At 71.3% G+C, this 44,590-nt stretch carries 41 protein-coding genes and 2 tRNA genes (1 of these 43 running past the window's edge); 27 read left to right on the forward strand and 16 right to left on the reverse strand.

The annotated features are described in order from the left end of the window. Window positions 1–653: the end of an MDR family MFS transporter gene (locus ACWEGE_RS14520; protein ID WP_449660957.1), read on the forward strand. It extends 856 nt beyond the left edge of the window; only the last 653 of its 1,509 coding nucleotides appear in the window; its start codon lies beyond the left edge, outside the window; it ends in the stop codon at window positions 651–653. A 26-nt stretch (window positions 654–679) separates the two neighbouring features. Then, on the forward strand, window positions 680–1,897 hold the full coding sequence (locus ACWEGE_RS14525) for a hypothetical protein (RefSeq protein WP_449660917.1): 1,218 nt from the start codon (window positions 680–682) through the stop codon (window positions 1,895–1,897). A gap of 81 nt (window positions 1,898–1,978) precedes the next feature. Here the strand turns inward: ACWEGE_RS14525 and ACWEGE_RS14530 are convergent, their stop codons facing one another. Next, the gene (locus tag ACWEGE_RS14530) at window positions 1,979–4,117 is read right to left on the reverse strand and encodes an ATP-binding protein (RefSeq protein ID WP_449660918.1); all 2,139 of its coding nucleotides are present in this window, start codon (window positions 4,115–4,117) and stop codon (window positions 1,979–1,981) included. Window positions 4,118–4,268: 151 nt separating this feature from the next. Between ACWEGE_RS14530 and ACWEGE_RS14535 the strand changes: the two genes are divergently transcribed. Beyond that, window positions 4,269–5,051, forward strand: coding sequence for a hypothetical protein (locus ACWEGE_RS14535; RefSeq protein ID WP_449660919.1), 783 nt, complete (start codon window positions 4,269–4,271; stop codon window positions 5,049–5,051). Here ACWEGE_RS14535 and ACWEGE_RS14540 read toward each other — a convergent pair. Together ACWEGE_RS14540 and ACWEGE_RS14545 are read right to left on the reverse strand one after the other, a co-directional pair. Next, on the reverse strand, window positions 5,048–5,929 hold the full coding sequence (locus ACWEGE_RS14540) for a TIGR03854 family LLM class F420-dependent oxidoreductase (protein ID WP_449660920.1): 882 nt from the start codon (window positions 5,927–5,929) through the stop codon (window positions 5,048–5,050). The genes ACWEGE_RS14535 and ACWEGE_RS14540 overlap by 4 nt on opposite strands. Before the next feature lie 55 nt (window positions 5,930–5,984). Then, the gene (locus ACWEGE_RS14545; protein ID WP_449660921.1) at window positions 5,985–6,422 is read right to left on the reverse strand and encodes a MarR family winged helix-turn-helix transcriptional regulator; all 438 of its coding nucleotides are present in this window, start codon (window positions 6,420–6,422) and stop codon (window positions 5,985–5,987) included. A gap of 85 nt (window positions 6,423–6,507) precedes the next feature. On the opposite strand from ACWEGE_RS14545, the gene ACWEGE_RS14550 reads away from it, so the two are divergent. The 3 genes from ACWEGE_RS14550 (at window position 6,508) to ACWEGE_RS14560 (ending at window position 8,162) form a co-directional block, all read left to right on the forward strand. After that, the gene (locus ACWEGE_RS14550; protein ID WP_449660958.1) at window positions 6,508–6,885 is read left to right on the forward strand and encodes a DUF5313 domain-containing protein; all 378 of its coding nucleotides are present in this window, start codon (window positions 6,508–6,510) and stop codon (window positions 6,883–6,885) included. 16 nt (window positions 6,886–6,901) lie between these two features. Continuing rightward, the gene (locus tag ACWEGE_RS14555; RefSeq protein WP_449660922.1) at window positions 6,902–7,873 is read left to right on the forward strand and encodes an RluA family pseudouridine synthase; all 972 of its coding nucleotides are present in this window, start codon (window positions 6,902–6,904) and stop codon (window positions 7,871–7,873) included. A 175-nt stretch (window positions 7,874–8,048) separates the two neighbouring features. After that, window positions 8,049–8,162 carry an SDR family oxidoreductase gene (locus ACWEGE_RS14560; RefSeq protein ID WP_449660959.1) on the forward strand — a complete coding sequence of 38 codons (114 nt, stop codon included), beginning with the start codon at window positions 8,049–8,051 and terminating at the stop codon, window positions 8,160–8,162. A 96-nt stretch (window positions 8,163–8,258) separates the two neighbouring features. Here ACWEGE_RS14560 and ACWEGE_RS14565 read toward each other — a convergent pair whose 3' ends face one another. Together ACWEGE_RS14565 and ACWEGE_RS14570 are read right to left on the reverse strand one after the other, a co-directional pair. After that, entirely contained in the window at window positions 8,259–8,549 is a 291-nt protein-coding gene (locus ACWEGE_RS14565; protein ID WP_449660923.1) for a hypothetical protein, read from the reverse strand. A gap of 553 nt (window positions 8,550–9,102) precedes the next feature. Continuing rightward, window positions 9,103–9,582 (reverse strand): hypothetical protein, encoded by a 480-nt coding sequence (locus ACWEGE_RS14570; RefSeq protein WP_449660924.1) that lies wholly within the window; start codon window positions 9,580–9,582, stop codon window positions 9,103–9,105. 211 nt (window positions 9,583–9,793) lie between these two features. Here ACWEGE_RS14570 and ACWEGE_RS14575 point away from each other — a divergent pair, with 211 nt between their 5' ends. From ACWEGE_RS14575 to ACWEGE_RS14585, 3 genes are all read left to right on the forward strand, one after another. After that, on the forward strand, window positions 9,794–10,282 hold the full coding sequence (locus tag ACWEGE_RS14575) for a hypothetical protein (RefSeq protein WP_449660925.1): 489 nt from the start codon (window positions 9,794–9,796) through the stop codon (window positions 10,280–10,282). Window positions 10,283–10,360: 78 nt separating this feature from the next. Next, window positions 10,361–10,840, forward strand: coding sequence for a hypothetical protein (locus ACWEGE_RS14580; RefSeq protein ID WP_449660926.1), 480 nt, complete (start codon window positions 10,361–10,363; stop codon window positions 10,838–10,840). A gap of 485 nt (window positions 10,841–11,325) precedes the next feature. Next, window positions 11,326–12,297: an NAD(P)-dependent alcohol dehydrogenase gene (locus tag ACWEGE_RS14585; RefSeq protein WP_449660927.1), complete on the forward strand. Its 972-nt coding sequence runs from the start codon at window positions 11,326–11,328 to the stop codon at window positions 12,295–12,297. Between the two features lie 897 nt (window positions 12,298–13,194). Here the strand turns inward: ACWEGE_RS14585 and ACWEGE_RS14590 are convergent. Then, window positions 13,195–13,578 carry a TIGR02391 family protein gene (locus ACWEGE_RS14590; protein WP_449660928.1) on the reverse strand — a complete coding sequence of 128 codons (384 nt, stop codon included), beginning with the start codon at window positions 13,576–13,578 and terminating at the stop codon, window positions 13,195–13,197. A gap of 1,380 nt (window positions 13,579–14,958) precedes the next feature. On the opposite strand from ACWEGE_RS14590, the gene ACWEGE_RS14595 reads away from it, so the two are divergent. Further along, on the forward strand, window positions 14,959–15,465 hold the full coding sequence (locus ACWEGE_RS14595) for an RICIN domain-containing protein (protein WP_449660929.1): 507 nt from the start codon (window positions 14,959–14,961) through the stop codon (window positions 15,463–15,465). 147 nt (window positions 15,466–15,612) lie between these two features. After that, window positions 15,613–18,441: a BTAD domain-containing putative transcriptional regulator gene (locus tag ACWEGE_RS14600; protein ID WP_449660930.1), complete on the forward strand. Its 2,829-nt coding sequence runs from the start codon at window positions 15,613–15,615 to the stop codon at window positions 18,439–18,441. Window positions 18,442–18,636: 195 nt separating this feature from the next. Here the strand turns inward: ACWEGE_RS14600 and ACWEGE_RS14605 are convergent, their stop codons facing one another. Next, window positions 18,637–19,215, reverse strand: coding sequence for a hypothetical protein (locus ACWEGE_RS14605; RefSeq protein WP_449660960.1), 579 nt, complete (start codon window positions 19,213–19,215; stop codon window positions 18,637–18,639). Window positions 19,216–19,456: 241 nt separating this feature from the next. Here ACWEGE_RS14605 and ACWEGE_RS14610 point away from each other — a divergent pair, with 241 nt between their 5' ends. Further along, window positions 19,457–20,032 carry a dihydrofolate reductase family protein gene (locus tag ACWEGE_RS14610; protein ID WP_449660931.1) on the forward strand — a complete coding sequence of 192 codons (576 nt, stop codon included), beginning with the start codon at window positions 19,457–19,459 and terminating at the stop codon, window positions 20,030–20,032. Window positions 20,033–20,098: 66 nt separating this feature from the next. After that, on the forward strand, window positions 20,099–20,725 hold the full coding sequence (locus tag ACWEGE_RS14615) for an alpha-ketoglutarate-dependent dioxygenase AlkB (protein ID WP_449660932.1): 627 nt from the start codon (window positions 20,099–20,101) through the stop codon (window positions 20,723–20,725). A 7-nt stretch (window positions 20,726–20,732) separates the two neighbouring features. Here the strand turns inward: ACWEGE_RS14615 and ACWEGE_RS14620 are convergent, their stop codons facing one another. From ACWEGE_RS14620 to ACWEGE_RS14630, 3 genes are read right to left on the reverse strand one after another with little or no spacing between them, the layout of a single operon-like run. Next, window positions 20,733–22,010 carry a cytochrome P450 gene (locus ACWEGE_RS14620; RefSeq protein WP_449660933.1) on the reverse strand — a complete coding sequence of 426 codons (1,278 nt, stop codon included), beginning with the start codon at window positions 22,008–22,010 and terminating at the stop codon, window positions 20,733–20,735. Window positions 22,011–22,063: 53 nt separating this feature from the next. Further along, complete coding sequence (locus tag ACWEGE_RS14625; RefSeq protein WP_449660934.1) at window positions 22,064–22,708, reverse strand: class I SAM-dependent DNA methyltransferase; 645 nt, start codon at window positions 22,706–22,708, stop codon at window positions 22,064–22,066. Window positions 22,709–22,718: 10 nt separating this feature from the next. Continuing rightward, entirely contained in the window at window positions 22,719–24,377 is a 1,659-nt protein-coding gene (locus ACWEGE_RS14630; RefSeq protein ID WP_449660935.1) for a peptide-N4-asparagine amidase, read from the reverse strand. A gap of 131 nt (window positions 24,378–24,508) precedes the next feature. On the opposite strand from ACWEGE_RS14630, the gene ACWEGE_RS14635 reads away from it, so the two are divergent. Further along, window positions 24,509–25,504 carry a LacI family DNA-binding transcriptional regulator gene (locus ACWEGE_RS14635; RefSeq protein WP_449660936.1) on the forward strand — a complete coding sequence of 332 codons (996 nt, stop codon included), beginning with the start codon at window positions 24,509–24,511 and terminating at the stop codon, window positions 25,502–25,504. A gap of 206 nt (window positions 25,505–25,710) precedes the next feature. Then, entirely contained in the window at window positions 25,711–26,919 is a 1,209-nt protein-coding gene (locus ACWEGE_RS14640; RefSeq protein ID WP_449660937.1) for an MFS transporter, read from the forward strand. A gap of 48 nt (window positions 26,920–26,967) precedes the next feature. Here the strand turns inward: ACWEGE_RS14640 and ACWEGE_RS14645 are convergent, their stop codons facing one another. From ACWEGE_RS14645 to ACWEGE_RS14655, 3 genes are read right to left on the reverse strand one after another with little or no spacing between them, the layout of a single operon-like run. Further along, on the reverse strand, window positions 26,968–27,858 hold the full coding sequence (locus tag ACWEGE_RS14645; protein ID WP_449660938.1) for an ROK family protein: 891 nt from the start codon (window positions 27,856–27,858) through the stop codon (window positions 26,968–26,970). Then, window positions 27,855–30,683, reverse strand: coding sequence for a glycosyl hydrolase 2 galactose-binding domain-containing protein (locus ACWEGE_RS14650; RefSeq protein WP_449660939.1), 2,829 nt, complete (start codon window positions 30,681–30,683; stop codon window positions 27,855–27,857). Before ACWEGE_RS14650 ends, ACWEGE_RS14645 begins: the two co-directional genes overlap by 4 nt. Next, the gene (locus ACWEGE_RS14655) at window positions 30,680–32,104 is read right to left on the reverse strand and encodes an APC family permease (RefSeq protein ID WP_449660940.1); all 1,425 of its coding nucleotides are present in this window, start codon (window positions 32,102–32,104) and stop codon (window positions 30,680–30,682) included. The genes ACWEGE_RS14650 and ACWEGE_RS14655 overlap by 4 nt, the downstream gene beginning before the upstream one ends. A gap of 136 nt (window positions 32,105–32,240) precedes the next feature. Here ACWEGE_RS14655 and ACWEGE_RS14660 point away from each other — a divergent pair, with 136 nt between their 5' ends. Next, on the forward strand, window positions 32,241–33,413 hold the full coding sequence (locus ACWEGE_RS14660) for an ROK family protein (RefSeq protein WP_449660961.1): 1,173 nt from the start codon (window positions 32,241–32,243) through the stop codon (window positions 33,411–33,413). Window positions 33,414–33,455: 42 nt separating this feature from the next. Here the strand turns inward: ACWEGE_RS14660 and ACWEGE_RS14665 are convergent, their stop codons facing one another. After that, entirely contained in the window at window positions 33,456–34,421 is a 966-nt protein-coding gene (locus tag ACWEGE_RS14665) for an NADP-dependent oxidoreductase (RefSeq protein WP_449660941.1), read from the reverse strand. Between the two features lie 163 nt (window positions 34,422–34,584). Here ACWEGE_RS14665 and ACWEGE_RS14670 point away from each other — a divergent pair, with 163 nt between their 5' ends. Continuing rightward, the gene (locus tag ACWEGE_RS14670) at window positions 34,585–35,523 is read left to right on the forward strand and encodes a LysR family transcriptional regulator (RefSeq protein ID WP_449660942.1); all 939 of its coding nucleotides are present in this window, start codon (window positions 34,585–34,587) and stop codon (window positions 35,521–35,523) included. Between the two features lie 10 nt (window positions 35,524–35,533). Here ACWEGE_RS14670 and ACWEGE_RS14675 read toward each other — a convergent pair whose 3' ends face one another. Next, entirely contained in the window at window positions 35,534–35,764 is a 231-nt protein-coding gene (locus ACWEGE_RS14675; protein WP_449660943.1) for a hypothetical protein, read from the reverse strand. A gap of 112 nt (window positions 35,765–35,876) precedes the next feature. Here ACWEGE_RS14675 and ACWEGE_RS14680 point away from each other — a divergent pair, with 112 nt between their 5' ends. The 7 genes from ACWEGE_RS14680 (at window position 35,877) to ACWEGE_RS14710 (ending at window position 41,412) form a co-directional block, all read left to right on the forward strand. Further along, window positions 35,877–37,367, forward strand: a complete 1,491-nt coding sequence (locus tag ACWEGE_RS14680) for an MFS transporter (protein ID WP_449660944.1) — start codon at window positions 35,877–35,879, stop codon at window positions 37,365–37,367. Window positions 37,368–37,370: 3 nt separating this feature from the next. Next, window positions 37,371–37,928 carry a TetR/AcrR family transcriptional regulator gene (locus tag ACWEGE_RS14685; RefSeq protein ID WP_449660945.1) on the forward strand — a complete coding sequence of 186 codons (558 nt, stop codon included), beginning with the start codon at window positions 37,371–37,373 and terminating at the stop codon, window positions 37,926–37,928. 149 nt (window positions 37,929–38,077) lie between these two features. Next, window positions 38,078–38,632, forward strand: a complete 555-nt coding sequence (locus ACWEGE_RS14690) for a snapalysin family zinc-dependent metalloprotease (RefSeq protein WP_449660946.1) — start codon at window positions 38,078–38,080, stop codon at window positions 38,630–38,632. Between the two features lie 113 nt (window positions 38,633–38,745). Beyond that, window positions 38,746–39,867 (forward strand): alpha/beta hydrolase family protein, encoded by a 1,122-nt coding sequence (locus ACWEGE_RS14695; RefSeq protein ID WP_449660947.1) that lies wholly within the window; start codon window positions 38,746–38,748, stop codon window positions 39,865–39,867. A gap of 151 nt (window positions 39,868–40,018) precedes the next feature. After that, the gene (locus ACWEGE_RS14700) at window positions 40,019–40,177 is read left to right on the forward strand and encodes a CopG family transcriptional regulator (RefSeq protein WP_449660948.1); all 159 of its coding nucleotides are present in this window, start codon (window positions 40,019–40,021) and stop codon (window positions 40,175–40,177) included. Window position 40,178: 1 nt separating this feature from the next. Continuing rightward, window positions 40,179–40,523 carry a VOC family protein gene (locus tag ACWEGE_RS14705; protein WP_449660949.1) on the forward strand — a complete coding sequence of 115 codons (345 nt, stop codon included), beginning with the start codon at window positions 40,179–40,181 and terminating at the stop codon, window positions 40,521–40,523. 1 nt (window position 40,524) lies between these two features. Continuing rightward, window positions 40,525–41,412, forward strand: a complete 888-nt coding sequence (locus ACWEGE_RS14710) for a class I SAM-dependent methyltransferase (RefSeq protein ID WP_449660950.1) — start codon at window positions 40,525–40,527, stop codon at window positions 41,410–41,412. On the opposite strand, the gene ACWEGE_RS14715 is transcribed toward ACWEGE_RS14710, so the two are convergent. Further along, window positions 41,366–41,974 carry a TetR/AcrR family transcriptional regulator gene (locus ACWEGE_RS14715; protein WP_449660951.1) on the reverse strand — a complete coding sequence of 203 codons (609 nt, stop codon included), beginning with the start codon at window positions 41,972–41,974 and terminating at the stop codon, window positions 41,366–41,368. The two genes, ACWEGE_RS14710 and ACWEGE_RS14715, sit on opposite strands and share 47 nt — an antisense overlap. A 136-nt stretch (window positions 41,975–42,110) precedes the next feature. On the opposite strand from ACWEGE_RS14715, the gene ACWEGE_RS14720 reads away from it, so the two are divergent. The 3 genes from ACWEGE_RS14720 (at window position 42,111) to ACWEGE_RS14730 (ending at window position 44,505) form a co-directional block, all read left to right on the forward strand. Continuing rightward, window positions 42,111–42,180 (forward strand) — tRNA-OTHER (locus ACWEGE_RS14720). An 8-nt stretch (window positions 42,181–42,188) separates the two neighbouring features. Then, window positions 42,189–42,261, forward strand: a tRNA-Asn gene (locus ACWEGE_RS14725). Between the two features lie 27 nt (window positions 42,262–42,288). Then, window positions 42,289–44,505 (forward strand): hypothetical protein, encoded by a 2,217-nt coding sequence (locus tag ACWEGE_RS14730; RefSeq protein ID WP_449660952.1) that lies wholly within the window; start codon window positions 42,289–42,291, stop codon window positions 44,503–44,505. Window positions 44,506–44,590: the final 85 nt, after the last annotated feature.

A 44,590-nucleotide genomic window follows, 5' to 3' on the forward strand; every position in this document is an offset into this window, starting at 1 on the left:
TGATGGGCCTGACGTCGTACCTGCCGACGTACGCGCAGGGGGTGCTCGGCGCGGGCGCGCTGGTGGCCGGGTTCGCGGTGGCGGCGCTGACGGTGGGCTGGCCGATTTCGGCGTCCCTGGCGGGCAAGATCTACCTGCGCATCGGCTTCCGCGACACGGCGTTGATCGGCAGCGTGTTCATCATCGCGGGCGGGGTCCTGGTGGCCCTGCTGGGCGCGGGGTCGTCCCTGTGGGCGGCGGCGTTCGCGGCGTTCGTCCTCGGCATCGGCCTGGGCCTGGCGGCGAGCCCGACGCTGGTGGCGATCCAGTCGGTGGTGGGCTGGGACCGCCGCGGCGTGGTGACGGCGACGAACCTGTTCAGCCGCTCACTGGGCAGCGCGGTCGGGGCGGCGGTGTTCGGGGCGATCGCGAACGCGACGCTGGCTTCGCGCTTCGCTTCACCGCCACCGGGAGTGGGCCCGCTCCCGCCCTCGGTGGACGCGACCAGCCTGGTACTGGGCGGCGGCCACGCCGACTCCGCGGCGGCGGTGTTCGTGCGCGGGGCGCTGGCGGATGCGACGCACTACGTGTTCCTGGGGTTGTTGGCCGTGGCCGTGCTGTCGGTGGGGGCGTTGTTGCTCATGCCGCGGAAGACCGAGCAGCTGGAGTTCTAGACCGATTCGCCGTCCGGGTGGCCACGATGAACGACGAAGACGACCGGCACTGGGCGACCCGGCTCGGCAAGTCCGTGCTGGTCCTCGCCCCCCATTCCGTCGCGCTCGGCCGCCTCGGGGATCTCCTTCCGCTCCTCGAAACCGATCACCGGACGCAGCGGGTGTACGCAGTGCCGGAGGACGGTGAGGACCGGCCCGATGCCGCCGATCTCATCCGGGGCCGGGGCGAAGTCCTCCTTTCGGCGCAGCAGGCCGAGCAGACCACCCACGGCCTCGTTCTCGCCGCGAGCACCCGTGGCCTCGACCGGGTGCGGGGCCCCGCACTGCTGGTTCCCCACGGTGGGGGCCTCGGGCAGTACCGCCCCTGGCGCACGGAGGCAGCCGGCAAGCTCGTGACCGGCCTGGACCCCGCCCAGCTGATGCCGGCCGGGCGGGTGCGCGCCGACCGGATCGCGCTCACTCACGTTCGCGAGCTGGACCTCCTCGCCGAGACCTGCCCGCAGGCCGTTCCGCACGCCGTTGTCGCCGGGGACATCGCGTTCGATCGGCTCGTCGCGAGCACGCCCTACCGGGAGCAGTACCGGGAGGCACTGGGCGTCACCGACGACCGGGAAATCATCCTGGTCACGGTGACCTGGTCTCCTCGGTCGGGGTTCGGCATCGAGCCGGACGTCTTCCGGCACATCGTCGACGCGGCCCGATGGGACGGCTTCCTGGTGGTCGCTTCCCTCCACCCGCAGATCTGGTCGCAGCACGGCGCCGGTCAGGTGCTCGGCTGGCTTTCGGACGCCATCGAGGCCGGGCTCGTGGTGCTCGCTCCGCACACCGACTGGCGCGGCGCGGTCGCCGCCGCCGGCTACGTGATGGCCGACTACACCTCCGTCGGCCCGTTCGCGGCCGGGTTCGGGACGCCGGTCCTGCGGATTCCCCACGGCCCGCAGCCGCTGCTGCCCGGCACTCCGGCCGCGGTGCTGGCCGAACACGCTCCGCTGTGGGACGCGACGCGACCGCTGCTGCCCCAGCTCCGCGCGGCGGCCGACCGGCAGTGCTGCGGGCTCGGCGCCCGCATCGCCGGCCTGCTGACCTCCTGCCCCGGACAGGCCGGCCGGATCCTCCGGAAGACCATGTACGACCTGCTCGGCCTGACCGAACCGGCACGAGCGGTCCTCGTCCCCCCGGCGCCACTCCCCCGCCCGGTTTCCCGGCCGGCGGTCCCGCTGCCACGAACCCGGTCGCCCGGGTGACGAACCGCGCCCCTGCGCCGGACCCGGATCCTCGCTCCCACCGGACGCGACCGGTGTGCGACGTCGGCGACGTCCTCACGCTCATCCACCGAGTTTCCGGGCTTCTCCGTCGCCGAGGTAGCGCTGCAGACGGGCACGGACCCGGTCCACCTGCAGCCCACCGACCTGCTCGTACAGCCGCAGTGCCTCGGTGAGGTAGCCGCCCGCCACTGACGGGTCGTCGCCGCACTCGGCCACGTCGGCGAAGCCGACCAGGACGTCGGCCTGGTAGAACGACGATCCCGAGTCCGCCAGCACCTTCCGCGCGTGCTCCAGGAGCCGCGTCGCCGAAGCGAGGTCGCCGCCGCGTGCGTCCAGGCGGGCGAGGCCCACCAGCACCTTCGCCTCGTCTTTCTCTTCCTCGAGGCCGGCGAACATCCGGCGAGCGAGTTCGAGGTGCTCGGCCGCTTCGCCGTCACGATCGGCCTTCGCCAGCACGTCGCCGATCCGGCGATGCCGCCGCGCGACGTCGCGGTCGATGCCGAGTTCCTCTGCGATGGCCAGGCTGCCGGTGTAGGACGAAATCGCCGCGAGCAGGTCCCCGCGGCCTTCGGCAGCCATGCCCAGCTGGTCCAGTGCCACCGATTCGAGGTGCCGGCTCCCTGCCACCCGCGCCAGTTCGAGCGCGCGGCGGCATTCCTGCTCGGCCGCCTCGAACCGGCCCAGGTCCAGGTACGCGCGACCCAGCTGGCAACGCAGCCTTGACTCCGCGACAGCGTTCCCGCAGCGCTGCGCCGCGGCGATCCCGAGTTCGTGCGAGCGCAGCCACCGGGGGAAGTGCTTCCGGTGCAGGAACAGCTCCCACAACGCCTCGCACAGCTGCCACGCCACCTCGCAGTGCCCCTGCGCCTCTGCTGCTTCGAGCACCGCCAGTACGTTCGGCAACTGCTCGTCGAGCCAGTCGAGGGCGGCCCTCCCCGAGCCGAACGCGGGCGGCGTGGTCCGGTACTGCTCGCAAACCGGGCTGATCCGCCGACGGGTCGGGATGACGACCAGGTTCGCCCGCGTCATCGCGTGCAGGTACCAGGTCGCGACCCGCGGCACGACCTCGGCGCGGTCGTCGTCGCGCTGGGCGCGGGCGTGCAGCCGGACGAGGTCGTGGAAGCGGTAGCGCAGCTCGTCGACCTCCTCCAGGAGGCTCGCGTCGACGAGCAGCTGGAGGTCTTCGGCGGGGTCGGGCAGCTCGGTCGCCGCCGCCGCCACGTCGACGCCGAACGACGGGCCCGGGAACTCGCCCAGCAGCCGGTACAGCTTCGCCGCCGGGTCCGGCAGCGCCCGGTAGGACCAGTCGAACATCGCCGCTACCGAGGCGTCTCCCTCCGCCGACAGCCTTCGCAGCCGCGAGCGTTCGTCACCCAGCTCGGCCACCACCCGCGCCACCTGCCACCGGGGCCGGGACGCCAGCCGCGCGGCCGCCACGCGCAGCGCGATCGGCAGCCGTCCGCACAGTGCAGCCAGCTCGGCGACGTCGTCGAGCTCGCCGGCGACCCGGCTCGGCCCCACGGCGCTCACCACCAGCTCCACGGCGTGCGGCTGGGAAAGCGGGGACACGTCGAGGAACCGCGCGCCCTCGGAAACCAGCCCGTCGAGCCGCAGCCTGCTGGTCACCACCACCGTGCAGCCGGGCGACGCCGGGATCAGCGGCCGGACCTGGGCCGCCGAGAAGGCGTTGTCCAGCACGACCAGCAGCCGACGGCCGGCGGTCATCGTCCGGAACAACGCCGCCTGCTCGGCCAGGTCGGGCGGGACGCGCTCGGGCGCGACCCCCAGCGCGCGCAGGAACGCCCCGAGCGCCTCGTCCGGCAGCACCGTGGCCCCCGCCGAGAACCCCCGCAGATCGGCGTAGAGCTGGCCGTCGGGATAGCGCTCCACGTGCCGGCCGCCCCAGGTGACGGCGAGCGCGGTCTTGCCCACTCCGCCTGGCCCGATCAGCACGGCGAGCGGGGGCTGACCGCCGGTTTCCTGCCCGGCAACCTCGTCCAGTGCCGCGAGTTCGTGGGCCCGGCTCGTGAAGTGCGAGGGGGCAGGCGGCAGCTGCCGGGGCACCGGGTGCAGCGATCGCGGGCCGGCGATCCAGACGTCGCCGGTGATCGTCCCGGCCTGGAGCACCACCCCGGTCGCGTCTCCGTCGATGTGGTTCTGCACTTCGGCCGGTGATGCGGCACCGTTCCGAGACGTCATCCGAGAACTCCCGCCCAGACTCGAACCTCTCTGTTTACCTGTCCCCCGCGCGCGACGGCACGGGAAGCGGGGGAATTACCTCGAACGTACGAGATCCGCGGGCCGGCCGTCCGTCAGAATCAGGGGCCCCGGCAACCAGGAAGGCCCGACCTTGTCCGTCGACGAACTCCCGCCCTACCGGGCCCTGCTGGTGGTCGACACCAAGGGGTTCGGCAGCAGCTCCGGCGCCACCCAGGCGATGGTGGCCGCCGCCATTCCCGATGTTCTCTCCCAGGCGTTCGCCCGCGCCGGGCTGCGGGAAGTCTGGGAAACCGCCCTGTTCCCGCACGGCACCGGTGACGGTTACGGCCTCGGCTTCGACCCGCGGTTCCTGCCCGCCGTGGTCAGCCGGTTCTTCGACGAGCTGCAGGCGGTGCTCGCCGAGCGGGACGCGCGGCTGCGGTCGGTCGCGCGGTCGGTCCGCCTGCGGATGCGGGCGAGCCTCAACGTCGGCCCGATCCTCGAACCGGATCCGGGCACGACCTCCGCCGCCGCGCTCGGCACTGCCGTGATCGCCACGCACCGGCTGCTCGACGCCGCCCCGGTGCGGGCGGTGCTGGAACGCTCGGACCCCGACCAGACGTTCCTGGTGGTGGCGCTCTCCCAGCGGGTGTTCGAAGACGTGCTGGCCGGCGGATACGCGAAGCTCCCGGCGTCGAAGGTGGTGCCGGCGGAGGTCTCGGTCAAGGAGTACCGCGGCACGGTCCACCTCTACGTCCCGAACCCGAGCGGGGACCTGCTGCGCCACGGCGCGGGCGGCGACCACGCGGAGGAGCCGGCCGAGGCCCTCGTCCCGCCGGCGGCGCCGGGCGGCACGACGAACACCATCACCGGAACGGTGAGCGGGACCGCGTTCCAGATCGGCCAGGTCCACGGCGGCCTGACCCACCGCTAGTTCTGCAGCGGCACCAGCTCGGCCAGGAACTTCTCCAGGAAGCCGTCGAAGTCGGCGTGCGCCGGCCGGATCACGAACTTCGACAGGCCGGCTTCGATGTGCTGCTCCACCAGCTGCCGGGCGGCCGGCCAGCTCGTCGCCACCAGGTCCGTCAGCGGGGCGCCGGGGCTCCGGCGGGCCGCCACCGCCGCGAGCTCGTCCGGGATCCCGCGGTCGGCGACCGCGAGGCTGAGCCCGAAGTGGTCCTCTTCGATCTCGCGCCCCGCCTCCGCCGCGGCCCGCTGGATCGCGACCCGGGCGTCGCGGGCCTGCGACGGCGTGTGGAAACTGCCCAGCCAGCCGTCCGCGAGACGACCCGTGCGGCGCAGGGCCGCCGGGGCCGATCCGCCCAGCCAGACGTCGAGGCGTTTCTGCGGGCGCGGGCCCAGCCGGACGCCGTCGACCCGGAAGAACTCGCCGTCGAAGGAGACGTCGTCCTCCTCCAGCAGCCGGCGCAGCAGCACGAGCGACTCGTCGAACACCGCGGCGCGGCGGCCCGCCGGCACCGGGAACAGGCCGGTTTCGGCCGCGCGGGCCGGCCGGAGGCCGAACACCGGCAGGACGCGCTTGGGCGCGAGCCCGGCCAGGGTGCGCAGCTGCTTGGCGACCAGGACCGGGTGCCGGCCCGGCAGGATCGCGACCCCGGTGCCGACCTTCAGCCTCGACGTCCGCGCCAGCGCGTGCGCCATCCCGATCATCGGGTCGACTTCGGGCGAATAGACGAGCTCGGACAGCCACAGCGAGTCGACGCCGGCGTCCTCCAGCCGCGCCGCCAGCCCGGCGAACTCCGCCGGGCCGGTCCCGGCCGCGGGCGCGACGCCCAGCCTGATCTTCAGCAAGGTTCCTCCCGGAAGGGCTCCTCCGGGAGCAACGCGCCGGACGGCCGGGAATTCCTCAGGCGGTCGCGTCGATGACCCTGGTCAGCACGCCGTGCAGGGTTTCCAGCTCGGAGACGTCCATGCCGAGCGTCTCGACCACCTTGTACGGGATCTTCTCCGCCTCCGCCCGCAGCGCCCGGCCGGTCTCGGTCAGTTCGACCATCAGCAGGCGTTCGTCCGAGCGGCTGCGGGTGCGGGTCACGTACCCGAGCGCCTCCAGCCGCTTGAGCAGCGGCGACAGCGTCGCGGGCTCGTGGCGCAGGGCCGCGCCGAGGTCCTTGACCGACCGGGGCGACCGCTCCCACAGCGCCAGCATCACCAGGTACTGCGGGTGGGTCAGGCCGTGCGGCTCGAGCAGCGGCCGGTAGATCGCGATCACGCTGCGCGAAGCCACCGACAGCGCGAAGCACACCTGCCGGTCCAGCTTCAGGGGGTCCTCACCCAGGTCGATCATGTCCCGATCCTACTGTGTCGTCCATCGCGCTAATGATTAGTGCACTAAGCATTAGTGTACTATCGAACTCATGGAACGACCCCACGTGCTCCGCTGGTTCGGCTACGCCGTCGGCGTGCGGCTCCCGGAGCGCTACAACGACTGGGCGCTGCACGACGCGACGTCGAAGCACTGGCGCGCGCGGTACGTGCTCCAGCGGTCGGTCGGCATCCTGCCGCTGTGCGCCGTGTGGCTGCTGCTGCCCGGCTCGATCTGGCTGCGGCTCTCACTGGTCCTGATGGCCGCCCTGGTCGCGTACTTCTACTCGTGCGCGTACATGGAGGAGAGCGTGGAGCACCGGCTCGGCCGGCAGGGCTTCGCGCACAACACCGGGCGTCGCATCCGCGCCGAGGCCGCCGAAGCGAAGAACGCCGAGGCGACCGCCCGTTACCTCGCGCGCTACCGGACGCCGTCGGAGGGTTAGTTACAGTCGGGGGACGATGAGACGCAAGCTCCGCCCGCCGATCCCGCCCCGCCACGGGCTCGACCCCGCCCGGCTCAAGCTGCCCGACGGCGAGTGGCCGACCCTGCTGGCACACCTGGTCGAGCGGCTGCCCCGCGTCGCACCCGGCCGCATCGAGCAGATGCTGCGCGAGGAACGCATCCACGGCACCGACGGCCCGCTCGGCGTCGACACGCCGTACGCGCCCGGCTCGTTCATCTGGTTCCACCGCGATCTGCCCGACGAGGTGCCGGTGCCGTTCGCGATCGACGTCGTGCACCGCGACGAACACCTGCTCGTCGTCGACAAACCGCACTTCCTGGCGACCATCCCGCGCGGGCAGCACATCCTGGAGACGGCGCTCGTGCGGCTGCGCCACGACCTCGACCTGCCGCACCTGTCCCCCGCGCACCGCCTCGACCGCGTCACCGCGGGGCTGGTGATGTTCGTGATCACCCCCGAGCTGCGAGGCAGGTACCAGACGCTGTTCCGCGACCGCCGGGTGCACAAGGAGTACGAAGCGATCGCGCCGTACGACCCGGCGCTGACCCTGCCGAGGACCGTCCGCAGCCGGATCGTCAAGGACCGCGGCGTGCTGGCCGCGCGGGAAGTGCCGGGCGAACCGAACGCCGAGACCTACGTCGAGCTGCTCGAACACCGCGACGGGCGCGGCCGGTACCGGCTGGTCCCGTCGACCGGCCGGACCCACCAGCTGCGCGTGCACCTGAGCAGCCTCGGCGTCCCGATCCTCGGCGACGACTTCTACCCGGAGCTGCGCGAGAAGCCGCTGGGCGACTTCACGAAACCCCTGCAGCTGCTGGCCAGGGTCCTCGACTTCGACGACCCGCTGACCGGCGCCCACCGCCGCTTCACCAGCCGCCGGCGGCTGTCGGCCTGGGACGACTTCGACACCTGGGCGGCGTCCCCGCCCGGGGACGCCGCCGCCGACGTCACTTGCGCCAGAACTTAGGACATCGTTTTCCGAGCTGACACCTCTCGTGGTCAGATAGGGCCTGACCTGCATTTTCGTGCCGGTTGAGGCTGGCTGGAGCCGATCCGGACCGGACGTGTGACGGCCTGGCTTCCTGCCGCTCCCGTGCGCATACGGCCCGCCGACTACCCGAAGGCCACGGCAGAGAAGCGGCCTGTGGGGCAGGCCCGAGGACATCGCACACGCGGCGCTCCCGCTGCTCTTCGCCGGCTCGTCCTTCACCACCGGCGCGATGGTGCACGCCGACGGCGGCTACACCGCGCAGTGACCCATCACCGGGATCACCCAGTGAGGGCGCTTCGATGAACGGACCGCGACATCGCGCCTGTGCACCCTGCATTCGAACGGGAGTACTCGCATGGCGTCAACACCGAAGAGCCACTAGGGCAGACGACGCAAGCATCCCCATCGACAACCGGCTCGCAGCCAGTTCGCTCCGCACCGGCCCCACGACACCGTCGGCGCCCTCTACGCCGCGCAGCCTGACCTTGACGACGATCTCGCCATCGCGGCCGCCGAGAAGCTCGTCATCCAATGCGATCGTGCGCCGGAACGCCACCGCGCCGCGCTCGAAGCCGGGGCCGACAGACACCTCGTCACGGGACGGAGCACAGATACTGGTATGGAACCAGGATGACGGCTCGGAACGCGCCACCCTCACAGGTCACACCCAGCCGGTCTCTGCGATAGTGGCGACCGAGGTCGACGGCCGCCCGATCGCTGTCATCGCCAGTGACAACGGAACCATTAGTGTGTGGGACCTGATTAGCTACACCGAAATCGAAGTCATCGACTAATCTGGGTTCCCGACCGACAATCTATGCTTAAGGCCAGGTCCCACGCTCGCCTTTCAAGCAGGCTGGGATGTGATTGTTCTTTCGGCGAAGCAGTAGACTACTCAGTGTTCCACGCTCACCAGTGCTGAAGATCTGATAGCCCTCCAGCAACAAATGGCGAACACAGCCCGCCGCTGCGAAGTCACCAACCGCACCCGCCTATCGCGACCGCACGCGCCCATGCCGACGAGGGGCTCCCAATGGTACGGCGCCCACGGCTCGCAGGTCCCCGGGCGGCCGAACCCTTGAAGCCTGCCGGAGGCAGACCAAACACCTTACCGCTCTGCCGAATGACAGCCCGGCTGGCCGCCCACAGCAGGTAGTTAACTCACTACATCCAACTTCAACTCGGACCCCAAGTGTCGAAAATGATCAGTCCGCAACATCAGGAAGCAGTCGAATCGCCACAAATGGAAGATGAAGCTCTTTGCGAGCAGCTTCGATAAAGCGCTCAAATGCAGCCGCAGCACCCTTTCTGGCATCATTCCAATCATTCAGGTTAAGTTGGATCTCTTGGACTTTGTGGAAAATCTTCGTTACCTCGTGATCCAGCAACAAAGAGCTCTCGATGACGTTAGTCGATCCATGCAGCCAAACTGCAGCCAGCGCATTGTCCCAGGTTTTGTCTTGGCGGGCGCGGTCCGTGATCTCAGCAAGCGCGCTGGTGCCGGGTTCCGCCAGCGCCGCCCCGCGGATGTGCTCGTAAACCTGACTAAATGCCTCAGCAAGTCGCTGATAGCTCTGCGTCGTCTGATCTCGTCGCCATCGCAACGACTCAGACTTCCCGTCCCAAAACCGCCCGATGATGATCCCAAGCAAGCCCGCCAATGCGGCCATCACGACTGCAGCCATGGTTACCCTCCAGATTTGCTCTCGCCACCTTTCATCGAGAACGATATGCCCCCACTGGACCAAGGCTCACCTGACACAAGCCGCCGACTACGGGCCTTTCCCGGGCCGGAACCATACCTTGGCGACGACGGCGTACTGACGTAAGCGGTGATCAAGATTGGCCGCAATGGCACCATCGTGACCTCCGCCCCTACACGACGCCCTACGCCAGTTGATCAAGCAATGCCGCGACGTCCGGCTGTCCTTACCACTCGAGGAGACACTGGCGCTGCTCGACCGAGGTCTGTCCGACCATGAGGTCGCCGACCGCCTGCACAAGTCGAAGCGGACGATCGAGGAACACAAGCGCAAGATCCTCGAGCCGTTCGGCGAACAGATGGAGAACCGCCAACGCGGCTTCGGCGACCTGCGCCCCGAGTACGGCGTCGGCCCCAGTGATCTCGTCAACGACCAGCCCGGCCACCGGCCTCCGAGGGGATTGCTCAGACGAGCGTTGTCCTGGCTGAACCCGAGCGAAACAAGAGCAAGCGACGTGCCTGATTTTACGGCCATCTCACGTCAAGGTCCGGAGAACCGGGGCAACGCCAGGGTGCCCGGACAACCGTCGGAAGCTCATCTGGGTCGACGCGCTCCGGCGCCTCGCGGAACTCACATTACCGCTCAAACGTCCTCTTCTGCCGACGAGCGTGTTTCCGGGTGACGCCAGGTATGCCGGATCCCCGTCGGACATCCCGATGCCCGCCGGCCCACGTGATCTGATAAGAACAAGAATGAGGACATGGGATATCAGCTGCAGGCAGCCATCGCCACCGAGCCTGTCCTCCGGACGCTGGCGGGCACGGTAGAGGACTCATGCATCGTTCCGCTCACCCCGCACCTTCGCTTACTCCCGATGACCGACGCCTTGTTCGACGCGGTCACCGTCGCCGGAGCGGCCAAGCTCGAATTGTTCTGGAAAATACCCGCTGGGTTCGACCGTGCCTTGGCCGCTTGTTCAGCGGGCGGTCCCGTGGCCTACGTCGAGGCTGACTACTTCGGCGGGACTGGAACCCAGTCAGCACAGGTATGGGACGGCAGTCAGGTAGTGCTCGGCCCCCTGCACCTACCCGCGGGGAAGCCGATACCGGCCGAGGGCAGTCCCATCTCCCGGGCGCTTCGGTGGCTTGGCGTGGTCGAAGGCGAGCACTTCGATGAGTTCGATGCCGCAGGCCTTGGGCGCCATCGCGAAACAAGCGGCTGGCTCCCGCTCACGAGTTGATCGGCACGACGCACTCTCATGCCGCAGAGCGTGCGCCTCGGCAAGCGGCGCGCGGCAGCACAACGCAGGGACTGGCCGCGCGACCGACATAGCTCGTCAGTGCGGGTTGCGGCCGCAAGGCACCGCTCGACTCAAGGCTTCTCGTGGTGCGCGGCGAGCGCGATCGGCGCACCAGCAGCGCGGGCTCGGGCAGCGGCGCGACGCCCGACGAGTGAGGGCGGGTGACCAGTCGGCTGCCGCGCAGGCCGGCGGTCAGCGCGATACACCGCTCGACCGGCGCCAGCCCCGGCCGCAGTGGCGGCGGCGATGAGCGGACTGGTCAGGTCAGCCAGCGAGCCGTCCGGGTGCCGGAGCGGTCGCGCGCTCCCGGCTGAGCGGTTTCCGGGACGCCTTCGCTGCCACCGAACTCTTCGTACCCTTGCCCGGACCTTACAACGTATGGTTACCTTACACAGTAAGGTGAGGCAGGCGCGAGAGGGTTTCGCATGAAGGCTGCGGTGCACACCAGGTACGGTCCGCCGGAGGTCGTTCGGATCCGCGAGGTCGACAGGCCGGCGGTCCGGAACCGGGACGTGCTCGTCCGGGTGCACGCGACGACGGTGAACCGGACGGACTGTGCCTACCGGGCGGCCAGGCCCTTCTTCATGCGACTGCTCACCGGCATCGCCCGGCCTCGGCAGACGATCATGGGAACCGAGTTCGCCGGGGAGGTCGAGGCGGTCGGCCGTGGTGTCACGTCCTTCTCGGTCGGCGACCGGGTGTTCGGGTACAACGAGGGCGCGTTCGGCGCGCATGCCGAGTACCTGTCGGTGCCGGAAGACGGGTCGATCGCGACCGTGCCGGCAGGCGTGACCTTCGAACAGGCCGCTCCCAGCACCGAAGGGGCGCACTACGCGCTCGCGGCCATCAGGCACGCGAGAATCCGGGCTGGGCAGGACGTCCTCGTCTACGGCGCGACCGGTGGGATCGGCTCGGCGGCCGTGCAGTTGCTGAAGAGTCTCGACGTCACCGTGACCGCGGTGTGCGCCACGGAGAGCCTGGCGCTGATGAAACACCTGGGCGCGGACCGGGTCGTCGACTACACAGCCGGGGATTTCACCGAGGACGAGCAGACCTACGACGTGGTGTTGGACGCGGTGGGCAAGAGCACATTCGGCCGCTGCAGACGCCTGCTCAAACCCGGCGGGGTGTACCTGTCCTCGGAGCTGGGGCCCTGGGGTCAGAACCTCATGCTGGCATTGGTCACTCCGCTGCTGCGCGGCAAAACGGTGAAGTTCGCGTTCCCGCGGGACAACCAGGCCATCGTTCGCCACCTGCGGGAGTTGATCGAGTCCGGGGCCTTCACGCCGGTCATCGACCGTCGGTATGCGCTGGACCAGATCGTCGATGCCTACCGGTATGTGGAGACCGGACAGAAAATCGGCAACGTCGTGATCACCATCGCGCAGCGGGACTGACCAACGGCCCCGGAAGGTGTCCTGGCGCCAGAGCAACACCAGGACATGGGACGCAATGCCGTCGCCCTGTTCCCCAGTACCGCCGCCCACCTCGACGGCGCCCGATCGGCGGACGTCACGTAGCCCACCGACTTTCGTCATCGCGCACCCCCTCCGGACCACATTCGCCGACGAACATCCGGCCATGACGCGGTGAGGACGCTTGTCAAAGCGTAGAATGAGAGTCGATCGTGTCCGGCTGACGGGCTGGCCTCACAGACGTTCTGACGGCAGCCCCGGGGACACGATGGACACCATGATCGCAGCAACTCACCGGGAAGGTAACGCGCCCCGAGCGCGAACCTGCCGCACATGTGAACCGAGCTGAGCGCCAGGCGCAGCCGTCTGCGACGAGCCTCAAAACAGGCCCGCGCAGGCCTGCCTGCGACGACCTCTCACCAATTAACGTGGAGCAACCTAGAGCACAGCCACGGCGCCAACCGCATCCAACTGCACAGGACCGCGCTCAACGGCAGCCAACTGCACCACGCGACCAGCAGGGTCTCCATAACCGCAGGTCAGAGCCATGATCCCGAACGACACACTTTGTGGACGATGTATCCGCTCCAGCGGCGCACCCCCAGCAAACGCCCTGCCACGGAAGTCATCGGCTACGTTCCCCAGATCGGGCGGCAACTACGGCTGGGCGAGCACATCTTCGTCAAGCAGGCGAGATGGCGGATCCTACAGCTGCGTACCCGGCATCGATGCCACTGTCGTCGAGGAGATCTCGGCTCCCTCCGCGCCGGCATGGGGAACCCCGGCTGCGGAGCCGAGACACGTGAGCTCCTGAAACTCGCCGAGGCGACTGGTCTCGTCTCCCAGACGGAAGACAACGTCGCGAACCAGGGCGATTGATCAAGCAGCCGGCCGGGCTTCGACACCGTCGAGCAGCCGCAGGAGCAGATCAGCCAACAGGACCGCATCGCTGGCGACTGCGGGGTCCTCGTACTCCACGGCTCGGTGCGATGTCGGGTTCTTGAACATCCCGATCACCCCTTTGAAGAGGTTCAGCATCGCCTGCTGCTCGCCCGGCTCAGCCTTGGGATCGACCAAAACCCCGGGGATCCCGGGAGCGAACGCTTTGTCGATCAGCTTGGTGCCCAGGTCCAAGTCCGACGCGCCGGCGAAGTCTCGGACGCGGATCTCCACCTCTCGCATGGCCACGAACACTGCGACGTCGTACTCACCGAGCAGGAATTGCTGCTCGACCAGCTGCGCGATGCGCGGGTGCAGCGACATCCCCAGCCGTTCGGCGGCAGCGAGTCATCAACCAACTCCAGCCTTCTGACAACGCGCGGCCGATCTCACGATCCCGGGCGGTCCCCTGTTGCTCGGCGCCCCTCATCCAGTTCTGACAGTTCCAGCCATCTCCAGCCTTATAGTCGCGCAAGATCAACAATGCGAGCGCGTCGATCGGCAGGGCCAGCGTCTCGGCTCTCGACCGCGTCCAGGTCATGGGAGTTCGCGTCCTCTCGTCGTCGCGATCTACCGTCGTCGATCAAACCGACCTTGTTACGGCTGCACGCAACGACGCTGCAGCCTGACCGCCTCTGCGACTTACGTCGTTGAACGCTGGCCCGTACCGACTTCGAACTGCCCGCCGGGTTCCTTCAGATCACTCGACAGCACGATGGCGCCACCGACACGCAGCCGGCCTGGCCTCCGGTCACAGACATCAACTTCAAGGCCCCGGACTGAGCAGTGCCACGGACGCCAGCTCGGGCCGTCCGCAAGCTGGTGCGGCTGGTCGCGAAGCGGGGCGGGGACGATATCGCGGACGGGCGTCCGGGTCGGCAGTGGGCGTTGCCGCTGGCCGACCGGGTGCTGCTGGTGGCGACGTATTGGCGGACGAACCTGACTTCGGCACCCGGCCGAGCGCGGCGCCGAGCCGGACCGCGTCCGGGATGCCCAGTGCGTGGGAGCTCGACGAACTCTCGCTCGGCGGCCAGCAATCCACTGTGGACGTCCACACGCGACCCGGCGTGGACGGCTCGCAGAGCACGGCGTCGACGACCACTGCCGTGTCCACATCGGACCATGAGTCGAGCAGCTCCGCCGGTTCACCGTCGCACAGGTGGGTGCGGACGCCGAGGATACGGGTCCGCATCCAGCGGCCGGCACCGCCACCGCAACGCCGGTACTCGTTGCCCACTCCGGTGACGACCGCCCGGGTCACCGGCCCTCCCAGGTGATGTCCAGGAAGGGCGCGGCGATCCGTGCCCGATTCCGGCCCGTGGCGGTACCTCGACGAAGGCATGGGGCGGAGGTTCCCACGCGTCGATGATCCGCAGCGCTTCCTCGACCGCGTACACGATCTCGACCCCGCGGACCAGGATGCTGCGGAACGGGTTGCGGCACACCGGTCCCAGTCCCGCCTCGGCCGCCACCTGCCGCGCGGTCTGCGACAGCTGCGTCGAGTTGATGGTGTAGCGCGCGAGCGTCCGGGTCACCCGCCCAGGACGTCCTTCACCGGCGGGCTCACCCTCGGCGACACCCCCTTTCGCCGGAGGCGTTTGCGCAGGGCCGGGTCGCCGTCGGTTTCAGGGCGGTTTCAGGCCCGTTCCAGTCCCCGGTGTGAAGCTGCCCCGGCCATCGATCAAGACGAGAAGGAGGGTAGGCATGTTCAGAAGGAGCCGTGTATACGCGCTTTTGCTCACCTTGCTGGCCGCGCTGGGGGTCGCACTGGCCGGCGCGCCGGCCGAGGCCGCGACCGACGTGCAGATCTCGGTGCTGGGTGAGAACGCCTGTCTCGACAACGCCACGGAAAACGCCGGGAAGCTGCAGATGTGGCGGTGCACCGGCGGTGCGGAGCAGAGATGGATCGAAGTGGTCAACAACGCCACCGGAAGGGTGCTGTTCGTCAACAAGAACACGGACTGGTGCATCACGGCGCCGCCGGGAGCGGGCTCGGTGGTGATGCGGCCCTGCAACAGCGCGGACCCCACCCAGCAATGGGGCGTCTCCATCCAGTCGACTCCTCCGGGGCAGCCCTTCGCGGTGTACGAACTGCTCGTGAGCACAAGCGGGCTCTGCCTGTGGACGAGCACCGTGCGCAGTGGCACGGTGCCTTCGATGGCCGGCTGTGACGGTCTCGGCAGCTTCAACGAGAGATGGGTGCTGAGCTAGCGGCGAAGCCGGCCGGTCCCTGTGCGCTGCCCTTTCGGGCACCGCACAGGGACTGGTGGGCTGCCGGGCACCACGAAGCCGCCGGCACGCCCGCGACGAGAGTAGGCTGCTCCAGCATCGGGCCGGGTGCTGAAGGGGCGAAGCCGGATGAGGGTGCGACTGCTCGGTCCGGTCGACATCGTCGTCGGCGGGGCGGCGCGCCCGGTACCCGGACAGCGGCGCAAGGCGGTCCTGGCCGCGCTGGCGTTGCAGCCCGCCCAGGTGGTCAGCAGCGATCTCCTCATCGAAGTCGTCTGGGGTGACCGGCCGCCCGCCACCGCGGGAAACACCCTGCAGTCGCATCTTTCCTTCCTGCGCAAGGCACTCGGCGACCGGGCCGCGATCCGGTCCCGCCCGCCCGGCTACAGCCTGGAGATCTCCGGCGAGGTCACCGACGTCCAGGCAGCCGAACGCCTGGTCGGCGAGGGCACCCGCTGCGCCGACCCCCGCGACGGCGCGGCCCGGCTGGGGGCCGCGCTCGGCCTCTGGCGTGACCGGCCGCTGGCCGACGTCACCGGTCTTCCGTGGTTCGACGAGCACGTGCGGCGGCTCGACCACCTCCGCCTGCGCGCCGAGGAGGGCCTCATGCGGGCCCGGCTCGCCCTCGGCGAACACACCCAGCTCGTGCCCGAGCTGGAGCGCCTGTGCGGCGAACACCCGTGGCACGAAGAGCTCCACCGGCTGCTGATCCTGGCCCTCTACCGCACCGGCCGCCAGGCCGACGCACTGGCGGCTCACCAGCGATTGCGCCGCACCCTCGCCGACGAACTCGGCATCGAGCCCGGCCCGGCGTTGCGCGAGCTGCACACCGCGATGCTGCGCCAGGATCCGGCCCTCGACGCGCCGTCGCCCCCGGCGACGACCGGAACGACGCCGGCGTTCCCGGTCCCGGCCCAGCTGCCTCTCGCCCTCGCTGCGTTCAGCGGGCGCAAGGACGAGCTGGCGCGGCTCGACCAACTGCTGCCGGGTACGGGGGCAGCCGGTCGGGCGAGCGGTGGCGTAGCAGTCGTCTCGGCCGTATCGGGGACCGGTGGAGTGGGCAAGACCGCGCTGGCGGTGCACTGGGCGCACCAGGTGCAGGACGCGTTTCCCGGCGGCCAGCTCTACGCGAACCTGCGCGGGTTCGATCCCGACGGCGCTGTCGCCGACCCGGCCGAGGTACTGCGCGGATTCCTGGACGCGCTCGGCGTGCCGCCGGCCCGGATTCCCGCCGGGTTCACCGCGCAGGCAGGGCTCTACCGCAGCCTGCTGGCCGGCCGGCGGGTCCTGGTCCTGCTCGACAACGCCCGTGACGCCGAGCAGGTGCGTCCCCTCCTGCCGGGCTCCACGACCTGCCTGACCCTGGTCACCAGCCGCAACCGGCTCACCAGCCTCGCCGTGACCGAGGGCGCGAACCTGCTGACCGTCGACGTCCTCACCCCGGACGAGGCCCGGGACCTGCTCGCGACCCGGCTCGGCACCCGGCGGGTGGCCGCCGAGCCGGACGCCGCGCGTGAGATCGTCGACCTGTGCGCCGGGCTGCCCTTGGCGCTGGCCATCGTGGCCGCCCGGGCAGCCGCGGCGCCCGCAGTTCCACTCGCCGCGTTCGCCGCCGAGCTGCGACGGCCCGGCGGCCGCCTGAACGCACTCGACGCCGGGGATCCGGTCAGCCGGGTGCGGGAGGTGTTCGCCTGGTCGTACCGCGGGCTCGGCGCCGACGCCGGCCGGCTCTTCCGGCTGTTGGGCCTGCACGCCGGGCCCGACGTCGGCCTGCCCGCCGTGGCCGCGCTGGCCGGCGTCACCCGGGAATCCGCCCAGGCGCTGGTGACCGAGCTGATCCGGGGAAGCCTGCTCACCGAGGTCTCCACGGGCCGATACGCCTGCCACGACCTGCTGCGCTCCTACGCCGGCGAGCTGGCCGTTACCCACGACCGTGACCAGGACCGCGGGGAGGCGATCGGCCGGCTGCTCGAGCACTACGTCCACACCGCCCACGCCGCCGACACCCGGCTCAACCGCAAGCATGCGCTGTTCACCCCGGTTCCCGCCCGACCGGGGGCGGCACCCGAGGACTTCGCGGAGTCCGGGGCGGCGGTGCGGTGGTTCACCGCCGAGTACCCCGTGCTGGTCGCCGCCGTGGCTCAGGCAGGCGCCCGTGGTTTCGGCACCCACGCCTGGCAACTCGCCTCGGCCGTGAGCACTTTCCTCGACCGGCAGGCACGCTGGGAGACGATGGCTTCCTGCCACGACCAAGCGCGGGAAGCCGCGCAGCGAGCGGACGACGAGGCAGGGCTGGCCAACGCGCACTGGGGGCTGGCGCTGGCCGAGGCGGGCCGGAACCGTGTCGAAGAAGCCCGCGCGCACGGCGAACTCGCGCTCCGCCTGTTCGGCGAGCTCGGCAACCACGCCGGTCAGGCCCGTACCCTCCAGAACCTGGCCTGCCTGGCCGGGCTGGAGGGCCGCCAAGAGGAAGCCGTCGAGCACAACCTCCGGAGCCTCGCCCACTACGTGGCCGATGCCGACCGCGCCGGCCAGGCCGCGGCGCTCAACAACCTCGGCTGGTGCCTGACCGAACTCGGTGACCACCACCAGGCCCTCGCCCGATGCCGGGAGTCCCTCGCGCTGAGCCAGGAACTCGGGGACGTCAACGGCCAGGCCCACACCTGGGACAGCCTCGGCTACCTCCACCACCGGTTGGGCGAACACGGGGAGGCGGTGGACTGCTACCGCCAAGCCGCCGGCCTGTTCCACGCGAGCGGGGACCGGACGGGCGAAGCCGTCTGCCTCGCCTACCTCGGCGACACCCACCACTCCGCCGCGGACCCCGACGCCGCCCACCACGCCTGGACGCGGGCCCTGACCCTCTTCGAGGAGCTCGGCCACCCGGACACGGCCGCCCTGCAGGCCAAGCTCCTCGACCACCTTGGTGCCGATCCCGAGGCGCAGCACGGTTCCTGAAAGTGCCGTTCCACCGTTCACCCCGCGCCGGGCCGACCAGTCCCGGCGATCGGCGTCCAGCGGTCACCGTCGGGCGCGGGACGCAGCCGACGGGATTTTCAAACCGCGCCACGCTGGGGTGGCACGGCCTGAAAATCCCGAGACGGCCTGACAAGGCCAAAAGCCATAAAACTGCAGTTCAGGCCCCTATCTGCTCTACTTGTGCCAGAACTTGATCCCGCTCCACTGCACGGTGATCGGCCCGGCCCCGCTCGCGGTGCGGTAGCTGCCGAACTTGTCGTAGTAGCTGCCGCCCGGGCTCGAAACCGAGTCCTTCTGCGAGCCGTTGATGTACACCTTGTGCGTGCTGCCGACCTGGTTGATCGTGTTGACCCGCACCGAAGTGCCCACCGTCGCCCCGGTCGCGATCGTCTCGCCGCCGTGCACGGCGTAGAGCCGGCCGCCCTTCTCCACCGCCAGCAGGAAGAACGGCCCGGCGCTGGAGCCGTCCCGGAACGTCTGCTTGAGGCTGATCCGGGAGCCGCCCATGCTGGTGATCTTGAACGAGCCCTCGAACTGGTGGGTGCCGCCGGTGTAGGTGGTGTAGCGGCGTTCCGCGCGCTGGTCGCCGCTGCCGGTCGAGCAGGTGAGCTTGAACGTCAACCCGGAGACGTCACCGCAGCCCCGCTCCTGCTCCGAGTAGCCCGGCGAATCCGCGACCCACGGACCCGTGCCGACCTGGGCTTGCACCGCCGGGGTGAGCACCGTGAGCCCCAGCGCCGTCGCCGCGAGCACGCCCGCACCGCGAAGTCTGTGCACCGTCAACCTCCTGTGTCACTCGAGGCGGCGGTCACCCGGCAACAGGTTCAGACCTTTGCGGGCGTGGAAACGACTGTACGAGCCCGGGCCGCGGCGGGCAAGAGCCGCCATTCCCGCTCTGCGGTCTGTCGGAAGTTTTCTTCGGGAGCCGTGTCGAATCCGGCTCGCCCCGTTCGACAGACTTGCAGGAGCAAGATCGACCACCGAGGAGCACCGCATGCGCACCCTGATCTCCACCTCGTTCGTTTCGCTCGACGGCGTCGTCGAAGGCCCCGGCGGCGAGCCGGGGTACCGCAACTCGGGCTGGACGTTCAAGGACATCGAGTTCGACCCCGCCGCCTACGCGATCAAGGGCAGCGAGCAGGAAGAAGCCACCGCACTGCTGCTCGGCCGGGTCAGCTACGAGGCGTTCGCGCCGGTGTGGCCGGGCATGACCGTCGAGTTCGCCGGCTACAACGCGATGCCGAAGTACGTCGTGTCGACCACCCTCACCGAGGCGGACCTGGTGGACAACTGGGGCGAGACGACGATCCTGCGTTCGCTCGACGAGGTCGCGGCCCTGAAGGAGACCGAAGGCGGCCCGATCATCGTCAACGGCAGCGCCACCCTGAACCGCGCACTGGCCGACGCGGGCCTGATCGACCGTTACCACCTGCTGGTCTTCCCCGTCCTGCTCGGCGCCGGCAAGCGGCTGTTCAGCGAGACCGACAAGGACAAGCAGAACCTCAAGCTCGTCGAGAGCGAGGCCTACGGCAACGGCATCCAGAAGCTCGTCTACGACGTCACGCACTGAGCGCCGGCGGGCCCGGCCGATGTTTCACGTAGAACATCTGTTCGAACATCGTGTACGGTCGGACCCATGACGACCCCGGCTCTGCAGGCCTCGCTCTTCGGCGAATCCGGCCCCGTCACGCTGCACGCCCTGGCCCCGCGCCGGACCGAGCTCGGCTCCGGCGCGTGGGTCGACGTGCAGCCGGGCTGGCTCGCCGGCGCCGACGAGGTGTTCACCGAGCTCGCCACCGGCGTCCCGTGGCAGGCCGAGCGGCGGAAGATGTACGACCGCTTCGTCGACGTCCCGCGGCTGCTGTGCTTCTACCGGGAAGAGGCACCCCTCCCCCACCCCGTGCTCGCGGAGGCCCGCACCGCGCTGAGCGAGCACTACGCCGGTGAACTCGGCGAGCCGTTCCGCACCGCGGGCCTGTGCTACTACCGCGACGGACGCGACAGCGTGGCGTGGCACGGCGACACGATCGGCCGCGGCAGCACCGAAGACACGATGGTCGCGATCCTCTCGGTCGGCACGGCCCGCCAGCTGGCCCTGCGTCCCCGCGGCGGCGGCGAGTCCCACCGGTACGCGCTCGGCCACGGCGACCTGATCGTCATGGGCGGCTCGTGCCAGCGGACGTGGGAGCACGCGGTGCCGAAGACGAACCGGGCCGCCGGGCCGCGGATCAGCATCCAGTTCCGGCCCCGCGGCGTCCGCTGAGACCCCGTCAGTCCACCAGCACCGGGAGCTCGTCCAGACCGTACACAATGGACACCTTGCGGAACGACAGCTCGTCTTCCGGCACCGCCAGCCGCAGGTTCGGGAAGCGGCTGATCAGCGCCGGGTACGCGGTGCGCAGCTCCATCCGGGCCAGCTCCGCGCCGATGCAGCGGTGGATGCCGTAGCTGAACGCCAGGTGCGACGTCGGCTCGCGGGTCGCGTCGAAGGTCTCCATGTCCGGGCCCAGCTTCGGGTCGCGGTCGGCCGCCGACAGCGACACCAGCACGATGTCGCCCTCGGCGATGTGCACGCCGCCGATCTCCATGTCCTCCTTGGCGAACCGGGGGAACGCCATCTGCACCACGGTCAGGTAGCGCAGCAGCTCCTCGACGAAGCGGTGCACGGACTCGTCGTCGCCGCGGACGGCGTCCATCGCCTTCTCGTCGCGCAGCAGCACCAGCGCCCCGAGCGCCAGCATGCTCGCCGTGGTCTCCAGCCCGCCGGTGAGCACGCCGTCGGCCAGGCCGGCCAGCTCGCGGTCGTCGATCTCGTCGCCGTGCTCCTTGATCAGCATGCCGAGCAGGCCGTCGCCGGGCTGTTCGCGCTGCTTCTTGACGATGTCGAGCAGGTAGGTCAGCGACTCCGACATCGCGCCGAGCGAGGCACCCGCGCCGCCGAAGAGGTCGAAGCGGGCGGTGCTCAGCCGCTGGAAGTCCTCGCGGTCCTCATAGGACACCCCGAGCAGCTCGCAGATGGTCAGCGACGGGATCGGCAGCGCGAACGCCTGCCACAGGTCGACCGGGCCGTCGGCCGCGGCCATCGCGTCGAGCTGCTCGGCGACGATCTCGTCGATGCGCGGGGCCAGCCGGCTCAGCCGGCGCATGGTGAACTCCGGCGTGAGCAGCTTCCGCAGCCGGGTGTGCACCGGCGGGTCCGCGAAGCCGAGCCCGCCCGGGTTCTGGTCGGCGGTCACCCCGGCGTTGCCGACGAGGTTGCCGAAGTCGCTGGAGAACCCGGTGGCCTTGCCGAGCACGGCCTTCGCCTCGTCGTAACCGGTGACGAGCCAGGCGTTCATCCCGAACGGCAGGTCGAGCTTGCCGATCGGCGCCTCGCTCCGCTGCGCGGCCATCGCGGGGACCGGGTCGAGGCCGTCGCGCTTGAGCGGCAGCAGCGCCGAATCGGGCAGGATGGACGACATCTTCTCGAGGTCGAAGCCTTTTTTCGACTGCCGGGCGAGGTAGCGCCGGCCGACCCAGCCCAGGACCCGTGAGCGGAGACTCCCCATGGGACCGACAGTACCGTACTAGCCCGATCGGGTGACAAGAAGCGAGACGGGGTTCACGCCGGCTTGCGGGCCAGCAGGGCGGCCTGCGGCACCTTCTCGTACGGCGGCTGCGGCTCGCGGACCAGCCGCGCTTCCACGACCAGCCCGGCGCCGGCGCACAGGTCGGCCACGAACTCCGGCCGCAGCCGGTACGCGTCCAGGACGATGTCGTGTCCGTAACCGTGGGTGAGGTGCCGTCGCTCGTCACCGACGTGGAACCCGGTCAGCAGCAGTCCGCCCGGCGCCAGCACCCGGGCCAGCTCCGCGACCACCGGCGGCAGTTCCGCCGGGGGCGTGTGGATCAGCGAGTACCACGCCACCGCGCCGGCCAGGGCACCGTCCTCGATGTCGAGAGAGGCCAGCGAGCCGACCTCGAAGCGCAGTTCGGGATGCGCGCGGCGGGCCGCATCGACCATGCCGGGCGAGAGGTCGACGCCGAACACGTCCAGCCCGAGCGAGGCCAGGTACCCGGTCAGCCGGCCCGGGCCGCAGCCGAGGTCACCGACGGGGCCGCTCTTCCCGGTCAGTTCGGCGAACGTCCCCAGCACCGCCCGGTCCCACGGGCTCTCGTCGAGGAGGTTCCGCAGCTGCTCGGCGTAGGAGTCGGCGACGGTGTCGTAGGCGGTCCGGGTCTCGGCCACGAAGGCGGGTTCGGTCACGAGCCGGACCCTATCGCCGGGGCAGCTCCCGGTTCTCGGTGATCAGCCCGTGTTCGCTGGCGACGTAGTGGAAGTACGGCCGCCCCAAGTCGTCGGCACCGGTGAAGAGCGTCTTCGAGCGGCCGTCGGCCTCGGTGTTCACGCCGTTCGTGCGGGCCAGCACGCCGGAGGAGGCCAGCCACTCCCGTGACGCGCCTGCCGGCCGCCAGCTCCGGCCGTCCCCGGTGAAGTCGCCGAGGATCTTCGTCATGTCCGCCGAGCCGGAGATCCGTAGGTTCTGGTCGTCGGTGATGTTCGCCGTCGCGTCCGTGGTCAGCGGGTAGGACCATGTGTGCCGCGCCGCCGCGCGGACTCGGCCGTCCACTGTGGACGTCGAGGTCTGCTGCCCGGAGTCCGCCTGCACGACGTGCTGGGTGAAGCCGCCGCCGGTGACGTCGTCGCTGTTGCGGTAGTCGCGGGTGCGCTCGACCCGCGTGTACACCCGGCCCGCGGAGGTGTCGACGTACCCCGCCGTCACGTCGTCGCGCTTGGCGGTGACCGTGACGTTCACGCCGCCGGAGATGTCCTTGACCGCCGTCTGCCGGACCGGCGCGGCCGCGACGTCGTGCCGGGTGAGGGCGCCGGAGGTCTGCGCGGCGTTTTTGTCGGTGTAGAGCAGTAACGTCGGGACGACGGTGAATTCGCCGCCGATGTCCGGGAAGGAGAAGGAGAGGTCATGGGTACCGCCGTCGACGAGGCGCCCCGCGAAGGGCGTGACGTCGTAGGTTTCGGCGTGCAGGCTGAAGGTGTCGATCGCGACGATCGGCCGCCACAGCTGCGGCACGATCCCGCCGGAATAGATGTGCGGGAAGGTGAACGCGCTCCCGGCGGGGGTGCCGTCGATGGCGAAGTTCGCTTCGCGGTAGGGGCCCTTCCCGCAGAGGCCGGCCGCCGGGTACTTCGCGGCCACGTCGTCGGGGACGTCGTCGAACCACTGCTCGTCGCAGGCGTGGCCTTCGAGCGTGACCTCGAGGTAGGCGCGGGTGATGTTGCGCGGCAGGCCCTGGGCGCTGAAGTGCACGGTGGGCGCGCCGGGTGTCGCGTCGGCGTGGCCGAACCCGGCGACGTGGTCGGGCGTCTCGGGCGCGGGGTGCCTGCGGTCGGCCTGGTAGTAGGTGAGCGTCACGGTCTGGGCGTAGACGCCGGTGTAGATCGGCGAGTTGTAGTTCTCGATGCCGCCGTGGAAGGGCTGGGAAGTCCGCAGCAGCGCGCTGTAGGGCGTCAGGTCCTTGTCGAAGTGGTAGGTGATCGGGCGTTTGCCCTCGCCGCTGGGCTCCTCGGTCGTCCCCCACCAGACTTCGGTGCCGCCGATCTTCAGGTCGCCGATCCGGTCGTACTGCCGCCCGCTCACGGTGACGGTCTGGTCCATGACGACCTTCGCCCACGGCCCCGGGCAGGCCTTGGGCGGTTCGAGGGTGCCTTCGTAGAACCGCGGGCTGCCGTCGGCGGCGTTGGACCGGAAGGCGTCGGCGAGCGTGACGCTGCAGTGCGGTGTGTCCGGCCGGGTGACGGCGGGCGCGGCGGTGACGGGATTGTCGGTGTCGCCCTCCACGATCGGTGCAGCCGAGGCGACCGCCCCGGTGCACACCCACGTCAGCACGAGCGAAAGGACGATCGTGAAGATCCGCACCCGGACTCCTCCCAGTGGCAGGCACACCCGGGTCGGAGCCTAGCGGCGCGATCATGCGACCAACGTCGGTAATCGGCTTCTGAAACGTTTCAGATCGTGATAGGCTCACGCCTTCTCAGCGAGGGGGTGCGGTGGTCGGCATCAAGGACGTCGCGAAGCGCGCGGGCGTCTCGATCGGCACGGTGTCCAATGTGGTCAACCGGCCGCACGTCGTCGCGGCGGCGACGCGCAGCCGCGTGCTTTCGGTGATCGAGGAGCTCGGCTACGTGCGGGACGAGTCCGCGCGGCAGCTGCGGGCCGGGCGCAGCCGCGTCATGGGCCTGCTCGTGCTCGACCTCGGGAACCCGTTCTTCGTCGACGTCGCGCGCGGAGCCGAGCAGGCCGCGCACGCCGAGGGCCTCAACATCATCACCTGCAACAGCGGGCAGCGGTCCGAGCTGGAAGCGTCGTACCTGGCGATGTTCGCCGAGCAGCGGGTCCGCGGGGTGCTGCTGAGCCCGGTCGCGACCTCCGGCGAAGCCCTGCGGACGTTCCGGCGCACCGGCACGCCGTATGTCTTCGTCGACCGCAAGGCCCCGGCGTCGGAGGCGAGCTCGGTGTCGGTCGACGACGTCGCCGGCGGCGCGCTCGGCGGACGGCACCTGCTGGAGACCGGGCACCGGCGGATCGCGTTCGTCAACGGTCCGGCGATCCTCGCCCAGTGCCGCGACCGTGAACAGGGGCTGCGCAACGCGCTGGCCGGCTCCGGCGCGGAACTGACGGTGCTGGAGGCCATCGGCCTCGACGTCGCTTCGGGCCGCGACGCCGGAGCCCGCCTGCTCGGCGCGAGTCCCCGCCCGACGGCGGTGTTCTGCGCGAACGACCTCCTGGCGCTGGGCGTGCTGCAGGCGATGGTGGGCGCGGGCGTCCGCGTCCCGGACGAGATGGCGATCGTGGGCTACGACGACATCGAGTTCGCGGGCGCGGCGGCGGTCCCCCTGACGTCGGTCCGCCAGCCGGCCCGCCGCCTCGGCCGCACGGCCGCGGAACTGCTGCTGGCGGAGACGTCGGACACGAAACCGGAGCGCCAGGCGGTGGTCTTCACCCCGGAGCTGGTCGTCCGCGAGTCGACCCGGGTGCGCCGCTGATGCGCGCCGCCTGGACCGTCGGGGCGACCGGCTTTCGTTCGCTTCGCAACTTCTTCCTTTCGCGGTAAGGCCGCCACACCGGGCGAGCCACGGGTGAGGAGTCTCGGATTCACTCCGGAGCGCGACGACCGCCACCGCGGAACTTCCACCGTCCCCCACCGGTAAATCGGTTGGAATTCACCGATCGCTTCGGCAAGCTCGGGACCATGGCCTCGAGGTGGGTGCGGCTGCAGGCCGTCGCGGTGTCCGGTTCGTCCGCCGAAGGCCTGCTCCTGGCCGCCATCCCGCTGCTCGCGGTCTCCGTCACCACCGATCCGCGGGAAGTCTCGCTGATCAACGTCGTCGGGGAAGCGCCCTGGCTGCTGCTGTCCCTGTTCGCCGGGGTGCTCATCGACCGCGTCCGCCGGACCACCGTGCTGGCCTGGGCGTACGCGGTGCTGGCCGGGGCCGCTGTCGTGCTCGCCGCCGTCGCCTCCGGCGGGCTGCTCAGCCTGCCCGTGCTGGTGGTGGTCGCCTTCGTCGTCACCTCGGCGCGGGTGCTCGGGGACGGCGCCAGCGGCGCGCTCGTCCCGGAGGTGGTCGGCGCCGGCCGGCTCGCCCACGCCAACGCGCGGCTCACCGTGATCGACCAGGGGGTCGTGCGGTTCGTCGTGCCGCCGCTGACCGGGTTCCTGATCGCGGTGAGCGGCGGGGCACCCGCCTGGCTGGCCGTGGCCTGCGCGGTGGTCGCGCTCGTGCTGGCCCGCCGGATCCCCTCGGAGTCGGTCGTGGCCGCGACCACGCACCCGCTGCGGGACCTCTCGGGCGGGCTGCGGCACCTGGTGCGGACGCCGCTGCTGCGGTCGATCACGATCAACGTCGCCCTCGGCTCGTTCGCCGCGAGCGCCGGCAACGCGATGTTCGTGCTCTACGCGACGCAGGTCCTGCACGTCGGCCCGGTCGGCTACGGCCTGCTGCTCGCCTGCCTCGCCATCGGCTGGGTGGCGTCGTCGTTCGTGGTGCAGAAGATCGTGGACCGGCTCGGCTACTCGTGGTCGATGCGGTTGTCGCAGAGCCTCGGTGCCGTGGTGGCGCTGCTGATCGCGCTCGTCCCGCCGTGGCCGCCGCTGGTGGGCGCCGTGCTGGTCTCGCTGACGGCATCCGTGCTGATCTGGAACGTCTGCTCGCAGTCGAGCCGCCAGCGCTTCACGCCGGCGCCGCTGCTGGGCCGGGTGCTCACCAGCCACCGCGCGCTGGCCTGGGGCCTGACCCCGCTGGGCGCGCTGGCCGGCGGCCTGGTCGCGGCGCACTGGGGCCTGCGCGCGGTTTGGGTGATGGGCGCGGCGGTTCAGGGCGTCAGCGCGGTCCTCGTGTGGTTCCAGCTCTCCCCCGCCGCGTTCCGGCGCACCGAAGAACTCGCCGCCACCCAAGCCTGAAACCGGGTGGTGTGCCGGGTCGGGGCACCGGCACACCACCCGGACGTGCTAACCGCCCAGGGCCAGCGCCACCGCGCCCAGCAGCGCCGCGTCCTGGTCGAACCGGGCCGCCACCAGCTCCGGCGGGAACGGCACCGCGTGTGCGAGCCGGTCCGCCAGTGCCGGCAACAGCACGTCCGCCGAGCGCACGAGCCCGCCGCCGACCGCGATGCGCTGCGGGTCCAGGGCGATCGCCAGGTTGGCCACGTGCATCGACAGCTCGTCGAGCGCGGCCGTCACCAGCTCCTTGGCCTCGACGTTCTCCTTGGCCAGCGCGAACAGCTCCCCGGCGGTGACCGGGCGGCCGAGCAGTTCGCTCGCCCGGCCGCCCAGCCCACGCCCACCGACGGCTTCCTCGAGCGGCGCCGCTCCGCTCGCGAAACCCTCGGTGTCCTGCGGCGAGAGCAGGTTGTACCCGATCTCGCCGGCAGCTCCGTTGGCGCCGGTCAGCACCCGGCCGCCGATCAGCACCGCCGCCGCGATGCCGGTGCCCAGTGACAGGAACACCGCCGGGTCGGCCCCGGCCAGCGCGCCCCAGCGCCACTCCGCCAGCGCCGCCGCCTTCGCGTCCGTGCCGACCGAGATCGGCGCGGCGGGGAACTCCGCGGCCACCAGCTCCGCCAGCCGCAGCTGCTCCCACCCCGGCACGTTCGGCGCGAGCAGGATGCGGTCCGGCAGCACGATCCCCGGGCTGACGACGCCGACGCAGGCGGGCACCGCGCCCTCGTCGGCCAGGAGGGCCCTGGCCGCGGCGAGCGCGCGCACCACCACCTGCTCGGCCCCCGCGTGCGCGTCGGTGTCCAGCCGGCGGGTCGCCAGCAGGGTGCCGTCGCGGTCGGCGAGCCCCAGCGCCACCTTCGTGCCGCCGAAGTCGATCCCGAGAATCCGATCGTCGCTCACGCGTGCGCCCCTCCTGTCCCCCGCACCACGACCCGGCCGGTGTTGAACCCGTCGACGCTGATCACCGGCGCCGCGCCGCGCAGGTCCGCGGCCCGGTAGGTGACGGTCAGCGTCTGCGACTGGCCCGGCCACAGCGTGATGTCGTTGTCGTCCCAGGTCGCGTTCGCGAGCTGGTTGTCCCCCGGCGCCTCCTGCCCGTCCGGCGTGCCGCGGCGGACGTCGGCCCGCAGGAAGAACGCCGCGCCCGGCGTCTTCGAGGTGTTGGTGACCGTCACCGTGGTGACGAGGTCACCGCCCTGGGCGCGGGTCGACGCCACCGCGCCGACCTGCGACTTCGGCAGGTTGCGCAGCGCCTGCAGGTTGCCGTACTGCGAGAGCGTCGCCTGCGGGTTGCCCAGCGTCTTGGCCCAGTCGACGACGTCCTTCTGCGTCGAGAGCCAGTAGACGTTCCGGTCGACGACCTTCCCGCCCTGCTTCACCTGCAGTTCCACGAAGTAGACCTGCGCGGGCGCCGGTGCCTTCGTCTCGGCGGGCACCTTGGGCTTCAGGACTCCCGTGCGCACGCCCTGCGAACCCAGCGAGATCCCGGAAGCCGTCTGGTCGTCGAGGACCTTGCCCGCGGTGTCGAGCACGCGGGCCTGCACCGAAAGCCCGGACTGCGTGGCCGCACCGAGGTTGTCCAGGGTGACGGACCCGTTGTCGTAGCCGTAGATCGCGTGCAGCGGCTTGTTGGCCTTCTGGGCGCCGAAGTACGCGCCCGGCTGGTCGCCGTCGTCGTTGTAGAGCGACCACAGCAGCGTCGGCCAGCCCTTGTTCAGCTGCCAGTAGACGACCCCGGTGGCGGGGTTGGCCTTGTCCGTCGAGTGGTGCAGGAACGCCTCGAACTGCGAGCGGGTGTTCTCGTAGTTCGCGATGTTCGCCAGGTCCACATAGGACTTCAGCGAGCTCCACTTGCCGTACCGCTGCAGGATGGACTGGTCCAGCGTGTACAGCGTGCCGAAGGCGTAACCGCCGTGGCCGGGCTCGAAGTTGGCGTGGTACTGGTTGTACGCCGGGTCCTGCCACAGCTTCGCCTGCTCGGCGGGCGAGAGGAACCGCTTGATCGAGTCGAGCGTGGGCACGGTGTGCCCGGCGCTCTGCTCGCTCGCGAAGCCCCAGGCGCCACCGGCGTTCGTGCGGCTGTCGTCGGAAGCGTCGAAGTGCGAGCTGTCGTACCAGTAGGACGGCGGGACCCAGTCGTACGGGCCCTCCTTCTCACCCGAGTTGCCGAGCGTCGGCGTGCTCTTGTACTCCGCCGAGGCGATCACCGGGACCTGGAAGTCCTCCTGCCGGAACGCGGTCAGGACGGCGTGCTCCTGGTTCGGGAACGGCTCGTTGTCGCTCCAGCCGTAGTTGAACACGCTGGGGTGGTTGCGTTCGCGCTGCGCGATGCTCACCGAGGAGTCGTGGATGATCCGCAGGTCGCGCTCGCCCAGCTGCTCGGCGGTGTCGGGCTGCCAGGCGTCACAGCACAGGAACCCGCCGATCACCAGCAGCCCGGCGCGGTCGGCCTGGTCGTAGAAGTCCTGCGGCATGTCGTGGCCTTCGAGCCGGACGCCGGACAGGCCGAGGTTCTTGATCAGCGCGAGCTGGTGCGCGGTGTCGGCGGAGTCGTAGCGCAGGAACAGGTCCGGCGCGAAACCGCCGCCGCGGAAGACGAAGTCCTTGCCGTTGACGGTGAACTGCCGTGCGCCTTCGGGCAGCGCCGCGGACTTCCCGACCAGGCGCGAGGTCACCGTGCGGATGCCGAAGGTGCTCTTGGACGACGTCGACAGCACACCGCCCTGCGAGACCGCGGTGGTCAGCCCGTACAGCGGCTGCTCGCCCATCGAGTACGGCCACCACACCTTCGGGTGGTCGATCTTCACCGGCGCGAAAACGACCGTCTGCTTGGTGTTCGCGGGGATGGTGACGCGCTGCTTGACGACGATCGGCGCGCCCGAGGGCGGGGTGATCGTCGCGGCGACGTCCCCGGTCTGCACGGTGGCCGCGTTGTTGGTGACGTCGAGCTTCACCGTCAGCTTCGAGCTCGACAGGTCGGGCGCGTTGTCCTGGACGACGTGGGCGTTCTCGCCGGTCAGCGCGTCGGAAACCTGCAGGGTCGGCGGGAACTGGATGCCCGTGTCGTTGTCCGGCGGGATCTGGCCCCAGTCGACCTGGTCGAGGGTGTACATCTTCAGCGGGTCGTTCGGGTAGACCTTGATCGCCAGGGTGTTGCGGCCCGGCTTCACCAGCTTCGTGACGTCGAAGGTGTGCCCGGCGAACGCGCCGCTCACGACGTCCTTCGTGGCGACGAGCGAGCCGTTCACCCAGACGTCGCCCTCGCCGACGATGCCCGGGATGGTCAGCTTCGCGTGCTGCCCCGGCCGGATGTCCGGGGTGAAGTCGGTGCGGTACCACCACGGGTCGGAGAACGGCTTGGTGACGACGGGACCGAGCTTGTCGACGTACCCGAAGCACTTGCGCATGTTGTCCGAGAAGAAGACGTCCGGGCACTGGCCGTTCTGCACCAGGGCGTTGATCTCGGTGCCGGGCGCGCCGGCGTCGTCCGGCTTGACCGGCAGCCAGCCGCGGGTGGCGTACCCGGGCGTGGAAACCTTCTCGCCGCCGTCCTTGGCGCTCGCCGTGGTCAGCACCTGCCAGCCTTGCCGGCCGATCGTGGTGAGCCCGTGCGGCTGTGTGAAATCCTGCTGGGCGAGGTCCTGCTGCGCGGACGCCGGCGCGGCCACGCTCAGCACGCCGGGGACGAGGAGCAGCGCGGCGAGCACCGCGAGCTTCCGGGTCATGCCTGAGCCCCTTCCGGTTCGGTGGCGAAGGCTTCCTTGATCTCCTTGGGCCCGAACGGCCACGTGTGCTCGGCCCTGGCGTAGACGAGGTAGGCGAGCGCGCCGACGGCGATCCAGCCCAGCGACAGCCAGATGGAGAGCCACTCGGCCGACTTGTAGATGTAGACCCAGCCGATGCCCGCGACGATCGTCGGTCCCGGGTAGAGCCACTGCCGGTACGGCCGCTTCAGGTTCGGTTGACGGCGGCGGAGCACGACGATCGCGGCGACCTGGGCCAGCGACTGGATGATGACCAGGGTCGCGACCGCCGCGTTGATCACCTCGGTCAGGGTGAACAGCGAGCCGATGATCGTGATGGCGCCCATCGTGAGCACGCCCGCGGTGGGCAGGTGCAGCTTCGGGTGCAGCTTGCCGAACACCGGCAGGAACACCTTGTCGCGCGCGGCCTCGAACGGCACGCGGGAGCCGCCGAGCAGCCCCGCGAACACCGACCCGATGGCGGCGATGACGATCAGCACGGTGATGGTCTTGGCGACCCCGGTGCCCCACACCTGCTCCAGCACCGACGACGCGACCGACTTCGCGTCCTTCAGCTGCTCCAGCGGGATCGAGCCGAGCACGCCGACCTGCAGGAGGAAGTACAGGCCCATGATGCCGAGGATGGAGAGGATGATCGAGCGGGGCAGCGTGCGGCCCGGCTCGCGGACCTCGCCGCCGAGGTAGGCGGAGGTGTTGTAGCCGAGGTAGTCGTAGATGGCGATGATCAGGCCGGCGCCGAGGCCGCCCCAGAACGTCCCGTCGCCGAAGGAGCTGAACGCGCCCGGGGTGAAGGCGAACGCCTGTGCCGCGCTGAAGTGCGAGAACGCGGCGACGATCGTCGTCAGCACCGCGACGAGCATGACCACGAACAGGACCGTCGTGAGCTTGGAGATCTGGCCGATCTTCCGGAACAGCGCCAGGATGACGACCAGCGTGATGCCGACGCCGATGACCTTGCCCAGCGGCGTCGTGCCCGCGTCGTCGGTGACACCCGGGATCAGGTAGCCGAGGTACTGGACGAGCCCGATGATGCCGGTCGACATGATCAGCGGGATGAACAGCACCGCGCTCCAGACGAACAGGAACGGCATCAGGCGCCCGGTCCGGTACTGGAACGCTTCGCGCAGGTAGAGGTACGTGCCGCCGGCGCCCGGCATCGCGGCGCCGAGCTCGGCCCAGATGAGCCCGTCGGCCAGCGCGACGATCGCCCCGATGATCCAGCCGAACATGGCCTGCGGGCCGCCCATGGTGGCGACCATGGCGGGGATCGTGACGAACGGGCCGATCCCGCACATCTGGGTCATGTTGATCGCGGTGGCCTGCAGCGGGCCGATCTTGCGTTCCAGGGCCGGCGGTCCCCCGGGCCGAGTGGGTGAACTCACGACGTGCCTCCGACTAGTAGTTAGTAAAGTTTCTTAACATAGAACGCCCCGGGCCGGAAGGGCTCGCGGATAAACTTGCGGCAACTCAGGAGGACGCGTGGGACGAAACGGGCCCCCGGTCGGGACCCCGGCGCACATGCGGGCCCTCAACCAGCGCCTGGTGCTGGACCGGCTGCGCGCGCACGGCGAAGCGACGCGTCCCCGCATCGCGGCCGACACCGGCCTGTCGAAACCCACGGTCGGCCAGGCCCTGCTCGACCTGGAGCAGCACGGTCTGGTCCGGACCACCGGCCGCAGCCTGGCGGGCCCGGGCCGCGCGGCGGTCGTCTACCGGGCGGCGCCGGACGCGGGGTACGTGGTGGGCGTCGACATCGGGCGGCGCCGGATCCGGATCGCCGTCGCGGACCTCGAAGGCAGCATCGTCGCCCGGCTCGACGAACCCAACCGGTGCCGGTCGGCGAGCGCTTTGGTGCGCACGGTGCGCGAATCCGTCGAACGCGCGGTTTCCTCGGCCGAGCTGAGCCCGCACGAGGTCGTCTCGACCGTGGTCGGCACGCCCGGCGTCCCCGACCCGGCGACGGGCACGGTGCACCGCGCGCCCAACCTGCCGGGCTGGGAACGGCGCGGCCTGCTGCACGAGCTCGTCTCGGCGCTGGCCGCCCGAGGTTCGGACGTGGTGGTGGAGAACGACGCGAACCTGTGCGCGGTCGGCGAGCACGCCCTCGGTGCGGCACTGGGCGTGGACGTGCTGGTGTGCCTGACCGTCGGCACCGGGATCGGCATGGGCCTGCTCATGGACGGCAGGCTGTTCCGCGGCGCCCACGGCGCGGCCGGCGAGATCGCGGACCTGCCGTTCGATCCCCGGCCGTCCGGCACGGGTGCGCGGCACCCCTGCCCGGTGGAGACGGCGGCGGCGGGCCGGGCGGTGCTGGCCGCGGCCCGGTCCCGCGGGCTGACGAAGGCGCGGTCGGCGAAGGACGTGTTCCGGCTGGCCCGCGCGGGCGACGAGCGGGCGCTCGGCGTGGTCGAGGAGGAAGCGGAGAAGCTCGCGTACGTGGTCGCGGCGGTGACGGCGGTCCTGGACCCGAGCCTGATCGTGCTGGCGGGCGGCATCGGCGGCAACACGGACCTGCTGGCCGGGCCGATGCGCCGGGCGCTGGCCGCGACGACGCCGGTGGTCCCGGAGATCGTGGCCGGCCAGCTGGGTGAAGACGCGGTGCTGGCGGGAGCGATCGCCACGGCGTTGACCACCGCCCGCGAGCTGGTGTTCGACCGCCGGGGCCTGAGCCGCGCCGCCGGGGACGCCTGACCCCGGTCCACAGTGGACCCAGGGTGGTGCCCCGGAGCGCGGCTACGGGAGCAGGACCAGTTTGCCGGGCGCGTGGCCGCCGAGGCCGGCGCGGTGGGCTTCCGCGGCCTTTTCCAGCGGGTACGTGCCGGCGATGACGACCCGCAGCCGGCCTTCGACGAGCTTTTCGACCAGGTCCGGCCTGGCCGCGGCGCGGACCTCGGTGCCGAGGTCCGCGCCGGGTTGGTTGCCGATGACCTTGACGCCTTCGGTGACCCGGCGGTCGCTGCCGGCGATGGAGGCGATGCGGTCCGGGTGGCCGACCAGTTCCAGGGAGGTGTCCAGCGCCTCCTCGGTGCCGGCCAGGTCGAGTGCGGCGTCGACGCCCCCAGGCGCCGCCGCCCGGACCCGGTCGGCGAGCCCGGGTCCGTAGGCCACGGGCGTGGCGCCCAGCCGGTGCAGGAGTTCGTGGTTGGCCTCGGACGCGGTGGCGATGGCGGTGGCGCCGAGGTCGACGGCGAGCTGGACGGCCATGAGCCCGACGCCGCCGGAGCCGCCGTGGATCAGGACGCGGTCGCCCGGGCGCACTCCGGCGGCGTGCAGCGTGTGCGCGGCGGTGGTGCCGGCCAGCATCAGCGCACCGGCGACCGGCCAGTCCACGGCGGCCGGCTTGCCGATGAGCGAACCGGCACCGGCCACGACGTAGTCGGCGTAGGCGCCGGTGACGGGGTGGACGATGACTTCGTCGCCGATCGAGACGCCTTCGAGCTTCGCGCCCACCGCGGTGACGACACCGGCGCATTCGAGCCCGATCCGGGGCAGCGCCTCCGCGCTGACGCCGGCTTCGGCCTTGTGCTTGTCGTCGATGGCGTGGAACGAGCCGCTGTAGAGCTTCCAGTCGATCGGGTTGACACCGGCGGCCCGCACGCGGACCACGACCTGGTCGGCCGCCGGGACGGGGACCGGCACCTCGACCAGGTCGAGGACTTCCGGGCCGCCGTAGGACATCGGTCGGATCGTGCGGGCCATCCCAGCGCTCCAAGAGTTCCGTTTCGCTCGCCGCGGACGGCGGCGAGCCCGCTTCCGCGGCTCGAGATCCACTGAACCGCCTCACCGGCATGACGTCCACTGCATGGTTGGTAACTTGGGAGTGCGTTCCGTGCACTCCTCGATGATCGGAGGCAGCGCCTCGATGAACGACCTGGACCTGAACCTGCTCTGGGTCTTCGACGCACTGATGGAGACCGGCAGTGTGGCGGCGGCCGCGGACAAGCTGCACCTGTCGGCGCCGGCGACCAGCCGCGCGCTGGGCCGGCTGCGGCGGGCGATGAACGACCCGATCATGGTGCGCGCGGGGCGGGGGCTGGTGCCGACACCGTTCGCGCTGCGGTCCCGAGCCGAGGTCAGAGCACTCCTGGAAACGGCGACCCGGTTGCCGACCGCCCCCGCCGAAAGCCCGGCCACCTGGCGGCGCACGTTCGCCATCCGCATCAACGACGGGCTCACCCCCGTCATCAGCGCACGGCTGGCCGGCCCGGTTTCCGCCGAAGCGCCCGGCGTCACGCTGCGCTTCGTGGCCCAGGACTCCAAAGCCCCGGAACCCCTGCGCGACGGCACCCTCGACCTCGACCTCGGCGTCGCCAAGGCACCGCCACCGGACTTGACCACCCACACCCTGTTCGTCGACCGCGTCGTCGCCCTCGTCGCCGCCGACTCCGAGCTGGGGCGGGCGGCCGAACTGAGTCTCGACGACCTGGTGCGCCACCCCCACGTCTCCGCCTCCCGCCGAGGGCTGGACCACGGACCGATCGACGAGCGGCTGCGCGAAGCCGGCCTGTCCCGGCGCGTCACCTCGGTGGTCCCGAACTACGCGGCCGCCGCCCTGATGGCGCTGCAGCCCGGCCTGATCAGCATCGCGCCGAGAGTCCTCGCCGAGGACCTCGTCCAGCGCGGCATGCCCGTGCGCTGGCACGACTTCCCGCTCCCGCTCCCGCAGGTCGACGTCGATCTCCGCTGGCACCGGCGGCTCGACGAGGATCCCGCCTCCCGGTGGCTGCGCAACCACATACGCGCCGCGGTCGAGCCGCTCACCACGGGACTTGCCCGACGAGGCCGGCCGGCGCGGCCGTGAGGCGCAGCTCCTAGTCCGACGGCCCCCGCAGGGTGAGCACCACGCGGAGCACGTACTCCACCGCCGTCGGGAAGGGGGCGCCGCGCAGCTCGCCACGGTCGGCGAGGTTGCGGGCGGCGAACTCCAGCTCCCGCTCCGGGCCGCCCCGCCGCACCAGCAGCGCCGCGATCTCCTCGAAGTCGAGGTCCGGGTGGTCCAAGCGCGTCAAGGCGAACTCGATGATCAGTTCCTCGGCCGTCACGTCCGCCTCCTTCCACTCCTTCCAGCGTACCGGCGGCCAGGGCCGTCCGGTTCCGGTCAGGTGGCCGGTCTCACGCCGGTTACTGTACCGTCCAGACGGTATAGTAAGTCTCATGACCTCCACCCTGCCGTCTTCCGCCCGGCCGTTGAGCCCCCGGCGCCGCTGGGCCGCGCTGGGCGTCCTCGTCGGCGCCGTGCTGCTGCTGGCGGTCGACGGCACCGTGCTGTACCTGGCCGTGCCGTCGCTCACCCGGGAACTCGCGCCGACCGCCACCGAAATCCTCTGGATCGGTGACGTCTACTCCCTCGCGCTGGCCGGGCTGCTCGTCACGGCCGGGAACCTCGCCGACCGGTTCGGGCGCAAGAAGGTGCTGCTCCTCGGCACCGCGGCGTTCGGGCTCGCCTCCGTCCTGGCCGCCTTCTCCCCCACCGCCGGCGTGCTCGTCCTCGCCCGGCTGCTGCTCGGCGTCGCCGGCGCGACGATCATGCCGTCGACGTTGTCGCTGATCCGGACGCTGTTCGCGGACCCGCGCGAGCGCACCCGCGCCGTCGCCATCTGGTCGGCGGGCTCCGGCGGCGGCATCGCGCTCGGTCCGCTGGTCGGCGGCACGCTGCTCGAGCACTACTGGTGGGGCTCGGTGTTCCTGATCAACGTGCCGATCGTCGTCGTCTTCCTGATCGCGGGCGCGTGGCTGCTGCCGGAATCGCGCGACCCCGCCCCGGGGCGGTTCGACCTGCTGTCGGCCGGCCTGTCGCTGGCCGCGATCGTCCCGCTGGTCTACGCGGTCAAGCACGCCGTCAGCGCGGGCCTCGACGGCCAAGTCGGCGTCGCGGCGCTGCTCGGGCTGGTGTCCGGGGCCGCGTTCGTCCGCCGCCAGCGGCGGGCCGCGGCGCCCCTGATCGACGTCACGCTGTTTCGCAACGGTGCCTTCAGCGGCGCGGTCCTGGCGAACTTCATCGCGGTCTTCGCGCTCATGGGCCTGCTGTTCTTCTTCTCGCAGTACCTGCAGCTCGTCCGCGGCTTCTCGCCGCTGCAGGCGGGGCTCGCGGAGATGCCCGCGACGCTCGCCTCGATCGTCGTCGTGGCCGCCGTCGGGGTGGTCGCCGGGCGGCTCGGGCCGGGCCGGGCCGTCGCGGCGGGGCTCGCCGTGGCCGCGCTGGGCCTCGCGCTCGTCACGGTCGCCGAACGGGCCCCGCAGTACTGGTGGCTGGGGTGGGCGCTCGTGCCGGTCGGGCTGGGTATCGGGCTGGCGCTGACGCTGACCGTCGATTCGGTGCTGTCCGCGGTCCCGCGGGACAAGGCCGGTTCGGCGTCGGCGATCTCCGAAACCGCCTACGAACTCGGTGCGGCGCTGGGCATCGCGATCCTCGGCTCGCTGGTGAACGTGGTCTACCGCGCGTTCCTGCCGCCCGGCCCGGTGCCCGGCGAAGTCCGCGACTCCCTCGCCGGGGCACTGGGCGTGCTGGCCCCGGAGTCGGAACTCGCCCGCGCAGCACGGGAAGCCTTCACCGGCGCCATGCAGGTGACGTCGCTCGCGGCGGCCGTCGTCACCGCCGTCGCCGCGCTGATCGCCTGGCGTACCATTCCGTCCGGAAAGGACTGACGAATGCCTCGCAAGGCCGGGCGCAGCCCGGAGGAGACCCGCCGCGCCCTGCTCGACGCCGCGGCGACGGTCATCCGCACCCGCGGCGTATCGGCCTCCCTCGACGACATCGCCCGCGCGGCCGGGGTGTCGAAAGGCGGGCTGCTGTACCACTTCCCCGCCAAGGACGCGCTGGTGCGCACGCTGGCCCAGGACCTGCTGGACGCTTTCCGCACGGAGGTCCAGGCGGCCCTCGACCCGGCGGACACGGCCCCGGGCCGGCTGACGCGCGCGTACGTCCGGGCGTCGCTGGACACCTCCTACGACGAGGTCGCGATCCGCGAGACGATCGCCCTGATCGCGCTGCTGATCTCCATCCCGGAGATCGCCGAGCTGGCCCGCGCGGACGCCGAACGCTGGGAACGCGACCTCCACGACGACGGCCTCCCGGCCGACGTAGTCACCCTGGTGGTCGCGGCAGCCGACGGCGCGAGCACGGCACCCCTGTGGGGCGGGGGCATCGACGTGGCCGCCGTGCGGAAGCTGGAGCAGCAGCTGCTCGCGCTGACCCGGACCTCCTGACCGGCCACTGTCAACCCGACTTTGGTGGTGGGAAATCACCACTTTCCCGGCCCTACGTTAGTCGGCTCCGGCGAAGGGGCCTTCCGGGTAAATTCTCGACAGCGCGCGCAATTCCGGCAAATCCCCGTCCCCTCACGAGGAGTCTTCCGATGTCGAGGAAGTTCGCCCTGGCCGGCGCCGTTGCGCTTGCCCTGACCGTGACGCCGCTCGCCGCGGGTACCGCGTCGGCCGCCACCGAGCAGGAAGCCGCCGTCACCACGGTCTACTACAGCACCTCCAGCGCACCGTCGTTCCGCTCGGTGATCAACGCCGGTGCCGCCAACTGGAACAACAGCGTCACCAACGTCCGGCTCGTGGAGCGCAACTCCGGCGGCGCGAGCCTGCGCTACACCGAGGGCAACGACCCCCGCGGTTCCTACGCCTCGACCAACGGGCACGGCAGCGGCACCATCTTCATCGACTACACCCAGGCCCGCCAGTACAACCCGACCCGCATCGCGGCGCACGAGACCGGGCACGCCCTCGGGCTGCCCGACCACTACTCGGGCCCGTGCTCCGAGCTGATGTCGGGTGGCGGCCCCGGCCCGTCCTGCACCAACGCCTTCCCGAACTCGACCGAGCGCAGCCGGGTCAACCAGCTGTGGGCCAACGGCCTCGTGGCGACCAACGCCGAGCGCGTGTACGAGACCGTCTACGGCTTCTGAGCCGGAACGAGTGAGCTGTGGCCCGGGCGATGCGCCCGGGCCACAGCCCTGTCCGGGTCGATCTCGGTGATCACCCCGATGTCACGCGCCGCGGCCGTCAATACGGTCAAAACATGCGAAAACCACTCGCCGCCGGCCTGGCCGGCGTCCTCCTCCTGACCGCGCTCCCCGCTTCCGCGGCCGCGGCCACCCGGCTCGCCTTGCCCGCCCCCACCGGGCCGTACGCCGTCGGCAGCGTCGATCTGCACCTCGTCGACCACGCGCGGCCGGACCCCTGGGTCGCCGGGACGACCCGCGAGCTCATGGTGACCATCCGGTACCCCGCGTGCTCCGGCGGAGGCGGCGGCCCGAAAACTCCCTATCTGGCACCGGAAGCCGCCGAGCTGATCGCCGAGGAAGACGCGCGGACGCTGGGCATCGCCGCCGGCCGGCTCGGCTACGCCTTCCCCACGCACGCCCGCTCCGGCGTGCCCGCGGCCGGTGGGCAGCGGCCGGTCGTGCTCTACTCCCCCAGCGCCAAGTACCCGCGCTCGGTCGGGACCGCACAGCTGGAGCAGCTCGCGAGCGAAGGTTTCGTGACGGTGGCGATCGACCACACGCACGAGCCCGCGGCCGTGGAGTTCCCCGGCGGCCGCGTCGAACGGCGGGTGCTGCCCTCCGGTCCCGACGCCGGGCGGCAGCTCATCGCCACGCGGGTGGCCGACACCCGGTTCGTCCTCGACGCGCTGGAAACCCTGGCGCGCGGCGGAAATCCGGACGCCGGGCACCGCACGCTCCCGGCCGGGCTTTCCCTCGACGTCTCCCGCATCGGCATGTTCGGCCACTCCGCGGGCGGGTTCACCACCGGGGAAACCATGGTGTCGGACACCCGTCTCGACGCCGGAGCCGACCTCGACGGCAGCATGGCGTACTCCCAGTCGAACCGCGAATTCGGCCGGGCCGCCGTCGAAGGCCTCGGCCGGCCTTTCCTGCTGCTGAGCGCGGGCGACCACAGCTCGGCCTCCGACCCGTCGTGGCAGGAGTTCCTCGCCCACCAGCGCGGGCCGGTGCGCACGCGGCACCTGCCGGACGGCGAGCACTTCAGCTACACCGACCACCAGGTGCTCCTCCCCCGGCTCGGCCTCGACCCGGCGGCGATCGCGCCGTTCGTCGGGACCGTCGACCCGGCCCGGAGCATGGCCGGTCAGCGAGCGGCGCTCGGCGCATTCTTCGGCCGATATCTCGAACGGGACTGATCCGGCGCCGGACGCCCATGGCCGCCGCCGACGACGTCCGGTTGAGCAGCAACACCGCGTGCTTCCGTGCGCGTCGGCGAGGGGCGGCGGCACGTCTGGGTCCGGACGGCGGAACTTGCCAGCTAGCTTGCTAGCAAGCTAGCCTCAACCCGTGGGCGATAAAGACGTCAAGCAGTTCAACGTGTACCTGCCGATCGGGCTGATCCGGCAGGTCAAGCTCCGCGCCGTCGAGACGGAGCAATCGCTTTCGGCCCTCGTCGCCGCGGCGCTGCGCGCCTACCTCGAGACCGATCCCGAAGAGGAGCACTGACATGACGACCGAGGGCATCGAGGCGATGTACCTGGAAACGCACAACTGGGGCAAGGCGGCCAAGTTCTTCCAGGCGCTGGGCTACGAGATCGACTTCGCGACCGACCACAACTCCGGGCAGCTGCGCAACGGCGACGGGCCCTGGCTGTTCATCGCCGAGGTGCCCGAAAGCCAGGAGCCGCGGACGCAGATCGTGTTCAAGGTCCCGGACGCGGAGAAGTTCGAGGCCGACGACGTCGTCGAGGTGGTCACCCCGTTCGCGGAAACCCATTACGGCACCAAAGAAATGACCGTCCGCGACCCGGACGGGAGGACGTGGACGCTGTCGGCGCCGGGGCCGGCCTGAGGTGGCCGCGCCGGACAGCACGGCGGTGCGGACCGCGTTGTGGCGGGCCCTGCACCTCGCCGTCGATCCGCCACCCCACGTCTTCGCCGACGACCTCGGCCTGCGGCTGGCCAAGCCCGGCGAGGGCTGGCGGCTCCGCGACGACATGGACCCGGCCACCACCGGCCGCTACCGGGCCGGCATGGTCGCCCGGGCCCGGTTGGTCGAAGACCTGGTCGCCGAACAGGCGGCGCGCGGGGTCGGCCAGTACGTGATCCTCGGGGCCGGGCTGGACACCTTCGCCCAGCGCCGTCCGGAAATCGCTGCCCGCCTGCGGGTGTACGAAGTGGACCAGCCGGGCCCGCAGGCGTGGAAGCGCGCCCGGCTGGCGGAACTGGGCCTGGCCGTCCCGGACTGGCTGCACTTCGTGCCGGTCGACTTCGAGACGGCGTCGTGGTGGGACCGGCTCACGGCCGCGGGCTTCGCCCCGGACGAACCGGCGGTGGTCGCGTCCACCGGCGTCAGCATGTACCTGACGAAGGAGGCGAACGCGGCCACCCTGCGCCGGATCGCCGGGTTCGCCTCGGGGTCCACGCTCGCGATGACGTTCCTGCTGCCGGCCGAGCTGCTCGACGCCGGCGAGCGCGCCCGTCACCAGGCCACGGCGAGCAGGGCGGAGGCGGCGGGCACGCCGTTCGTCAGCTCGTTCTCGCCGGCCGAAATGCTGGCGATGGCGCGCGAAGCCGGGTTCCGCGACGCCGTCCACGTGTCGGGTGCCGAGCTGGACTCGCGGTACTTCGCCGGCCGCGCGGACGGGCTCCGGATCGCCCGCGGCGAGGAATTCCTCGTCGCCACCACGGGAGCTACGGCCGGGGCTGGTGCCCGAGGTACGCCCGCAGCATCGTCTTGACCGGCTCCAGCAGCTCCGGGGCACCGTCGCCGCGGAAGGCCTCCTGGATCACCGCGTCGGCGGCGAGGAAGGCCGTGCGGCACGCCACCGCGGCCTCGTAGTCGTCGTACAGCAGGCGCTGGGCGACGAGGATGCGGTGCACTCCGGTGGCCATCACGCGCTTGTGCGCCAGGTCGGCGTCCCGGGTTCCCTCGGTGAGACCGCGGCCGAACCACAGCGCGCGGAACCCGGGTTCCGCTCGGTAGAGCCCGGCGAAGGCGTCGACGAGCAGGCCGACGGGGTCGGTCCAGACCTCCCGCGCCGCCTGCTCGGCGAAGGAGTCCATCAGGTCTTCCAGGCGGGCGAGGTAGAGCTCGCCCAGCGCCTCGGTGATGGCGTCGCGGTCCGGCAGGTACTGGTACAGCGCACCCACCGACACGCCGGCCTCGGCGGCGACCCGGGTCGTCGTCAGCGCTTCGACGCCTTCCTCGCCGAGCAGGCGATCGGCGGCCGCGAGCACCTTGGCCACCTTCTCCCGCGAGCGCGCCTGGCGCGGCACCCGGCGCAGCCGGCTCTCGGTCATCCGGTCCCCAACCTGAATGTGACTTTGATTCGGTTTGATCGTAACCGCGCCGGTCCGTACCGGCGAGTCCGGCGCGGGGCGGAAAGTCGGTCGCTTCGCCCGCCACCGCGGATTACCCTGGCCGTGCGGGAAATCGCACGGAGTGGATCAGCGGCAGATCGCCCGGCTCGGACCGGGGGGCGCGGGTTCGAGTCCCGCCTCCGTGTCCCCGCAGCTTGGAGTAGTTCAGCAGGCAGAACACCCGGCTGTTCTCCGGGAAGGCGCAGGTTCGATTCCTGCCTCCAAGTCTCGGTTTTTCGTCAGGGGGAGTCCACATGGCACAGGAGGCGGCACCCGGTTACGCCTACGGGCAGCTCGAACGCGCCCTGCGCACCGCATCGTCCACAACGGACGCCGCGGTCCGCCGCCGCGCCGGCGCCAAGGCTGGGCGGTGGCAGGCGGTGCTCGCCGGCATGGCGGACGGGACGCTGGAAATCGGCTCGCGGACCCCGGTCGCGGACACCCCGGCCTGGGTGACGCTCGAAGTCGCGCACGGCGGGTTCGCCACCGGCCGGTACCTCGCCGAGACGCCGGTGCGCCCGGAGGAGCTCGCCGCGGTGCCCGCCGGCACGCCGGGCCGCACCGGCCGGGAGCGCGTCAACCTCGGGCACCTCACCGACACCGGGCTCGCCGGCCTGCGCGCGGCACTGGCCACCGAGGCCTACCGGGTGGAGTTCCCGGAGGACGCCGCGCTCCCCGTCGTCGCGTGGCTGCTCGACCACGGGCACGCCGAGGCGGCCCTCGACCTGGTCGCCGAGCTGCGGCCGCTGCTGCACCGGCTGCGCCTGGCCCCGCTGCCCGGCGCGGCACCGCGGCCGTCCGGCGCGCTGGTGCGGCTGGCCACCGTCGGCGAGGTCCGCGCGGCGCTGCGGTCGGCGACGACCAAGCCGGCGATCGCCGCGATGCTGGAGACGCTGCGGGTGTGGCACCCGCTGTACGACCGGCTGGTCGCCCTCTGGGCGGAGACCGTCGACGGCGAGCTCCCGCGGCTGACCGCCGACGGCGTCACCGGTGGCTGGCCGTGCCGGACGTGGCCGGAGGGGTGGGGCTCGCGGCGGGCCCGCTGGCTCGCGGACTACGCGAAGGCGAGCGCGCGGCACCAGGCGTCGACGGCCCACCTCCAGCCGAAGGGCAACTTCGCGCGGCTGTACCGGGCGCTGACGCTCTGCCAGTTCGCGAGCGCGAAGCTCACCGGGCGGGACGTCGGCTGGATCCGGCGAGCGCTGGCCAACACGATCACCAAGCACGGTGAGCCGGGCTCCGAGCGCCGGGCGGCCCTGCGGGCCGTGCAGGCAGCGGTGGCCGCGCGCCCGACGCACGCCGAGCTCGCGGCCGTCCTGGCCGGCCGGCTCGACGCCTACCCCGCCGACGGAGGTCTCCCGGCGCTCGAACCGGTCGTCGAAGCGGACGTCGTCCCGCGCCGGCTGGTCGCGAAGGTGACCCGCGCGCTGGAGGCCCCGGTCGAGGAGCTGGTCGCGCGCGGGGTGATCACTTCGGGCGACGTGCTGGCGGCGGTGCTGCCGCAGATCACCGCGGAGCTGATGGCAGCGAACATCGAGGACGAGCGGCTGGCGGCGCTGTACGCCCGGACGTACGCGGCCTTCCGCCGTCGCCGGGGGCTGTTGCTGCTCGACCTCGCCCACCAGGTCCGGCTCGAAGAGCTGCCGTGGATCAGGGCGCTGGAACCGTTCCGGGCCCGGCGTCCGGACGTCGCCGGTGCGGCGCGGCGGACGCTGACGCAGACGGTGCAGCTGGCGCTCGGCTCGTTCCCGCAGGCGATCCTGCCGAACACGCTGGTGCGCGAACTCGGCGCGCTGGCCACGCAGGCGGGGCTGCCGATGCCGTTGCTGGAGGAACTGGCGGCCGACATCTTCGTGGGCACGTTCACGGAGAAGTGGCGCACCGCGGCGGCCGCGACGAGCCGCATCATGGCGGGCACGCTGTACGCGCGCTACTACGACCTGCCTGCCGAGTGGACGGCACCACCGCGCAGGCTGCTGCGCCGCACAGCGGACGGCTTTGCGGCGGTCTGCGAGGCCCGGGCGGGCCGTCGGCGGCGGTCGACGGCGGGCAACGGGATGGTGATCGAGCAGAGCCAGATCCTCACGACGCACAACCTGGCGGTGCTGGTGGAGACCCTGGAGCTGCGGTCGCGCCTGAGCCCCGAGCTGGCCGGCCAGGTGTTCACCTGGGTGGTGCGCCGCCTGGCGGGACAGCGCTCGTGGAACCGGCAGCTGCTCAAGAACATCGCGTACGCATGGCGGCAGGCGATCTTCTTCCTGAGCTTCCACGGGGTGGAGGAGCAGCGGGCGGCGGTCGCGCGGCTCGGTGAGCTGGTGGCGCAGGCGGAGTTGCAGGACCGGTTCGGCCCGGCGGTGACGGGCCTGGCGGCGGTGCTCGAGGGCGCCCGGTTTTCCCCGGACGGCACCCTGCCGGACGGTTCGGGACGACGCCTGCTCGGCTGGACGACCGGCCCGCACTGGTGCCGCTGAGCCCCGGCCGGGCTCGGGCACCGAAGCTGCCGGAAACCGTGGTGCACCACGGTTTCCGGCAGCGGCGGCGGGGCCGGGCGGCCCG

Source organism: Amycolatopsis sp. NPDC004747 (assembly GCF_053601335.1).

What these genes read in the sequence shown, in the direction of transcription:
- ACWEGE_RS14525 (WP_449660917.1), top strand. Translation starts at nt 680, where the DNA reads ATGAACGACGAAGACGACCGGCACTGGGCGACCCGGCTCGGCAAGTCC.
- ACWEGE_RS14530 (WP_449660918.1), bottom strand. Translation starts at nt 4,117, where the DNA reads ATGACGTCTCGGAACGGTGCCGCATCACCGGCCGAAGTGCAGAACCAC.
- ACWEGE_RS14545 (WP_449660921.1), bottom strand. Translation starts at nt 6,422, where the DNA reads ATGATCGACCTGGGTGAGGACCCCCTGAAGCTGGACCGGCAGGTGTGC.
- ACWEGE_RS14555 (WP_449660922.1), top strand. Translation starts at nt 6,902, where the DNA reads ATGAGACGCAAGCTCCGCCCGCCGATCCCGCCCCGCCACGGGCTCGAC.
- ACWEGE_RS14570 (WP_449660924.1), bottom strand. Translation starts at nt 9,582, where the DNA reads ATGGCTGCAGTCGTGATGGCCGCATTGGCGGGCTTGCTTGGGATCATC.
- ACWEGE_RS14580 (WP_449660926.1), top strand. Translation starts at nt 10,361, where the DNA reads ATGGGATATCAGCTGCAGGCAGCCATCGCCACCGAGCCTGTCCTCCGG.
- ACWEGE_RS14585 (WP_449660927.1), top strand. Translation starts at nt 11,326, where the DNA reads ATGAAGGCTGCGGTGCACACCAGGTACGGTCCGCCGGAGGTCGTTCGG.
- ACWEGE_RS14590 (WP_449660928.1), bottom strand. Translation starts at nt 13,578, where the DNA reads ATGTCGCTGCACCCGCGCATCGCGCAGCTGGTCGAGCAGCAATTCCTG.
- ACWEGE_RS14595 (WP_449660929.1), top strand. Translation starts at nt 14,959, where the DNA reads ATGTTCAGAAGGAGCCGTGTATACGCGCTTTTGCTCACCTTGCTGGCC.
- ACWEGE_RS14600 (WP_449660930.1), top strand. Translation starts at nt 15,613, where the DNA reads ATGAGGGTGCGACTGCTCGGTCCGGTCGACATCGTCGTCGGCGGGGCG.
- ACWEGE_RS14610 (WP_449660931.1), top strand. Translation starts at nt 19,457, where the DNA reads ATGCGCACCCTGATCTCCACCTCGTTCGTTTCGCTCGACGGCGTCGTC.
- ACWEGE_RS14615 (WP_449660932.1), top strand. Translation starts at nt 20,099, where the DNA reads ATGACGACCCCGGCTCTGCAGGCCTCGCTCTTCGGCGAATCCGGCCCC.
- ACWEGE_RS14620 (WP_449660933.1), bottom strand. Translation starts at nt 22,010, where the DNA reads ATGGGGAGTCTCCGCTCACGGGTCCTGGGCTGGGTCGGCCGGCGCTAC.
- ACWEGE_RS14640 (WP_449660937.1), top strand. Translation starts at nt 25,711, where the DNA reads ATGGCCTCGAGGTGGGTGCGGCTGCAGGCCGTCGCGGTGTCCGGTTCG.
- ACWEGE_RS14650 (WP_449660939.1), bottom strand. Translation starts at nt 30,683, where the DNA reads ATGACCCGGAAGCTCGCGGTGCTCGCCGCGCTGCTCCTCGTCCCCGGC.
- ACWEGE_RS14660 (WP_449660961.1), top strand. Translation starts at nt 32,241, where the DNA reads ATGCGGGCCCTCAACCAGCGCCTGGTGCTGGACCGGCTGCGCGCGCAC.
- ACWEGE_RS14665 (WP_449660941.1), bottom strand. Translation starts at nt 34,421, where the DNA reads ATGGCCCGCACGATCCGACCGATGTCCTACGGCGGCCCGGAAGTCCTC.
- ACWEGE_RS14670 (WP_449660942.1), top strand. Translation starts at nt 34,585, where the DNA reads ATGAACGACCTGGACCTGAACCTGCTCTGGGTCTTCGACGCACTGATG.
- ACWEGE_RS14680 (WP_449660944.1), top strand. Translation starts at nt 35,877, where the DNA reads ATGACCTCCACCCTGCCGTCTTCCGCCCGGCCGTTGAGCCCCCGGCGC.
- ACWEGE_RS14685 (WP_449660945.1), top strand. Translation starts at nt 37,371, where the DNA reads ATGCCTCGCAAGGCCGGGCGCAGCCCGGAGGAGACCCGCCGCGCCCTG.
- ACWEGE_RS14690 (WP_449660946.1), top strand. Translation starts at nt 38,078, where the DNA reads ATGTCGAGGAAGTTCGCCCTGGCCGGCGCCGTTGCGCTTGCCCTGACC.
- ACWEGE_RS14695 (WP_449660947.1), top strand. Translation starts at nt 38,746, where the DNA reads ATGCGAAAACCACTCGCCGCCGGCCTGGCCGGCGTCCTCCTCCTGACC.
- ACWEGE_RS14705 (WP_449660949.1), top strand. Translation starts at nt 40,179, where the DNA reads ATGACGACCGAGGGCATCGAGGCGATGTACCTGGAAACGCACAACTGG.
- ACWEGE_RS14715 (WP_449660951.1), bottom strand. Translation starts at nt 41,974, where the DNA reads ATGACCGAGAGCCGGCTGCGCCGGGTGCCGCGCCAGGCGCGCTCGCGG.
- ACWEGE_RS14730 (WP_449660952.1), top strand. Translation starts at nt 42,289, where the DNA reads ATGGCACAGGAGGCGGCACCCGGTTACGCCTACGGGCAGCTCGAACGC.